Source organism: uncultured Bradyrhizobium sp., from assembly GCF_936943645.1.
Classification (GTDB): Bacteria; Pseudomonadota; Alphaproteobacteria; order Rhizobiales; family Xanthobacteraceae; genus Bradyrhizobium.
Genome location: NZ_CAKZJO010000085.1, coordinates 57,672 through 115,342, shown reverse-complemented (window position 1 = coordinate 115,342; position 57,671 = coordinate 57,672). Strand labels below are relative to the sequence as shown.

Genomic DNA, 57,671 nt, shown 5'->3' with positions numbered 1-57,671 from the left:
AGGCCTGCATCGCATCGATCGACTTCTTGAAGTCGGGGTTCTTGGCCGAGATCTCGCCCCAGAGTTCGTTGGTCGCCTTGAGGCAGGCTTCCAGCACCTCGTTGGTGAAGGGACGAAGCTGGGTGCCGCCGGCGACCAGGCGCTTCAGTGCCGCCGGATTCTGCATGTCGTAGCGCGCGGCCATCCAGGTGTTGGCATTGGTCATCGCGTTGGCGAGAATCGCCTGGTAGTTCTTCGGCAGCGAATTCCACTTCTCCAGGTTGGCGAAGGCGTGCACGGTCGGACCGCCTTCCCAGAAGCCCGGATAATAGTAGTACTTGGCGACCTTGGCGAAGCCGAGCTTCTCGTCGTCGTAGGGGCCGACCCACTCGGCGGCGTCGATGGTGCCCTTTTCAAGCGCTGGATAGATGTCGCCGCCGGCGAGCTGCTGCGGCACCACGCCGACCTTCTGAAGCACCTGACCGGCAATGCCGCCGATGCGCATCTTGAGGCCGGAGAGGTCGGCGACGGTCTTGATCTCCTTGCGGAACCAGCCGCCCATCTGGGTGCCGGTGTTGCCGCAGGGGAAGCCGATCACGTTCGACTTCTTGAAGAACTCGTTGGCGAGCTCGTTGCCGCCGCCCTGGAACAGCCACGAATTCTGCTGACGGGCATTGAGGCCGAACGGCACCGAGGCGTAGATCGCGAAGGTCGGGTCCTTGCCGACATAGTAGTACGAGACGGTGTGACACATCTCGACGGTGCCGTTGGAGGTCGCATCGAGCGCCTGCAGGGCCGGAACGATCTCGCCGCCGGCGAACACCTGGATCTGGAATTTGTTGTCGGTCATCTCGGCGACGTACTTCGCCACCTGCTCGGCGCCGCCATAGATGGTGTCCAGCGACTTCGGGAAGCTCGAAGTCAGGCGCCACTTGATCTCGGGCGAGGACTGCGCGATCGCCGGCGAGGCCACCGCGGTCGCCGCCGCGCCTGCTGCCGACACTTTCAGAAAATCACGACGCTTCATCTTCAGGTCTCTCCTTGCTGGGGCGTTTCCCCTAAACTTCTCTTTTGCCGCCGCTTATTCCGGCGACGCGTGATGGCCGCGTCGAACCGAAGGGGCTTGACTGCCGTGGGCCTTTAACACGGAAGGCCCGGTTTCGGAACGCGACAATGGCATGACGGGGCTCTACGAAAGTCGCATCTCCCCCGAAAGTACGAGAATGCGCTCTGCGGCGCGCGATTCAGGCCGGCGCGCTGACGCCCTTGAGCTGGTCCCGGACCTGCCCCGCAATGGCGCGGTAGATCGCCGCATGGGGACCGTCCGGCTCGCTGTCGACGACGGGATTGCCGGCATCCGAGGTGGCCCGAATCGCCATGTGCAGCGGGATCTCGCCGAGGAACGGCACGTCGAGCTTCTCGGCCTCGTGCCGCGCCCCGCCATGGCCGAAAATGTCCGACCGCGTGCCGCAATGCGGGCACTGGAAGTAGCTCATGTTCTCGACGATGCCGAGCACGGGCACGTTGACCTTCTTGAACATGGCAAGCCCCCGCCGCGCATCGATCAAGGACAGGTCCTGCGGGGTCGAGACGATCACCGCGCCCTTGAGTGGTACGTTCTGCGCCAAGGTGAGCTGGGCATCGCCGGTGCCCGGCGGCATGTCGACCACGAGAACGTCGAGCGTGCCCCATTCGACGTCGCGCAGCATCTGCGTCACCGCCGACATCACCATCGGACCGCGCCAGATCATCGCGGTCTCTTCCTCGACCAGGAAGCCGATCGACATGATCGCAAGGCCGAAACGCCGGAGCGGAATCATTTTGCGCTCGTCATTCAGCTCCGGCTTGTCGTGCAGGCCGGTCAGCCGCGGCACCGACGGGCCGTAGATGTCGGCATCGAGCAGGCCGACCTTGAGGCCGAGATCGCGCAGGCCCAGCGCCAGATTGAGCGCAGTGGTCGACTTGCCGACGCCGCCCTTGCCGGAGGCCACCGCGATCACGGCGGCGACGCCTGGGATCTCCGACTGCCGCGCCATCGGCGATTGGGCGCCGCCCTGTGGCGGCGGCTTGTGGGCGTGGACCGGCTGCACGCCCGGCGTGCCGCGGCTCGGTTGCGGAGGCGGCGGCGGCGCGGAGCCAGGCTTGCGCTCGGCGGTGAGCGCCACCATCACGGTGGTGACCCCGGGAATGGCGCGCACGGCAGCCTCGGCCTCGGCCCGGATGGATTCCCAGGCCCTGGCCTCGGCAGCATCGACATTGATCGAGAAGAACACCTTGCCGTCGGACGCACTGATTGCGCTCAGCACATTGGCATTGGTGAGCGCGACCCCGCGGGGCGACTTCACCCTGGCGAGGCTGTCGAGAACCTGTTGCTGCGTCACGCTCAAAGCGCATCTCCTGAACGGAGCCTGATCCGGCCCCGGAGGGCCGCGCCGGCGCAAAGCGCGGAGCGGCATTCCGGGGAGGTCATGCTCAAGACTTTAGGATGCCCCATTAGAGCGGAAACGCCCAAAAGGCTACTGCCTGCCGATATCGTCAGCCATCTCGGCGGGCGCCGCCCCCTGCTCCCTGGCGGCCTCGTAGTTCAGCTCGATCATGACCCCGTTGGGATCGTGAACGAAAATCTGCCAGAGGTCGCCGCCGGGCACCTGGCGGGAGTCGAACTTCATGCCCTTGGATGCCAGCCGCTGCTTCATGCCGTCGAAGCCGCGGCTGACGAAGGCGACGTGATGCACGACGCCGGAATCCGGCTTTTGCGGCTCCGCCGTCGCGGAAATATCGACGAGGTGCACCACCGCCTTGCCCTCGCTGTACATCCAGGCGCCGGGAAAGGCGAAATTCGGCCGGGCGCCTTTTTCCAGGCCCAGCACATCCTCGTAGAAACGGACGGTCTCGCCCAGATTCCGGGTCCGGATGTTGAAATGATCGAGGACGCCAACGCTCACACTGCCCAAGCCCGATGCCATGCTTTCGCTCCCTTTTTTCGAAGTCCTTAGGTCCCGCCATCCTAGCACAGGGGGCCGCCAAACGAAGCCGTTGCCCTCCGCCCTTAACGGTTTATGGTGCGCCTCCGGTCCGCCTTCGCAGCGGAACTTCGAGGACGCCGCCCGGCGCCCTCGCCCGGCTACAACCGTAAAAACTCAAAACTACGGACAAGGTACCACACATGGCTAAAGTCGCTTTCCTCGGTCTCGGCGTGATGGGCTTCCCCATGGCCGGACACCTCGTGAAAAAAGGGGGCCATGAGGTCACCGTCTACAACCGCACCGCGGCCAAGGCGAAGGAATGGGCGGACAAGTTCGGCGGCAAGACGGCGGCAACCCCGAAGGCGGCCGCCGAAGGTCAGGATTTCGTGATGTGCTGCGTCGGCAACGACAACGACCTGCGCGCGGTCACGATCGGCGCCGACGGCGCCTTTGCGGGCATGAAGAAGGGGGCAACCTTCGTCGACCACACCACCGCCTCTGCCGAGGTCGCCCGTGAGCTGGATGCAGCCGCCACCAAGGCCGGATTCAAATTCGTCGATGCACCGGTCTCCGGCGGCCAGGCTGGCGCCGAGAACGGCGTGCTGACGGTGATGTGCGGCGGCGCGCAGGATGCCTATTCCGGCGCCGAGCCTGTTATCACGGGCGCCTATGCCCGCATGTGCAAGCTGCTCGGACCCGCCGGAAGCGGCCAGCTGACGAAGATGGTCAACCAGATCTGCATCGCCGGTCTGGTGCAGGGCCTGTCCGAAGGCATCCACTTCGCCAAGAAGAGCGGGCTCGACGTCGCCGCTGTGATCGAGACCATCTCCAAGGGCGCTGCGCAGTCCTGGCAGATGGAGAACCGCTACAAGACCATGAACGACGACAAGTACGATTTCGGCTTTGCGGTCGAATGGATGCGCAAGGACCTCTCGATCGCGATCGCCGAAGCCCGCCGCAATGGCGCCAACCTTCCCGTCACCGCGCTGGTCGACCAGTTCTATTCCGAGGTGGAGAAGATGGGCGGCAAGCGCTGGGATACGTCGAGCCTGCTCGCGCGCCTGCAACGCTGAGAAACCTATCGAGGGCCGCAGCCGGGCAGCTGCGGCGCTCGCGGGTCTCGACGCGGCGCCCGCCGCGACGGGCCCCGCATTGAGCCGAAGAACGAATTCCGGGGGGAATTGACTTGCTGAGCGTGATCGCCGCCATTTTCATCGTTGCGTATGCTGCCATCGCGCTCGAACACCCTCTCGGCGTCAACAAGAGCGCCTCGGCCCTCCTCGGAGCGGGCCTGCTCTGGACCATCTATGCGATCTCAGTCGGCGACGCCTCGCTGGTCAACCACCAGCTCGACGAATCCGTCGCCTCGACCGCGCAGATCGTCTTCTTCCTGATCGGCGCGATGACGATCGTCGAGGTGATCGACGCCCATAACGGCTTCGAAGTCATCACCTCGGTCATCCGCACCACGAAGCAGACCACGCTGATGTGGATCATCGGCTTCGTGACGTTCTTCCTGAGCGCGATCCTCGACAATCTGACGACCACCATCGTGATGATCTCGCTGATCCAGAAACTGATCGGCAACAAGAGCGACCGCCTGCTGTTCGCGTCCATCATCGTCATCGCCGCCAATGCCGGCGGCGCCTGGACCGTGATCGGCGACGTCACGACGACGATGCTCTGGATCGGCGGGCAGATCTCTCCCGTCAACATCATGAAGGCGGTGTTCCTGCCTTCGCTGTTCAACCTGCTGATCCCGCTGCTGATCATCGGCTATTCGCTCAAGGGCAAGGAGATCGTCCCTCCGCTGCAGGGTCGGGAGCAGGCTCTCAGGGTCGAGGTGTTCGAGCGCAATCTGATGTTCTATCTCGGCCTCGGCACCCTGGTTGCCGTTCCTGTCTTCAAGGCCGTGACGCACCTCGCGCCGTTCATGGGTATCCTCTTCGGACTGGGCATCCTCTGGCTGGTCGGCGAGGTCGTGCATCGTCACAAGGACGAGGATGCGCGTCGGCCCCTCACCCTCGTCCATGCGCTGACGCGCATCGACATGAGCTCGATCGTGTTCTTCGTCGGCATCCTCATGGCCGTGGCGTGCCTGGAGCACGCCCGCGTCCTCGAGCTGCTGGCAAAATGGCTCGACGCCACGGTCGGCCGTCTCGACATCATCGTGATCCTGCTCGGGCTCTTGAGCGCCATCATCGACAACGTGCCGCTCGTCGCCGCCACGATGGGCATGTACAATCTGGTGCAGTATCCGCCGGACAGCTTCATCTGGGAGTTCATCGCCTATTGCGCCGGCACCGGCGGCTCGATCCTGATCATCGGCTCGGCCGCGGGCGTTGCCGCCATGGGGCTCGAGAAGATCGAGTTCTTCTGGTACGCCCGCCGCATCGCAGGCCCCGCGCTCGTGGGGTATTTGGCGGGGGCGGTGGTCTACATCGTGCAGCACGCCATGCTGCGCTGAACGGCGCGGGCCGGATCCAAATTAACGCCGGGTTAACGTAATTCTTTAGCTCCTTAAGTCACCTCTTAAGGATTTCTTGCCAGAGATAGACAATGCAGAAGGCCCGCGTCCGGCGTGGGCAGGAATCGTTGTTGCTTGATGAGTAACCCCGCTGAAAAGCCTGAGGTAGTGCAGCTTCCGGCCGAGCCGGTGAGCGCTCCATCGGCGAGCAGCCGAAGGGCTGCGGCGCAGCGGGTGCGCGAGGCGCGGGACAAGTTAACGTCGACCAGTGGAACCCGTCCGGCCTTCGACGCCGAGATGCTGCGCCAATATGCCCAGACCCGGCTGTCGGCTTCCTATGTCGTGATGCTGCTGGTGGTCGCAACCGGCGTGCTGTTCGGCCTGTGGATGCAGCCGATTCCCGCCGCTGCCTGGACCGCCGGCATGCTCTGCATCCACAGCGCCATGGTCCGCAGTTGCCGGCGCTTCCTGACCGAATCCGCCTCGCCCGCGGCGACGCGTGCATGGCGGACGCGCTTCGTCGTGCTCGATCTGCTGTACGGCCTGTGCTGGATGGCGATCCTGATCCATCCCGTGCTCGACATGGTCACGGAAACGCTGATGATGTTCCTGATGCTGCTGGTGATCGCAGTATCGAGCATGCTGGCCGCGAACTTGCCGATCGCCGCCCTCGCTGCCACCGCGCCGGTCGCGGTCGCGATGGCACTGAGTTTCGCGATGACCGGCTCGCTGGACAACTATATCCTGGCCGCGCTCGCGCTTGCCGCCGAAGGCTATTTCGTGCTGCTGGCACATCGCCTGCACTCCTCGACCTTCGCGACGCTGGAAGCGCGCGCCGAGAAGGACGCGCTGATCGGCGAGCTCGAACAGGCCAAGGCGATCTCGGACGAAGCGCGCCACCGCGCCGAGTCCGCCAACGTCGCCAAGTCGCGCTTCCTTGCGCAGATGAGCCACGAGCTGCGCACCCCGCTGAACGCGATCCTCGGTTTCTCCGAGGTGATGAAGAGCGAGATCTTTGGCGCGCACGCGGTGCCGGTCTACAAGGAGTACTCGGCGGACATTCATAATTCCGGCGTCCACCTGCTCAACCTCATCAACGAGATCCTCGACCTCTCGCGGATCGAGGCCGGCCGCTACGAGCTCAACGAGGAAGCGGTGTCGCTGGTCGGCGTCGTCGCCGACTGCCATCATCTGATGAAGCTGCGTGCCTCGAGCCGCGGCATCACCATCCACGAAGTGTTCGAGCAGGCCATGCCGCGGCTCTGGGCCGACGAGCGCGCGATCCGCCAGGTGGTGCTCAACCTGATCTCCAACGCGATCAAGTTCACTCCGCAGGGCGGCGAGATCTGGCTCAAGGCCGGCTGGACCGCATCGGGTGGACAATATCTCTCGGTGAAGGACACCGGCTCCGGAATCCCTGAGGACGAGATCCCGGTCGTGCTCGCTTCGTTCGGCCAGGGTTCCAACTCGATCAAATCGGCCGAACAGGGCGCGGGCCTCGGTCTGCCGATCGCCAAGAATCTGATCGACCTGCACGGCGGCACGTTCACGCTGAAATCGAAGCTGCGTATCGGCACCGAGGTGATCGTCACGTTCCCGCCGGAACGCGTGATGAGCGCGCTTGCACCGCTATCGGATGATTCCCCACCGCTCCAGCCGGAGAGTTCGGTACTGCCCGACGAGAAGCGCCGGCCGCGCCACAAGCCGATCATGAGCGCCGGCACGGGCTCTTAAACCAGATGCTTGCAGACATGCCCGACCATCCCCCACTATGTCCGAATGAGCAAAGAAACGCCGTGCGTCGCCGTCTGCATGATCGATCCCCGGACCAAGCTATGCTTCGGCTGCGGCCGGACCCTGCCCGAGATCGCGCGTTGGCACGCCATGGAAAGCACGGAACGGCTCGCGGTCATGGCCCTGTTGCCGGCACGCATGACGGAAGCCGGGCTCGTGCCGATCGCGGCATCGCCGAAGCGCGCCTGACCGGCCTGCGCGCCGCCGGAGGCGCGCGATGATCCGCTTCCTGCTCGTTCTCGTCATGCTCGCCGGCACGGCAGGTGCAGTCGTCGCCTACGGCGATTCCGATCAGATCGCGCGCGCCAGCCACAAGGTCTCGCACATTTTTCGCGCGCAGACGGCGACGCCTGCGCCAGCGGTGCAGATCCCTCGCGGCCAGGGCGGCGAATTTGCGCTTCGGGCGAAGATCAACGGTGTCGCCGCACCGATGGTGATCGATACCGGTGCGACGTCGGTGGTGCTGACCTGGGAAACCGCAAAAGCCATCGGGCTGCCGCTCGAAATGCTCGAATATGACGTCGACCTCGAAACCGCGGGCGGCCATACCAAGGCAGCGCGCCTGACGCTCGACCGCCTCTCTGTCGGCCATCTCGTCGAGAAATCGGTGCCGGCCCTCGTCGTCCAGCGCGGGCAGATGAAGACCAATCTGCTCGGCATGAGCTTCCTCGACCGCCTGGAGAGCTGGGGCGTGCGCGCCGACAAGCTGATGCTGACGGGCTATCCCGAGCTTCAGAGCAGCCACCGCCGCTCGCGCACCGCGATCGACTAGATCCCAGCAGGCCCCTGCAAGCCCCGACCCCATCCGACCGGACTGTCGTCTCCTCGATCACGGTCCGCGAAAAGCAATGGAGGTGTGACCTTCCTGCTATTTACAAACCGTCCAGTCGGTTTATAACCCAGGCATTCCCGTATCGGGGTTGGACGTGCTGCCCCCCTGAGGGGTGCGGCCAAGTGGGAGATCGAGATTATGACTGCAAGAGCCGCCATCCGCCGCATGGTGCGGGTCGTGCCGTTTGCCGCAGCGTTCGCCGCAGGCAGCGCTCACGCCGCGGACCTGTCGCCGCGCCCTGTAGCGCCCTCCTCCGCTTACACAGCGCCGCAGCCGGTGTATTCGTGGACGGGTCTCTATGCAGGCTTCAACGCCGGCTATGCCGAGAGCGGCGACGACGCCTTCAACAATCTCGTCGGCACCAGCGGCGGCAAGGTCAAGGGCGCCGTCGGCGGCGTGCAAATCGGCTACAATTACCAGCTTTCGCCCATGTTCGTGGTCGGTATCGAGAACGACTTCGAAGGCGGCGACATCAAGAACCACGACGCACTCAACAGCGCCGCGGTCAGCCTGCCCTGGTACATGACCGGCCGCGCCCGCGCCGGCATTGCGACGATGGATTCACGCCTGCTGCTGTTCGGGACCGCGGGTCTTGCCGCCGGCGAATTGAAGGACGGCACGATCAACAAGATGAAAATGGGCTGGACCGCGGGCGGCGGCGTCGAATGGGCGTTCCTGCCGAAATGGTCCGCCAAGGCCGAATATCTCTACACCGAGTTCAAGCATGACGACCTGCCCGACTGGAACGCCGCGAAGTTCCACACCTTCCGCGTCGGCGTGAACTATCACTTCGACCTGTTCCGCTGAGACCAGCGAAGAGCCGGATGTCGCGATCCGGCTCTTCGTGCTTGCGGCTAGGCAGCCGCTTCGGCCGGCGCGCGTGCACCGACGCGCGCGATCGCATCGCGCAGCACGTCGAGACCGGCACCCGACTTCACCCCTTGCTCGGCAAGATGGCGGCGGAATGCCCGCGCGCCTGGCACTGCGTGGAATGCACCGACGAAATGCCGCGTGATCGCATGCAGCCGCGTGCCACGCGCAAGCTGCTGCTCGATATAGGGCATCATCGCCTCGAGCGCGTCTTGCATGGTCCGATGCGGCGCCGCCTCGCCGAAGATGTCGGAATCGACGGAGAGCAGCCGCCACGGCTCCTGATAGGCGGCACGGCCGAGCATCACGCCGTCGACATGTTCGAGATGCGCCTTGGCCTCGTCGATGCCAGCAATGCCGCCATTGATGATGATCGGCACGCCGGGCATCGCGCGCTTGAGGCGATAGACGCGATCATAGTCGAGCGGCGGAATGTCGCGGTTCTCCTTCGGGGACAAACCGTTGAGCCATGCCTTGCGGGCATGCACGATCAGCGCGTCACAACCGGAGGCGACCACCGCCCGCGCAAGCGCATCAAGCGCGACTTCCGGATCCTGATCGTCAATGCCGATGCGGCATTTCACCGTGACGGGAACGGCGACCGCGCGCTTCATCGCCTCGACGCAGCGCGCCACCAGCTCCGGCTCCGCCATCAGGCAGGCGCCAAAGCGGCCGTCCTTCACGCGGTCGGACGGGCAACCGACATTGAGGTTGATCTCGTCATAGCCGAACGCCTCGCCGATCCGCGCAGCTTGCGCGAGCTCGTGTGGATCCGAGCCTCCCAGCTGAAGCGCCACCGGATGCTCGACCGCATCGAACCCAAGAAGCCGCTCCCGGTCGCCGTGGATCACGGCGCCAGTGGTCAGCATCTCGGTATAGAGCAGCGCCCGTCGCGTCAGGTGACGATGGAACACCCGACAATGCCGGTCGGTCCAATCCATCATGGGGGCCACGGAAAAGCGATAGTCTTGCGAATTCAATTGCTATTCTTTCATCGAACCGACGGCACGGAGATGCGCTCGCACCCGAACCAGCATTTTGCATGGCGTGGCGCATATCCTTCGCCTGAATGGGCGTCTGATGCAACCGCAACAGTAAAGTGGTGCAAACAAGAGAAAGCAACAATGGTCCCTCATGGCACAATCCGAGGCAGCCTTGTCCAAGCTGGACACGGCTGGTCTAACATCTCGATTGTCGGTGAATAGCCGGCCCGAATTGGATAAGATTGCCATCCAGGCCGCATCGGAGTGAATATGATTGAGAACGCTCATTCGACAGGTCGACCGCTCGATCCCCGTTCCGCATGGTCCGGGCTGTCCCAGGCAGAACGCGACGCCGCCTATGACAACAACGCGGCCGTCAAGAACAGCGCGGCCCTGATTGCCGAACGGAACGAAGCCTCCAGCCGGCTGCGAAGCACACTGAAAGCCCATCTCGATCTGGCTTACGGTCAGCGGCCGAACAACAAGATCGATCTCTACCCGGCCGGCAGGCCTGAGGCGCCCTGCCTGGTGTTCCTGCATGGCGGCTATTGGCAGCGAAATTCGCGCGAATTGTTCGCGATGCTGGTCGAAGGCGTCGCCGCCCATGGCTGGTCGGTTGCCATTCCCGGTTATTCGCTAGCGCCGGAGGTATCCCTCGCCGACATCGTCGCCGAAGTCCCGCGCGCGCTCGACTGGCTTGCCGCGAATGGCGCATCCTATGGCGTTGCCGGACCGGTCGTCTTGTCAGGTTGGTCTGCCGGAGCCCATCTCGCCGCGATGGCGCTGGACCATCCGAGTGTCCATGCGGGACTGGCGATCTCAGGCGTGTACGAGCTCGCGCCAATCCGCGATACCGGCCTCAACAACGCGCTGAAGCTGACGGATGACGAAATCGCCGTGCTGTCGCCGCTGCGCCTACCCGTCACGCCGAAGCGGCTCGACATCGCCTATGGCAGCAACGAGCTGCCGGCACTCGTGTGCGATTCGATCAACCTCCACCACAAGCGCGTAGCGGCGAACGCGCCCGGCAAGCTCATCCCGGTCGACGGCGCCGACCATTTCACCATTCTCGAGGCCCTGCGGCGGCCAGACGGGCTTCTCGTCGACGCCGTCCGCCGGCTGCTGGACTAAAAACGTGAAAACAACCCCATGCACAGTAGAATGCCATTGTTTTCAAAGGCAAATTTTGCAGGCACGTCGACACCATCGATCATTCTGACTCGTCGGGCAAAACAGGGGTATGACGTCGCGCTTGCCGCTCTCGCACCTCCACGCAGATTTGTTCGCCCGTGATCCGTAGAGGGTAAAGCCGCAACGGCGGGCTCGGCCATCCCGGATTGATCGCCCCGTCGCGCAAATCGAACGATGCCGCGTGACGCGGACAGAACAGCCGGCCGCCCCTCACCTCTCCGAGAGCCAGGTCCGCCTGTTCATGCGGACACGCGCGGTCGCATGCGACGGCATCGCCGTCGTTCCAGATCAGCAGCAGGTCGAGGCCTGCAACATGTACGCGAACGATCGTCTCCGCTCTCAAGCGATCGAGATTCCAGACCGGCGTCCGGCCGAAGCCAGCCGAGCCGGCGGCATCGTCATCCACCGAGATAGGCCTTTCGCACATGCTCGTTCTCGATCAGCTCGGAGCCTGCGCCCGACAGCACGATGCGGCCGTTCTCGAGCAGATAGGCGTGGTCGCACATCTCGAGCGCGGCGAACGCGTTCTGTTCGACCAGCAGCACCGTGGTGCCGGCATCGCGGATGCCGCGGATGATCGCAAAGGTGCGCTCGACGATGTTGGGGGCGAGCCCGAGCGAGGGCTCGTCGAACATGATCAGCCGCGGCCGCGACATCAGCGCGCGACCGATCGCCAGCATCTGCTGCTCGCCGCCCGATAGCGTGCCCGCGGCCTGCCGCCGCCGTTCCGCAAGCCGCGGAAATTCGGCGTAGATGCGATCGCGATCGCCCGCGATCTCGCCTGAACCGCGACGGAGGTAAGCCCCCATGTCGAGATTTTCCTCGACGCTCATATGCGGAAACACCCGCCGCCCTTCGGGGCAATGCGCGATGCCGCTGGCCAGCACGCGCGGCGGCCTGGCGCCCGTGATGTCGATGCCTTCGAACCGCATCTGTCCGGAACGCGGCGGCACGAGGCCGGAAATCGCACGCAGCGTCGTACTCTTGCCGGCGCCATTGGCACCGATCAGCGCGACCAGCTGCCCGGCCTTCACGTCGAGCGAGATGCCGCGCAGCGCGGTGACGCCGCCATAGCCGCAGACCATGTCACGGATCTCAAGCACGCGCGGCACCATGTCCGAGATAGGCCTCGATCACAGCCGGATCGTTGCGGATCATTTCGGGCGTGCCCTCGGCAATGATGCGGCCGTAGTTGAGCACCACGATGCGGTCCGAGACCGTCATCACCATCGGCATGTCATGCTCGACCAGCAGGATCGTGATGCCGCGGTCGCGAACGCTGCGGATCAGCTCGACGAAGCGGTGCGTCTCCGAGGCATTCATGCCGGAGACGGGCTCGTCGAGCAGCAGCATCGAGGGCTCGGCCGCGAGCGCCAACGCGACGCCGACGAGGCGCTGCTCGCCGTAGGAGAGCGAGCCTGCCGCATCGTGCCCGCGGCGCTCGAGCCCGACCCATTCGATCAGCTCACTCGCCTTCTGCCGCAGCCTGCGTTCCGAAGCTCGCGCACCTGATAGCCCGAGGATGGCGTCGAGCAACCGGACCCTGCCCTGTCGATGCAGGCCGATCAGGAGATTGTCGTAGACGGTGTCGTTGGGAAACACGCTGGTGCGCTGAAAGGTACGTATCAGGCCGAGATCGGCGATCTCGTGCGGCTTCAATCCGGTGAGCGTCGTGCCCTGATAGGTGACACGGCCCGCGCTCGGCGTCAGGAAGCCGGTCATGACGTTGAAGGCGGTGGTCTTGCCGGCGCCATTCGGTCCGATCAGGCTGACGATCTCGCCTTCGCCCACGGTGAAACTCATGTCGGAGATGGCGACCAGCCCGCCGAACCGGACGGCGACCTGATCGATGGTCATGGCCACACTGCGCGCCGTCATCACGCCGGCTCCTTGGCGCCGGTCTCGGTCAGCGCGACCGGCGCCAGCGCCGACGCGCCGCTCCGTCGCCTGGCAAAGCGCAGCGCAAGCGAAGGCACGATGCCACGCGGTAGGACGAACAGGATGGCCATGAGCACGCCGCCATACGCGATCCATTGCGCTTCCGGCGCCATCACCGGCCGCAGCGCGACCGGCAGCAGGCCGAAGATCAGGCCGCCGACAACGGGGCCTGCCAGCGAGCCCTTGCCGCCGCTAATGACCATGATCACCATGGTGACGGTGTTGATGAAGGCGAACACCTCTGGGTCGATGATCCGGATGTAGTGCGCATAGAGGCTGCCGGCGGCCCCTGCGATTGCAGCCGAGATCACAGCGGCCAGCGTCAGCGTCCGGGTCACGTCGATACCGACGGAGACGGCCAGCGTCTCGTTCTCCATCAGCCCGCGCATGGCGCGGCCGAAATGGGAATGGACGAGCCGAGCGATCAGGAGATAGGCGATCAGAGCCACCACCAGCACGAGATAGTAGTTCTGCATCTTGGTGCGCAGCGTCAGCTCGCCGAAGCCGGGTAAAGGCAGCGCGATCGAGGGTATATTGGTCAACGCCAGCGGCCCCTGCGTCAGCTCGACCCAGTTCAGCGCGACCAGCCGCACCACCTCGGCAAAAGAGATGGTCACGATGACGAAATAGGCCCCGCGGACACGGAACGACAACAGGCCGACAAAATATCCGCAGAGTCCGGCGACGATGATCGCGAGCAGGAGGCCTGCGATCGGCGGCCAGGGTGTGTGAACCAGGCGGACGTCTCCGGGCAGACCGACGTCGAAGCCGAGCGACGTCAGCGCGCTGACATAGGCCCCGATGCCGAAGAAGGCGATGTGGCCGAGGCTGAGCTGGCCGGTGAAGCCGAGCAGCAGGTTGAGGCTCATCGCGCCGATGACGAAGATGCCGGTCGTGATCAGCGCATTGAGGAGGTAGGGATCGCGCAGCCAGAGCGGTACCGAGGCCAGCACTGCGACCGCGAGAATAGTGATGACTGTTCTCATCCGACGCGCTCCGCGCGTGCGAACAGGCCGGTCGGTCGGAAAATCAGCACCGCGATGATGATCACGAAACCCATGGCGTCGCGGTAACCAGACGAGACATAGCCCGCCCCCAGTTCCTCGGCGAGCGCCAGGATGAAGCCGCCGATCACCGCGCCCGTGATGTTGCCGAGCCCACCGAGGATGACGATGGCGAAGGCCTTGACGGCGGCCAGATCGCCCATCTGCGGGAAGATGACGTAGACCGGCCCGAGCAGAGCCCCCGCCGCGGCGGCAAGGCTGGAGCCGATCGCGAAGGTCGAGGTGTAGATCATGTCGACATTGACACCCATCAGCGAGGCCGTGTCGTGATCCTGGAAAGTCGCCCGCATCGCGCGGCCGAGACTGGTCTTGTTGATCAGGAGATACGTCACCAGGATCAGCATTGCCGCCGCAGCAAGCACGAACAGACGCAGCCAGGACACCGACACCGGTCCGAGCACCAGCGGCGCCTCGGGAAACGGCGTTGCCACCGATTTGGCGACCCCGCCCCAGATCCACAGCGTGCCGGACTGCATCGCGATCCAGGCGCCGATCATGACCAGCATCGTGGTGTCGATGTCGGAGCCACGCAGCGGGCGCAGCAGGGTCAACTCGATCGCCGCACCCAGCAGCCATCCGGCCAGCACGGCCACCGGCAGCGCGAGGAAGAAGTTCAGCCCAAGCTGCTGCACCACGATGAACATGATGTAGGCGCCGAACGTGTAGAGCACGCCGTGGGTGAAGTTCACGACGTTCATGATGCCGAAGATCAAGGTCAGCCCTATGCCCAGCAGCGCATAGGTGCCGCCGAGCACGAGCATGTTGACCAGATGCTGGAGGAATTCGCTCAAGGCCGTTCCCGGATAATCTGGCGAGAGCGGCCGTGGGCCGCCCTCGCCTGCGAATAGGTGTGTCAGAGCGTCTTCATCTCGACCTTGCCGTCGCTGATCTCGATGAGATAGACGTTCGGCTGGCTCTGACCGCTCTCCTTGCCCTCAGGACCGGACTTGCGGAACACGATGTCGCCGTTCAGGCCCTTGATGTTGATGTTCCAGAGCGCCGCCTTGATCGCCGCGGGCTCGGCCTTGCCGGCCTTCTCGATCGCGGCTGCCGCGGTGCGGATGCCGTCATAGCCGCGGAAGCTCTCGGTGCAGCCGGCGAACTCGAAACCGCGCTTCTTCCATTCCGTGATGAAGTAGTTGGTGGCTTCCGGGTTCGGCGTCTTGTCCGGGAACCAGGGCAGGAAGGTCGTCAGGTGCATGGTGCCGTTGGCGGCAGCGCCAGCCTGGGCGATGATCTGGTCCGGGTTCTGCGAACCGCCGGTGGTGATGATGCGCTTCTTCAGGCCGAGCGCAGCCGCCTGCTTGAAGATGAGCGTGAGCTGGTCAACCGCGGTGGTGACGATGACGGTCTCGGAGTCCGAGCTCTTGATCTTGGAGAGCTGCGCGCTCATGTCCTGCGCGCCCTGGTCCATGGTCTCGACGAGGCCGATGGCGATGCCCTTGTCCTTCATCATCTTGCTGAAATCCTCGGCGGTGCCGCGGCCCCAGTCGTTGTTGATGACGAGGAAATCGACTTTCTTCAGCGCGAGCTTGTCGACGATGCCCTTGAACGCGGCGGCCTCGACCGCCGAAGGCGGCGAGATGCGGAAGATGAAGGGATTGCCCGTCGTGGTGATCTTGCCGGAGGACGAGGTCTCCACCACCATCGGCGTCTCGTATTCCATCAGCTTCGGCATCACCGCGAGCGTCAAGCTCGAACCCCAGGCGCCCATCAGTACCGGCACCTTGTCGCTGGTGATGAGCTTTTCGGCGACGGCAGCGGCTTCCGTCGGGTTGCTCTTGTTATCCTCGATGACGAGCTCGATCTTCTTGCCCAGGATGCCGCCCTTGGCGTTGATCTCGTCGGCGGCGATCTTGGCACCGTTGACGACGTAGGTGCCGGAGGCCGCGAAGGCGCCGGTCAGAGGCTCGTTGACGCCGATCTTGATGGTCTGCGCCCCTGCCGTGCCGCCGAACAAGGCGGTCGCCAGCGCGATTGTCCCAACCAGTCCGAGTGCTCGTGTCATGTTGTCTCTCCAAGTTCGACGCTGTTGATTGTTATGGCAGTCCAGGCTTCGTCACGTCCCGATGTGCGAGCACACCCATCACCCCGCCCCGCTCCGGCGGCCAAGAATGCGGGCGATCCGTGCGCGTAGAACGTCCGATACGATCGACCAGAAACTGAGCTCTGCCGCGGCCACCTGCCCGGACGGCGCTCCTGACATGTGACGGTCGAGATTGCCCGCGAACTCCACAACGAGGCGCTTGGCAAGATCCCGCACCAGGCCGGGACGGCCGACCTGGGCCAGAAGTCCCGTGAGCGTGTAGCCGATCGAGAGTTCAACGGCGGTCGCCGCGCCGCCTTCGAGCGGCAGCAGGCGATAGCGAATCTCACCTTGCGTCGCCGAATGGCTGCGCTCGTCGGTGCCGATGCCGACGATGCGCCCCGAGAGCGTCGCAGGATCGCGCTCGACGCGCGCGGCGCCCTCGAAGCTTGCTGCGATCGGCCCGAGCCTGACGCGGATCGATCCTTCCACGCGATCCGGCCCTGGCGGCGACGTCAGCGATACGCCGGGAAGGCAGGCCGCGATGCCCGCGATATCGCCGAACATCGCGAACACCTTTGCCGGCGGATGCGGCAGCGTGAAACGCTGGTCGAGAACCGTCGCCGGGGTGAAGTCGGGGATGCTGACCGCCGCGGCACGCTCCGATGCCGGAACCGGCGCCTGCCGCGCAGGGCTCGGCTCGCTTCGGCCGGATGCAGCCCGCCCCGATCCCGCGGGGCCAAGACTGGTCCGGCCGCTATCGGCGAGCGGCGCGACGCTGCGCGCGCGCCTCGCCTCGATGACGGACTGCACCGCGCGCACGATGCCGACATAACCGGTGCAACGGCAGAGATTGCCGCTGAGGCCAACGCGAATGCGGCGCTCGTCCGCGTCGGGCAGACGCAGCACGAGGTCGCGCGCCGAGACCAGCATCCCCGGAGTGCAATAGCCGCACTGAAGCGCATGCTCGCGGGTGAAGGCGGCGCGCAGCTCGGTCGTGATCTCGTCCTCGTCGAGACCCTCGATCGTGGTGATGTCTGCACCCTCGCAGGCCAACGCATAGGTGATGCAGGCGCGCGCCGGAACGCCGTCGAGCAGCACGGTGCAGGCACCGCAGACGCCATGCTCACAGCCGAGATGGGTGCCGGTCAGATCGAGCCTGTCGCGGACGAAATCGGCAAGGCTGGTGCGCGGCTCGGCCGGCAGCTCGACCGCGTGGCGATTGACATTGAGCGCGATCGTGGTCATGCCGCGGCCTCCTCCACGGCCCGCTTCAACACGCTGACATGGATATGACGCTGCGCGGCATCGTCGATGCCGGCCTTGGCCAGAAGCGCGTCGGCGACACGCGTGTCGAAGCGCTGCTTGTAGTCGGTCGCAATCTTCCCGCCGAACAGCCCGGCAGCATCGGTCACGACGATCGGGGCCGTGTCGATCGCACCGATCACGACGCGCGCCGAAGCGGCGGCGGGATCGATCAGCACCGCGCCGATGGCATGGGCGAACTCGCCGGTCTTGCGGCAGCTCTTGGCATAGCCCCAATGGGCCGAGGCCGGTCGCGCCGGCACATGGATCGCCTCGACGATCTCACCGGCGTGCAACGCCGATTCAAGTGCGCCGATGACGAAGGCCTCGATCGCCAGGGTGCGTGCACCGGCAAGGCTGCGAAGCGTCACGCGCGCGCCGAGCGCGGCGAGCGCCGAGACCCAGTCCGCCGCGGGGTCGGCGTGGCTGAGCGAGCCGCCGATGGTGCCCCGGTTGCGCACCGCGCGATAGGCGATGTTTGCGGCGACGCCGCGCATGGCGCCGCGCGTCACATCGGCGGTGCGTCCGTCCTCGATATCGGCATGGGTGACCAGAGCGCCAAGCACGAGCTCGCCGCCGGACACCTCCGCGCGCTTGAGCTCGGCAAGGCCGGTGATGTCGACGATCAGCTCCGGCTGCACCAGCCGCAGATTGAGCATCGGTCCGAGCGACTGGCCGCCGGCGATGATCTTGGCCGAACCGCCGCTTGCGGCCAGCATCGACAGCGCGGCGTCGAGATCGCGTGGACGCTCATAGCTGAAGGGCGCCGGTTTCATGCTGCGCTTCTCTCAGTTGCGCGCGCCGCGAGCACGGCTTCGACGACACGATGCGGCGTGATCGGTGACTGCATCAGCTCGACACCGATCGGGCGCAAGGCATCGTTGACGGCGTTGGCGATCGCGGCCGGGGGAGCGATCGCTCCGCCCTCGCCGATGCCTTTGACGCCAAACTGCGTATAGGGCGACGGCGTCTCCATGTGATCGAGGCGCGCAGCCGGAACCTCGGTCGGTCCCGGCAGCAGATAGTCGGCGAGCGTCGTCGCCAGCGGCTGGCCGGAGGCGTCGAACGGCATCTCCTCGTAGAGCGCGGTGCCGATGCCTTGCGCGAGCCCGCCATAGATCTGGCCGTCGACGACGAGCGGATTGACCAGCACGCCGCCGTCCTCGACGATCACATAGTCGAGGATTTCCACCTCGCCGAGATCAGGGTCGACCGCGACCACGGCCGCATGCGCGGCATAGCTGAAGGTGCCGCTATCGCGCACGGGCTTGTAGCCTTGCGTCACCTCCAGCCCGCCGGGATCGACATCGGCCGGCAGGTCCTGCGGACGGCGATACCAGGTGTGGGCAATGGCCTGGATGCTGACGCTGCCGTTGACGCCGCGCACCTCGCCATCCTGCAGCACCACCGAGGCCGGATCGTGCTGCAACAGCTTTGCGCCGATGCGCCTGGCACGTTCGCCGAGCTCGCGGCAGGCGGTTGCGACCGCGCCGCCCGCCATCACCATCGAGCGCGAGCCCCAGGTGCCGGTCGAATAGGGCGTCATCGCGGTGTCGCCGAGGATGATGCGGATCTTGGCGACATCCACGCCAAGGATTTCATGGGCGACCTGCGCAAGCGTGGTTTCCATGCCCTGCCCGTGCGAATGCACGCCGACGCGCAATTCGAGGCCGCCGTCCGGCGTCAGTCGGGCCGAGGCCTGTTCGTGGCCCGGCACCATCGGGATGCCCCAGCCGGAATAAACCGACGTGCCGTGCGCCGCCTGCTCGCAATAGATGGAGACGCCGACGCCGATGCGGCGGCCGTCGGCCTCGCCCTGACTCTGCCTGGCGCGAATGGATTCGATTCCGATCGCGGCAAGCGCGCGGCGCATCGCTTCCGGATAATCGCCGCTGTCGAAATGCTTCTTGGTGATGTTGTCGAACGGCATCTGCTCGGGGCGCACCAGATTGCGCAGCCGCACCTCGCCCGGTTCGAGGCCGGCTTCGGCTGCCACGAGATCGAGCATCAGCTCCAGCGCAAAGCAGACGCCGGTGCGCGCCACACCGCGATACGGCAGGATCGGACATTTGTTGGTGGCGACCGAGAAGGTGCGGCAGCGATAGGCCGGCATCTTGTAGGGCCCGGGCAGGATGCTCGCGACCTGCGCGGCTTCGAGGCACGCCGAGAACGGATAGGACGAGTAGGCGCCGGAATCCACCGTCGCCTCGCAATCGATACCGCGCAGCGTGCCGTCGCTGTCAGCATAGACCGTGATCCGGTAATGATGCTCGCGGCAATTCGAGCTGGCGACGAGATGCTCGCGGCGGTCCTCGGTCCAGCGCACGGGATGGCCGCAGCGCATGGTCAGCCAGGACAGGCAGACCTCCTCGGGCAGCAGGATGCCCTTGTGGCCGAAGCCGCCGCCGACATCCGGCGAGATCACGCGGATCCGACCCTCCTCCATGCCGAGGCATTCGGCAAGGCCGCTGCGGGTGATGTGCGGCATCTGTGCCGCGGAATGCAGCGTGAGCTGGTCGAGCCGCGCATCGAAGGTCGCGACCACGCCGCGGCCCTCCAGCGGCGACATGCATTGCCGTGCAGTCGAGATCTCGCGCGTCACCCTGATCGGCGCATCCAGCGCGGCGGAGATGTCGACCTCGTAGTTGGTCTCGAGAAAGACGTTGTCGCCCCAATGCTCGTGCACCAGCGCCGAGCCGGGTTCGCGCGCCTTCAGCATGTCGTAGACCGCGGGCAGCTCCTCCAGATCGAGCGTCACGGAAGCCGCGATGTCCTCGGCCTCGGCGCGCGTCGGCGCAAGGCACATCGCGACGAGCTCGCCGACCTGGCGCACCTTGCCGGTCGCCAGCACCGGCTGCTCCGAGATCTTGAAGCCGGGAAGACCCGACACCGCGCGGATCGGCTTGATGCCAACGAGGTCCGCAGCGGTGAACACGCGATCGCGATAACGTTGGGGCACGTGGATGGCGCGGATGCGGGCATGGGCCATCGGGCTGCGCACGAAGGCGACGTCCTGAAGGCCCGCGAGCCTGATGTCCGCAACGTACTGGCCGCGGCCACGCATGAGGCGATCGTCTTCCTTCCGCGGCAGGCGCGCACCGACGCCCTGCCCGGACTTGCCAGAAGGAAATTCCCGCTCGTTGCGCACGAAGGCGTCCTCCTTCACCGCCTGGCCTTACGCCGCGACGGCCTGCGGCAGGATCGGTGCGACCGCGTCGAAGCGCGTGCCGGCACGCAGGCAGAAGGCCGGCTGCAGCAAGCGCTCGGCGATCACCTCGTTCTTCTCGTTGTCCTTCAGGACGAAGCGGCCGTTCTGCTCGCTGAGCACGGAGACATCGGCATCCATGCCGACCTTGAGCGCGCCGATCTCGGCGCTGCGGCCGAGCGTCTTTGCAGGGTTCGAGGTGACCATCGGCACCACCTGCTCCAGCGACAGGCCGAGCGCCATCATCGAGCTCATCGCCTGCACCAGGCTGAATTTTGCCTGGCCTGCGAACGGATGATTCTCCTCGTCCTCATGCTGGTCGGGCGTTCCGGCCGGCGCGGGCACATGCGTGTTGTAACCATGAATATCGGCGCCGAGCGTGGTCGGAATGATGCCGGCGGCAATCGCCTTCTTGGCGAGCCGGTAAGAGAAGTGGCTGCCGTGACCGACATCGACCTTCAGGCCGCGGTCGAGTGCGGCCTGGATCACCGGATGCACCTCACCCTCGCGGTTGACGAAGCCGCCGGGATGACGCGTGAACGGATGGGCGAGAATATCGCCTTCGCGCAGCAGCGGAATCACGCGCGTAAGAATCGTGTCGGCATCCTCGCCATTGGCGCCGCTCTCGGGCAGGCCCCAGAGCTGGCCGAAATGCACATAGACCGGCAGGTCGGCACGCTTGCCGATCTCGGCCGCCATCTCGATGACGCGGATGCCCCAGCGCGCGAAGCCGCCGATCTCGGCATGGGCCTTGATGCCGCGCACGATGTCGAGATTGGCCGTCGCCGCCTTGACCGTGGCGTCGATGTCGACGCCATCGGGACTATAGAGCTGCGGATAGAAGTGCCCTTCGAGGCCGCCGACGAGGTAGGCGGACAGAAAGGCATAAACTCGTGAGGCCGCAGGCTCCGCGATGAAGTGACGAAAGCCGGGCAGCGTCATGCAGGACGGGCCACCCTGATCGACCAGCGTCGTCACGCCCGACTGCACGCCGACCATGTCCGGATTCATGCCGAAGCGGCCGGAGACATATTGATAGACATGCGCATGGGTGTCGATCAGCCCGGGTAGCACCAGCTTGCCGCTGACGTCGACGACCTCCCTGGCGCTGGTCGGCAGAATGTCGGACGCGACGGCTGCAATCCTGCCGTTGCGGATGGCGACGTCCTTGATGCCGTCAACACCAGAGGCCGGACAGATCACGCGACCGCCTCGCAGCAGAAGGTCGAAGCTGGCAGTAACGGACATGGGCGCTCTCCTCTCCTTGAGCGAGCGACGGCATCGCCCGAATTACGAAGCATGCTTCGCATTTTGACAGAAGCAAGCCTCGTGCCATGATCCGGCGGTGGCGGACGCACTCGAATCGAGCTAAGCGCGGCAGGGTCTGGATTGGGAGAGTGTGCATTGCGGCAGGCGAAGACACGTCGCGGCGGGAGCCGGCACCGCCCCTGGCCCTTGTCGCAACGACCCGGATATCTGATCCGCCGGCTGCACCAGATTCACGTTGCACTGTTTCAGGAAGCCTGCGGCGCGTTCGAGGTCACGCCGCTGCAATACAGCCTCCTCTCGGCGTTGGCGGTGCGCGAAACCGCCGATCAGACCACTTTGGCGGCCGATATTGCCCTCGACCGCACCACGACGACCGGCGCATTGAAGCGTCTCGCAGCACGAAACCTGGTCGAGCGTGCAGTCAACAAGGACGATCGCCGCGCACGCCTGTGCCGGTTGACGCCGGCCGGCGCTGCCTTGCTGGTCAAGATCGAGGGCGCGGCGCGACGGGCGCATCGCGCAACGCTGGGAGATCTCAGCGAGCGGGAACAGGCGCAGTTCATCGAGATGATGCAGCGCATCGTGGCTGGCAATCCCAGTCGCGACAGCGCCGCTGCCCTATTCGACTAGACGCAGCTGCCGCGCTTTTGAGTCGGGCTGCTCAATTTATCATCGTACCGTTGCCCGCCCGTGCAACAACCTTCGACCTTGCACCGGCGGGTTGGCGCGGGCCAGCGTGGCCTGGAGCGCGCGGCGACGCGGCGGCACGTGACGCCAATCAATGCTTGAAAACTCAGTGGCAATCCGGCGCGACGCATCTTGCGTCAGCCATCGGCGCGCGCCCTGCTCCGGCCGGCCGCAACCGATGGCACGATTTATGCTGCGATGATGCGAAGCGTGCTTCGTATTGGGGGATGTCATGACGGATTCCGAGCTTCGCGCTGATCTTCACAGCATCGAGCCAATTCCGGATGCGGACCGGGATTCAACCGGGCCGCAGCAGATGTGGATCTGGGCCGGCGCCAACATCGCGCCGGTCAACTGGGCGCTCGGCGCGCTCGGCATCATCCTCAAGCTTGGCCTGATGGAGACGATCGCGGTCATCGTGCTCGGCAACATCGTCGGCTGCGCGATTTTCGCGACTTTCACGGTGATGGGACACAAGACCGGCGTCAACCAGATGGTGCTGAGCCGCTCCGCGTTCGGGGTCCGCGGGGCCTACCTGCCGAGCATCCTGATGTTCCTGATGACGCTGGGCTGGATCGGGGTCAACACGTACTTCCCGGTCAAGGTCTCGATGGGCATCCTCGGGCAATTCGGCGTTCCCGACACATGGCCGATCGAGATCGTCGTCATCACGCTGGTGATGGCGGTGCAGGTGCTGATCGGAATCTACGGCTTCTATGCAATCCGCACCTTCGAGAAGTACACGGTGCCGCCGACCATCGCCATCATGGTGCTGATGAGCGTCTTGGCATGGACGCGCCCGGGCGTCGTCAACTGGAGCCTGACGACCTCGCTGCCGCCCGGCGCGCATCTGGCGATGCTGACGCTGCTGACGACCGCGATCGGGGTCGGCTGGGGCATTTCCTGGGTGACCTGGGCCTCCGACTATTCGCGCTTCGTGCCGAAGAGCGTGCCGTCGAAATCTGTCTTCTGGTACAGCTATGTCGGCATGTTCGTGCCGACGGTCTGGCTCGGCATTCTCGGCGCGACCATCGCCTCGACGACGCTGGATACCGATCCTGCCAAGATGGTGAGCGCGGTATTTGGCGGGCCCGTCAGCATCCTGGTTCTCCTGATGGTGCTGCACGGCCCGATCGCCACCAACATCCTCAACGTCTATTCGGCGACGTTGGCGGCGCTGAGCGCGGGGCTGAAGCTCTCACGCTTCTGGCTCACCGTCATCGTCGGCGTCGCCGGCTATCTGGTCACGCTGTACTTCATCTTCGCGCCGTCTTTCGCGAAGGCGTTCGACAACTGGATGATCAGCCTGCTGTTGTGGATGAGCCCCTGGGCCGGGGTGGTGCTGGCCGACTTCTTCATCAAGCGGAAGGGCAAGATCGATGTCGCCGAGCTCTATCGCTCGCCGGAGACCAGCGCCTATGGCGACATCAACTGGGCCGGCATGATCGCGTTCTTCGCCGGCCTCGTCGCGGGCTGGCTGGTCGAGGACGGTCTCGTCGGCGCGCTGCAGGGGCCGATCTCGACCAACTTCCTGGGCGGCGCCGATCTGAGCTGGCTGTTCGGCATTGGCGTGGCGGGCCTGGTCTATCTCGGGCTCGGCAAGTTCGCGACCTCGTCCTCCTCGATCGTCGCGAGCAGCGCAGGCAGGTAACGGCATGGACCACGTCCTGCGCTCCACACCCGGAAACGTCCAGTGGGGACTCTGGGACGGACGACTGAAGCCGGTGCTCCGGATCGCATCCGGAGACCGGGTCACCATCGAGACGCTGTCGGGCGAGCCGGACGATCTGCCCGATGCGTCACTCGGCTTCGAGGTCGTTCCGGGACATGCCGAGGTGCTGGCAAGCACGTTTCGCGGTCCGGGGCCGCATTTGCTCACCGGGCCGATCCACGTCGAGGGCACTGAACCCGGCGACGTGCTGGAAGTGCGTGTGCTGAGTATCGAACTACGCTGCAATTGGGGCTGGAACCTCCAGGTGCCGATGCTCGGCACGCTGCCGGAGGATTTCCCGGAGTTCCGCCGCATCCACATTCCGCTCGACCGCGCGCGCAATGTCGCAAAGCTCCCGTGGGGGCAGGAGCTGCCGCTGTCGCTCTTTTTTGGCAATTTCGGCGTCGCGCCGCCGCTCGCCTGGGGCCGGCTGTCCTCGAAAGAGCCGCGGGCGTTCGGTGGCAACATGGACAACAAGGAACTCGGCGCTGGCAGCACGCTCTATTTTCCCGTCTTCGTGCCGGGCGCGCTGTTCTCCGCCGGCGACGGCCATGCGCTGCAGGGCGATGGCGAGGTCTGCCTGACGGCGATCGAGGCCGCGCTCACCGGCACCTTCGAGTTCCACGTCCGGCGAGATCTTCGCCTCGCCTCCCCACGCGCGGAAACCGCGGTCGACTGGATCACGATGGGATTCGATGAAGACCTCGACGACGCGGCCAAGGCGGCGCTGCGCGACATGATCGCGCTGATCCGCGAGAGGAGCGGCCTCAGCGCGCAGGACGCCTATACGCTGTGCTCGATCGCCGCAGATCTCAGGGTTACTCAGATGGTCGACGGCAACAAGGGCGTCCACTGCGTCCTGGCAAAATCGCGCATGCCCTGACCGTGTTCTCCGCCAGACGACGCGCCGCCCGAGCTGCGCCTGGTCAGATCAGACTCGACTTGCCGCGGCTCAGCACCTCGCCCGAGCCCTTGTCGCCGACGATCTTGCCCTGGTCGTACACGACCCGGCCGCGGGCAATGGTGGTGACGGGCCAGCCGGTGACATCAAAGCCTTCCCAGGGCGTATAGTCCGCGCCGTGGTGAAGATCGGCCTGCCGAATCTTCTTCTTCAGCCTGGGGTCCCACAACACGATATCGGCATCGAAGCCGACGCCGATCGAGCCCTTGCTCGGATAGAGACCGTAGATCCTCGCGTGATTGGTCGCCGTCAGCTCGACGAACCTTTGCAGGGTGATGCGTCCCTTCGAGACGCCCTCTGAGAACAGGATTGGCAGCCGCGTCTCGACGCCGGGAATGCCGTTCGGCACCCAGCGGAACGAGGTGCGGGCGTTCGGCGTCAGCTTGCCCTTGGGATCATCGTAGCGGAACGGGCAGTGATCGGACGAGAAAGTCTGGAACACGCCTGACATGATGCCCTCCCAGATCGCCTGCTGGCTCTCGACATCACGCGGCGGCGGCGAGCAGACGTATTTGGCGCCCGACATGTCCATGTTGAGGCCCTTCATGTCGTCGGCCGTGAGCGTGATATATTGCGGACAAGTTTCCGCGTGCACCGGCAATCCGCGTTGCTGGGCCCAGCGCACCTGCTCCATCGCCTCGCGTCCGGAGACGTGCACAATCATGATGGGAACGCCGATCACCTCGGCATGGCTGATGGCGCGATGCGTCGCCTCACGCTCGACGGCCTGGGGCCGCGAGGTGCCGTGATAGTAAGGCGCGATGTGGCCCTCGCGTTCGAGCTTGCTGGTGAGGAAGCGGATGGCGTCGTAGCCCTCGCAATGAACCATGACCAGCGCCTCCTCGCGACGCGCGACCTCGAACACCTCGAGCAGCTGCTTGTCGCTGAGCACGAGGTCGTCATAGGTCATGAACACCTTGAACGAGGTGTAGCCGTCCTTGACCAGCGCCGGCAGCTCCTGCCCGAGCACGATTGCGGTCGGGTCGGAGATGATGAGGTGGAATGCCGTGTCGATGTAGCACTCGCCCTCTGCGAGCTTGCAATAGTTCTCGACACAAGTGCGCAGCGAGGTGCCCTTCTCCTGCAGCGCGAAGGGCAGCACCATGGTGTTGCCGCCGGCCGCTGCCGCGCGCGTCGCCGAGGCAAAATCGTCGGCCATCACGACGTCGGGGCCCGAGGCTTGCGAGATGTGGACGTGGCTGTCGATGCCGCCCGGCAGCGCCAGCAGCCCCGTCGCGTCGATCTCACGGGCCGCGCCCTCGATGCGGTCGGCGATGCTGACGATGCGGCCGCCGCGAATTCCGATATCGGCGCGAAACTCGTCGCTGGCCGTCACGATGGTAGCGCCGCGAATGGCGAGATCGAGCTGCGTCACAGGGCTCTCCGTCATTTGATGATCGCCGATGTCTGGAAAATACGCTCCATTCACGCTTGTAGGACCATATGGCCATGGAAATCAGGCGGGCAGGAGCGAAGCAGGCGAACCGATGTGTGGGATGGCTTCGACCAGCTCGCGCGTGTAATCCGTCTGCGGATTGGCAAACAGAGCGAGGCTCTCGCCCTGCTCGACGATGCCACCGGCGCGCAGCACGATGGTCCGGCTGCACATCATGCGTACCACGTTGAGGTCGTGACTGACGAACAGGAAGGCGAGATTGTCCTCGCGCCGAAGCCGGTCGAGCAGCTGCAGCACGACGGCCTGCACCGAGACATCGAGCGCCGCAGTGGGCTCGTCAAGCACCAGCAAACGCGGCCGGCATGCAATGGCGCGGGCGATGCCGATGCGCGCCTTCTGGCCACCCGACAATTGATGCGGGAAGCGTGACAACAGCTCACGCGGCAGGCCGACGCGGTCGGCGCACTCCTCGACCCGGGAACGCAGCGCGTCGCCGTGGCGCAGGCCCGTGAGCCGCAGCAGCGGATGGGCAATGCAATCGAACGCGGTAAAGCGCGGATTGAGGCTCTCGTGCGGATCCTGAAAGACGATCTGGATTTCCTTGCGTAGCGGCGAGCGATGAAAATCACGCGCCGGCAGCTTTGCGATCGAATAGCCGTCGAACAGGATGTCGCCTGCGCTCGGATCGATCAGCCGGCAGATCATGCGGGCGGTGGTGCTCTTGCCGGAGCCGGACTCCCCGACCAGGCCGACGCTCTCGCCTGCCGCCATGGTCATCGAGAAATCCGCCACCGCAGCGGTACCATCGTCAAAACGCTTGACGACGTGCTGGACGTCGAGCAGCGGCGGCGCGCCCGGCGCGGGCGTCGACCGCTCGTTCACCTCGACAACCGGCAGAGCTTCTTCGGCCGGCACGAGGTCGCCGACACGCGATGTCGCGGTCGGCGACGATGCCACCAGCCGCTTGGTATAGGCGTGCTGAGGCGCCCGAAACAATGTCTGCGGCGCGCCTTCTTCCACGAGTCGCCCCTGCTCCATCACCACCACGCGACGACAATAATGTGCCGCAAGGCCAAGATCGTGGGTGATGAGGATTGTCGCCATGCCCCGGTCGGCGACGATGCGCGCCAGGAGATCCATGACCACCTTTTGTGTCGTCACATCGAGGCCTGTGGTCGGCTCGTCGGCAATCAGAAGTGAAGGATTACAGGAGATCGCGATCGCGATCATCACGCGCTGGCACATGCCGCCGGAGAGCTCGTGCGGATAGGCATCCAGCCGCCGGTCGGGATCGCGGATCTGCACCGCGCGCAGCAACTCCAGCGCCTCGGCCCGCGCCTCCTGTTTCGAGAGCCGCCGATGCGAAAGGACGGCATCGGCGATCTGGGCACCGACGGTGCGGATCGGATTGAGCGCGGCGCGCGGATTCTGGAAAATCATCGCCATGTTGGCGCCGTGCAGATTGCGCAGCTCCGCCCCCGACGCGCGCGTAATGTCCTGGCCCCTGAACTTGACACGCCCGGCGGTGATGCGACCCGCTTTGTCGAGCAGGCCCGTGACCGCGAAGCCGGTGACTGACTTGCCGGATCCGCTCTCGCCGACGAGGCCCAGCATTTCACCCGGCTGGAGCGACAGCGAGACGCCCCGCAGCGCCTCGACGAGCCCGCGCCGGGTCGAGAACGTCACGCCGAGATTGTCGATTTCGAGCAGTGGCGACATCATGTGCGCATGCGCGGATCGAGGATATCGCGCAACCCGTCGCCGAGCAGGTTGAAGCAGAGCACGGCCAGCATCAGAGCCAGCCCAGGAAACGACACCAGCCACCACCTGCCCGTCGAGATGAAGCGCGCGCCCTCGGCGACCATGATGCCCCATTCCGGCGTCGGCGGCTTGACGCCCAGGCCGATGAAGGAGAGGCCCGCGGCATTCAGGATCGCCCAGCCGAGATTGAGCGACATCTGCACCGCCATCGCCGGCAGCACGTTGGGTAGCAGGAAGCGCAGCACGACGGAGACATGCCCATCGCCGCAGGCGCGCGCCGCCTCCACCCAACCGAGATTGCGCCGGATGTTGACCTCCGCGCGCGCGAAGCGGATGTAGAACGGCAGATTGATGATCGCGGTCGCGATGACGATATTCTCGACCCGGTTGCCGAGCGCTGCGACCATGGCCATGGCGAGAACGAACAGCGGAAAGGCCATCAGCACGTCGACGAACCGGCCGACCGCGCGATCGAGCTTGCCGCCGACATAGCCGCAGAGCGATCCGATCACCGCGCCGATCACGAAAGACACGCTGACGGCCGTCACGGCGATGGCGAGATCGAGCCGCGTGGCGACGATCAATCGGCTGAAGACATCGCGGCCGAGCTGATCAGTGCCGGCCCAGTGGAGTGCGCTCGGCGGCTGCAGCGCACGCGGCACGTCCGAAGCGACGGGATCATAAGGCACCAGCATGGGACCGAAGATCGCGACCAGCGCCAGCAATATCGCCGCCGCGCCGGCAATCGCGGTAACGGGGTTACCGCGCAGCACCCACATGGTGTGACGCAGCCCCGACGATGTTGCTGTCAGGCTCATGCGGCCGTCGCCCTGGGATCGGCGATGCCGTAGAGCACATCGACCAGGAGATTGACCGCGACGAAGATGCTGGCCATCAGCAGCACGAAGCCCTGCACCGGTGCATAGTCGGAGACCAGCAGCGCATCGAGCGCGTAGGACGCAACGCCCGGCCAGGAGAACACTTTCTCGACCAGCACATTGGCACCAAGCATGGTCGAGAACACGATGCCGGCGATGGTGATCACGGGCAGGATTGCATTCCGCAGCGCATAGGTCACCACGATCTGCCAGCGCGACAAGCCGATCGACCTTGCGGTACGCACGAAATCGCTGCCGAGCGACACCAGCATCGAGGCACGGGTGATGCGGGCAAGCGGCGCGATCACGAACAGCGCCATCGTGAAGGCAGGCAGCGTCAACTGACGCGCCGCGGCCCACCAACCCTCGACGTCACCCGCGAGCAGGAAATCCACCATCAGGAAGCCGGTGCGGGCCGGCGGCACCGAGGCGAAGACGTCGATCCGTCCGGTCGGGTCGGGGGCAAGACCCAGCAAATAGTAGAACACGTAGATCAGCAGCAGTCCGGAGACGAAGGTCGGCACGCAGACGCCGAGCGAGCAGAACAGCCGTACGCCGTGATCGATCAGCGAGTTCGGTCGCAGCGCGGCCAGCACACCGAGCGGGACCGCCGCGATCAGCGCGATCACGAGCGCGGTCAGCGTCAGCTCGAGCGAGGCCGGCAGGCGCTGCTGCAGGTCCTTGGCGACCGGCTGCCCCGTCATCATGGAACGGCCGAGATTGCCGCGGCCGACATCGTAGAGATAGATGCCGAGCTGCTCCGGCAGCGACCGGTCCAGCCCGAGCTGCTTGCGGACGACCTCGATCTCCTCCTTGCCGGCACTGGGACCGGAGGCAAAGAACACGGCGGGATCGCCTGGCAACACCCGCATCAGGAGGAAAGTGAAGACCAGCACGCCGAACAGCGCCGGTAGTGACGAGAGAAACCGCCGCCCGGCCCGGATCAAAGTTGCACCAATCGTGCCCATGCTCTTCGCCGTGCCCCCGGCTCCGCTGCTATTTGCGGCTCAGGTTACGATAATCCACCTGGCGGGTGAATTGATAGACATAGCCGTCGAGATTGGCGACCATCACTGCGTCCTGCGCCGGCTGCCAGAGCGGAACCTGGAACATCTGCTCGAAATGGATGGCGTTGAGCTCCTTGCCCTCCGCCTCGTACTTCGCCTTGTCCGGCTCGAAGCGCGCGGCCTGCGCGATCTTCTCCAGCTCGGCATTGTCCGTGGAGGAATAGTTCCAGCGCTGATTGCCGGTGTAGAAGTTGCGATAGAAATAATCGGTCGACGGCAGCCAGGCGACAATGCCTTCGGTGAAGAAGGGCAGCTTCTTCTCATTGATCGAGGTCGACATCTGCGCATCCGGCAGCTTCTGGATGTCGACCTTGATGCCGATCTTCTCCAGAGATTCCTTGACCAGGGCGGCCATCGGCTCGGCAGTCGCGGCCTGACCGACGTTGAAGCTGAAGGTCGTGGCGAAACCTTCGGGCATGCCGGCCTCCTTCAGATAGGCCCGCGCCTTCTCCAGATCGAGCTTGACCGGTTGCGGGATTGGATAGCCGCCGCTCGGCGGCGTACCGTCGGGCCAGCTGGCACCGAACAGCGGCGTGCCGCGGCCAAACAGCGCTGCCTTGAACATGTCATCATAGGGTAGCGCCGCGGCGACCGCCCGGCGGACGTTGACGTTGTCGAACGGCGGGATCTTGTTGTTCATCGAGATGAAGGTCACCGCATTGTATTGCGGTGTCGAAATCACCTTCAGCTTGCCTTTGGACTCCAGCGCCTGGACGTCGCTGGCCTGCAGGTCGATCGCGAGGTCCGCATCGCCGCGCTCGACCAGATTGGCGCGCGTCGCCGGCTCCGGTACCGACTGGATGATCAGCCGCTTGAAGGACGCCGGCTTGTCCGGCGAGCCGCGATTCCAGGCCTCGTTGCGCCTGGCGATCGCCTGCTCTCCGGGCTTGAAGGTCTCGACGACATAGGCGCCGCTGCCCGCCTCGTTCTCCTTCAGCCAGCTCAGCGCCCAAGGATCCTCAGGGGTCGCATGCGATTTGGCGAGCTTGGAATTGATGATGATGGGATAGACGGTCGCAAGGTTCGGCAGCGCCAGCTTGTCGGGCCGCGGCAATGTCACTTCAAGTGTCAGTGGATCGATCACCTTGAACTGGTCGGCGCTGGTCAACGACCCCGTCAGCAGTTGCGCCTTGCCGAGTACCGGCGCGGTGACGCAGCGGTCGAGCGACCACTTCACGTCTTCTGCAGTAACCGGCGAGCCGTCGTGGAACTTGGCGTCTGGACGAAGCTTGAAGGTGAGCTTCAGGCCATCGGGGCTGACGCTGAAGGACTCCGCGAGCTCGCCAGTGATGGTATCGAGATCGAACACCCATTTGCCGTTGAGCTGTTTGCGGCCGAACGACACCAGCCGGTCATAGCTGCTCATGCTGAGCGCGAAGGCTTCGCGGGTCGAGCCGGGAATGTTGGGATCGAGCGTGTTGACTGTTGCAGCCGTCACGTAGCGCAAGGTCTCAGCGCGGCTCTGCGCACGGGCCGCGGACGCCATCAATGTCGCCGAAAGAAGAACGGCGGACGCCGAAATCAGATGCCTGAAAATCACGGGGTACATCGCCTCTGTCCTTTGTTAGGCCGCGCACGCCCGAAATGGCAGCAAATCATGTGCCAGAAACGGGCAGTTTGGCATGCGTCTTCGTCGCAGTGGAATGCATATGCGCTCGCCGGCATCACGCGCTCCCCTGCGCGGCCGCGGGCTCGCGCCGGATCACAGCTTGAGGGACATCATAGGCCTGGAATGCCGCCCAGTGCTTGTCGATATCGGCGCGGAACAGGTCACGCGTGAGGCCGTGGACCAGCTTCGGCACCGCCGTCGTCATCGCATTGATCGAGGAGCCGGACGGACCAAAGCTCATGGTCGAGGCAATGGCGAACAGGTGAATGCCGGAGATCCACGGTGTTCGTCCAACCTCGCGCTCGCGGAAGGCATAGCCGTCCGACAAATAGGGAAAGGCGCCAAGGCGAAGGCTCTGTTCCTGCGCCGGCGGCGTGTAGCAGTCGGCCCAGCGCGCGATGTTATCGGCGCATCGCTTCAGCTCGGGGCGAGCGGCAAAGTCCATCATGACGCCGGTGGCGCAGATGACGAAATCGACCGCGATTTCGCCACGTGGCGTGCGCAGCAGCACGCCGTCAACGGTCTCCCGCGCTTCCTCGACAGGTGCGCCCTCGTGCAGATGGAACGGCGCGTGCCGGGCGCAGCGATCATAGGTGGCTTGCGGAAATCCCTCGCGCAGCTCGAGCACCGCGCGCATGAAGCGCCAGCGCCAGGGATCGTCGAGCTCGGAAAAATGCCTGAGGAAGCCGCGGAAGGTCAGCCATCGATAGGGTTGCACTAGCTGGATCGCAGCGCGCCGGCACAGCAAATGCACGAGGCCCGCACCTGCCTCGAGTGCCATCGCTGCGTTATCGAAGGCCGAGGCGCCCGCGCCAATCACCGCGACGCGCTTGCCACGTAGCGCGGTAAAATCTATCGGCGCCGCGCAGGTAACGCATCGCGACGCCGGCAGATGACGCAATGGTTCGGGAATGCTCCAATCGCCCATGCCTTCCTGTCCCGTCGCGAGCACGATCTTGCGGGCGTAAAGCACCTCCTCGCTATGAGCAGTGCTCACTGTTGCCCGCAGCAGGCCGTTAGCCTCGGGTGCGATATCGGTCACCTCGCAGCCATTGTGCACCGGTAGACCGAGCACCTTGCGATACCACGACAGATAGGCCGCCCAATATTCGCGCGGGATCAGACCAAGATCGCGCCAGCTCTCCGTTCCGAATTTGGCCTCGTGCCAGGCTTGATAGGTCAGGTTCGGCAGGTCGAGGTCAGGGCCGGTGTAGTCCTTCGGGCTGCGCAGGGTCGGCATCCGCGCATAGGTCAGCCACGGGCCTTCGCAACCCTCGTCCGCCTTGTCGAGCAAGCGGATGTTGGTGACCTGCGAGCGCTGCAGACCGAAAGCCGTCGCAAGTCCGGATTGACCAGCCCCGACAATGAGCACGTCCAGAGCGCGGCTGCCATCGGGAGCCGTCATCGGCGTCAGCCAGGGCATGCCCGGATGCGCCGTCTTGGCAAGATCGGCGCAGACTTGAACTGCAAGTGCTGCAAGGCCATCACTCATGCCGCAAGCCACCCGCCATCGACTGGAAGCACCGTGCCGGTGACGAAGGAGGAATCGTCACTGGCGAGATAGAGCGCGGCCGCCGCCACCTCGTCGGCGCGCCCGAACCGCTTCATGGCATGACGCTGTCGCGAGACCTCGCGCACCGGCTCGGGATCGGCGTGGCGCGCAAAACTGCGGCGCAGCAGCGGCGTGTCGATCGCGCCGGGCGCCAACGCGTTGACGCGGATGCCATCGGTCGCGAAATCGACGGCCATGGTGCGGGTCAGGCTGACGATGGCGCCCTTGGCCGCAATATAGGCGCTGTTGCCCTTGCCGCCAGCGATCGCCAGCTGCGACGCCAGCGTGATGATGGCGCCCTTGCCCTGCCGCTGCATGATCGGCACGGCCGCGCGCGCCCACAACCAGGTGCCGCCGACATTGGCACGGAATACCGCGTCCCAATCCGCCAGCGCAGTTGTGATCACGGTACCGCCGCAGGAGAAGCCGGCAGACGTCATCAGCACGTCGAGCCTGCCGTCGCTTGTTGCGACACTTTCGACGGTGGAGCTTGCAAAATCGGCGTCGCCGACATCGCCAACATGGACGCTACCGCTGCCACCCTGATCGCGAAGCATCGCCAGCGTTTCGGCTGCGCTGTCAGCATCGCGATCCACCAGTGCAACGAAGGCGCCTTCGCGGGCGAACAGAACGGCGCTGGCCCGGCCGATCCCGGAGCCGCCGCCTGTGATGATGGCCACCCTGCCCGCCAGCTTCATCTCAGGCGCCTCCTCGATCATGATCATGCAGCCAGCGCCGCATATGCTCCGCTGACTCCTCGCAGCCAAATTTGGCGCGCCATCCGAATTCGTCGGCCATGCGCTGTACCGACAGCGGCGCCCGGGTCGAGCCGTGCACAGTCACGGTCGGTGTTTCGCCGGAGACAGCCACGCGGCAAACGAAACCGCTGTCCGGGGCGGCAAAAGCCTTATCAGCAAAGGCCTTGCCCCAGGCCTCTGCGGTGAACGTCAAACCGCTCGAGATATTGTAGAGCATGTGGCGGGGCCGGGCGGCATCGAGCAGCACGCCGACGGCGGCGGCGACGTCGGCGGCATAGACCCAGTCCCGTGCACCGGGCTCGCTGAGCAACGCCGGCGCGCCCCGCCGCATGCAATCCACGATCAGCGCCTGCGGTGACGGCGTGTCGCGGACACCGCCTGCACGCTCGTACGGGCCGAACACCCCCGAGAGCCGGACGCTGATCATATCGGCCTGCCAGAGCTCGGAGAGCCGGGCGACCACACGCTCGGAGCCGAATTTCGTGATCGCATACAGCGATTGCGGATCGCAAGGCGTCGTCTCTTCCAGCAGCGGATAATGCCGGCCGCTCGCGCCATAGCTTGCAGCGGACGACAGGTTGATCACACGCCGCACCTTTGCCTTGCGCGCAGCGGTCAGGATCGGCACCTGCGCCAGCAGATTGACGGCCAGAATCCGCTCCGGCTCGGCGGCATCGCGCGCTGCGCCTGCCGTGATCGCGGCGCCAAGCACCACGGCATCGCATCCCGGCCCGACTGCCGCCTCAACCGCGCTACGCTCGGTCACGTCCCCTCGCAGCAGCCGCAAGCGTTCACCGTAAGGCGCAAAGGCGCAGCGCGCCTCCACCGGCAACTCGGCCTGATCGAACAGCGTGACCGCATCGCCGCGGGCAAGCAGCAGCTCCGCGATATTGAGCCCGACAAAGCCTGCGCCACCGAAGATCACGACGCTCATCTCGCGGTTCGCTCACAATAGCTTGGCGCCAAAATTCTGCTCCGGGTCCATGTCCGAGACCAATCCACCGGTCGGTTTCGCCGCCTCGCCGCCGCTGCGGGCCAAAAAGCGGCCGGAGCCCGGCGAGGCGTTCAGCTTGCCGCTTTCGACGATGACGCGGCCGCGGGAGAGCACCGTCACCGGCCAGCCCTGCAGCGAACGGCCGGCAAACGGCGTGTAGCCGGCCAGATCATGCATCATCGTGTCGGTGACGGACACCCGGCGATCGGGATCCCAGATCGCGATATCGGCGTCAGCGCCGACGGCGATCGAGCCCTTGTGCGGATGCAGATTGTAGATCTTGGCCGGCGCGGTTGCAGTCAGCTCGACGAATTTCTCGAGGCCGAGCCGTCCCTTGGAGACCATCGCATCGAACAGCAGCGGCAGCCGCATCTCGAGGCCCGGCAGGCCGTTGGCCACCTGCTTGAAGTTCGGGTTCGGCCCGGCGCGAAGCTTGCCGGTCTCGTCGAAGCGATACGGCGCGTGGTCAGAGGAGATGGTCTGCAGATCGCCGAGCGACAACGCCTTCCACAGCGCCTCCTGGTCATCCTTGCGGCGCGGCGGCGGGCTACACATCCATTTGGCGCCTTCCGCGCCCGGCTTGTCGAGATCGTCCGCGGTGAGGAACAGGTATTGCGGGCAGGTCTCGGCAAACACTTTCAGCCCCTGCCCGCGAGCATCGCGGATCGTCTGCGCGCCCTCGGCGGTCGAGACGTGGAAGATCATGATCGGCTGGTCGACAAGGGCCGCCATGCCGATCAGGCGGTTGAACGCCTCTGCTTCCGAAAAGCGCGCATGGCTGATAGCGTGATATTTCGGATGAGTGTAGCCGCGCGCGAGGAGCCGCTTCACCATCCAGGAGATGATGCCGTGATTTTCCGCATGGGCGCACAGCATTGCGCCGCCCTCGCGCGCGGCGACGAGGATATCGAGCAAGGGCTCGTCATCGATCTTCAGCCGGTCATAGGTCATGAAGATCTTGATCGAGCCATGGCCCTGGCGGATCAGCGTCGGCAGGTCGCGCTCCAACGTCTCCCTGGTCGGATCGGCGATGATCATATGGAAGGCGTAGTCGATTACAGCCCCTTTGCGGGCCAGCGCGTGATACTCCTCCAGCACCTGCGGCAGCTGCATGCCGACATGCTGCGCGGCAAAGGAGATGACCGACGTGGTCCCCCCGAACGCCGCCGACGTCGTGGCACTCTCGAAGGTATCCGCATTCATGATGCCGGCAGCCGAGAGCTGCTCGATATGACAATGGCTGTCGACACCGCCGGGCAGGACAAGCTTGCCACGCGCGTCGATTTCGCGCTTTGCGGGACCGAGCCCACGCCCGATCGCCGCGATGCTTTCGCCGATGACGGCGACATCGGCCTCGAACACATCGGTGGTGGTGGCGACACGCCCACGGCGGATGATCAGGTCATAGGCAGGCTCGGTCATGATGTCATCTCCTCCCGCAACTGTTGAAGCCCAACCGCACCCGGCCTTGCGGCGCGCCCTTGCGCCCTGCGCATGACCGCTTCATGCTGTCCATGGCATAGTGATTGCCTCTGTTTCGCACCGTCAACACTGCCCAAGCAGGAACCTCCCATGCCCCGACCGCGCATCATGGTCATCAACCCGAACTCCAACCACGTGGTCACCGCCGGCCTTGCCGAGGCGTTGAAGCGGCTGTCCTTTGCCGACGGTCCTGAGATCGTGTGCGAGACCCTGACTGAGGGACCCTACGGCATCGAAAGCCAGGCCGACGCCGAAAGCGTGGTGATGCCGCTGCGCCGTACCGTCGCCGGCGACAACGAGTCGGCGGCCTTCGTGATCGCCTGCTACAGCGATCCCGGCCTGCATGTCTGCCGCGAAGCCACCACGCGGCCGGTGCTGGGCATCGCCGAATGCGGCGTGCTGACCGCGCTGACCCGCGCCGAGACCTTTGGCGTGATCGCGATCGCGCAGCGCTCGATCCGCCGGCACATGCGCTATCTGCGCCAGATGGGCCTGATGGATCGGCTGGCCGGCGAGCGTCCCCTCGACATGAGCGTGGCGGAAACCGCATCGGGCGAAGGCACGCTCGCCAGGATGATCACAGTCGGCCGCGCCCTGAAAGGAGAAGATGGTGCCGGCGCCATCGTGATGGGCTGCGCGGGCATGGCGCGTCATCGCAAGCCGCTCGAGGACGCGCTCGGTATTCCGGTGATCGATCCGACCCAGGCCGCCGTGACCATGGCGCTGGGCGCCGTGCAATTCGACGCGTCGTAACGCGGTTGTTGGCAGGCTAGCGTGCTTCACGCGCCCGCCTCGCCTGCCAATCGTCATAGCTCTCGCGATCCATCGCGAACATGTCGCGCTGGGTCGAATAGAGATTGCCGAACAGCCGTCCGATCGGCTGGTAGGTCGCCATGTCGACATACATGCGCGCCGGATCAAGCAACCCTTCGCGCGCATGCAGATGAAGCACTTCGCCAATCAACAACTCGCGGCCTGGACCAAATGCGAGCGAGACCTGACGTCGGCATTCCAGCGCGAACGGTGCTGCGGCCAGCCGCGGCACCTTGACCTCGGCGCTGACCTCCGCCGTCAGACCCACTGCCGCAACCTCGCTCTCGCCGGAGGGGAAGTCCACCGCACAGTCGTTCATCACTTTCGCCAGCGCCTCGTCCACCATATGCACGACGAATTCACCGGTGCGGTGGATGTTGCGCGTGGTGTCCTTGAACCGGCCGTCAGGATGATGCTGAAGGCCGAGCACGATTAACGGCGGGTCCTCGGAGAACACGTTGAAGAAGCTGAACGGCGCCGCGTTCAGCGCGCCGTTCTCGTCCATGGTCGTGACCAAGGCGATCGGCCGCGGCACCACCACGCCGCACAGCAGCTTGTAGCGGTCCCGAGGTGCAAGGTCGCGAAAAGAAAGGCTCGTCATCGCACCACGTCCTTCACGGCGGCGGGATCGCGCCGGTACGGCTGGTGATCAGGCCATAATGCTCGGTGCGGCGGTGGGCTGCGAAATTGAAGATCGTCTGCTTGCCGAACGCGGTGGCGTCGAGATCGCACGGATGCACCAGCAGTTCGTCATCTTCGGTCTTGGCTTCGGCCACGATCTCGCCGTCGGGATTGACGATGAGGCTACCGCCGATCAGGGGATGGCCGTCTTCGTCGCCGGCCTTGGCGACCGCTATCACCCAGCATGAATTCTGGTAGGCACCGGCCTGCGCCGACAGGCGGTTGTGGAACAGCCGCTTCTCCGGCCCTTCGTCGCCTTTCTGTGCGTTGACCGATGGCGTGTTGTATCCGATCAGCACCATCTCGACGCCCTGCAGGCCCATCACGCGATAGGTTTCCGGCCATCGGCGGTCGTTGCAGACGGCCATGCCCATGACGCCGCCGAGATTGCGCCAGACCGGAAAGCCGAGATCACCCGGCTCGAAATAGCGCTTCTCCAGGTGCTGATGCGTGCGTTCCGGATCGAACTCGGCATGGCCGGGCAAATGGATCTTGCGGTATTTACCGACGATCTTGCCGTCGCGGTCGGTCAGGATCGCGGTGTTGAAATGATGGCCGTCCGGCGTCAGTTCGGCATAGCCAAAGCTCATCGCCATCTGGTGGCCGGCCGCGCGCTCGAACAGCGGCCGCACAGCGTCATTGGGCATCTCACGCTCGAACCAGCCATCGGCATCGGCGCGGTTCTCCATGTACCAGCGCGGGAAGAAGGTGGTCAGCGCGAGCTCGGGATAGACGATCAGGTCGGCACCTTTCGCCTTGGCTTCGTCCATCAGCGCGAGCATGCGCCTGACCACGACATCGCGCCCCTCCGCGCGCTGGATCGGGCCCATCTGGGCTGCGGCGACGTTGATCATGCGCATAGTCGTTGCTCCCCTTGCAAACTCAGCCGGCAAACGCCGCCTGCGCCTCCGGCAGATCCCAGATCTTGCCGATCGCAGCGGCCCCTGCCGAGGTGATGGCGGCTTCATCGCCATGAACGTAACGGCCAGCATCGATCAGCACCCGCCCATCGACGATGACCTGATCGACATTTGCGCGATTGCCGAGTGCGACCAGCGCGCGGCGCGGATCGAACAGCGGCTGCAGGTGCGGATGGGTCATGTCAATGATGGTCAGATCGGCCGTTGCGCCGGGCGCAATCGCCCCGAGATCCGGACGCTTCACCAGCAAGGCAGCGGTCGCGGTCACCGCCTCGATCAAGTCGGGAGCGCTCGCGACCTCGGCGCGTTGCAGCGCAAGTTTCGAGATCATCGAGGCCGCGTTGAGCTCGCCGAGCAGGTCCATGTTGTAACCGTCGGTGCCGACCACGGTGCGCACGCCATGCTCGGCAAACCGGCCGAATGCCGCCGTGACGCCGGATCGGGCGAACACCCGCGGGCAATTCAACACCGCGGCGCCGCGCGCAGCCATCAGCTTCAGATCGCTGTCGGAGCTCGCGATGCAATGCGCTGCGAGGAGATCGGGAGCCAGCAGGCCCAGCCAATCGAGATATTCAGCCGGCGTGCGGCCGTCATAACGCTTGCCGATCGTTTCCACCTCGGCCCGGCTCTGCGCCAGATGGGTGGTGATGGGCACGCCGAGCTCACGGGCGCGCGCCGCGCACGCCTTCAGCAGGTCAGGCCCGCAGGTGTCGGTCGCATGCGGGCTCATCGCAAGGCCGATCCGGCCGTCACCGCGCCCGTTCCAGCGCTGATAGAGCGCGTTCCAGGTGGCCAAGTCTGCCGCGCCGTCGTCACCGGCATATCTGACCACGCCATCCGCGCCAGCCTTGGCGTCCGAGGTCGAGAACAGATACGGCGCGCCATAGAAGCGGACGCCCATCTCCTCGGCGGCGTCGAACATTTCAGGGATGGTGTTGCGGAACGGCTCCATCACCGTCGTGGCCCCGCCCTTGAGTAACTGCAGAATGCCGAGCCGCGCGACCGCAAGGCGCTCCTCGGCCGAAAGCAGATCGGCGCCGCGCTTGGTCAGCGGCAGCAGCACCGTATAGACGATGCTCTGATTGTTGCGCCGGCCATTTCCGTCCTCGGTGTGGCTGCGCGCCACCGCCTCGCTGAAGCAGTGATTGTGCAGGTTCATCAGGCCCGGCAGGATGAAGCGGCCGGGACGATCATAAGCCTCAGCGGCGAACGGCCTCTCCTTGGTGACCGCCGCGATCGTCCTGCCTTCGATCAGCACCCAGTGATCGCGCAGCACATCCTGTGCGCCGCCACGGCGAGATAGTACGTAGCTGCCGAAGATCGCGATGCTGCTCATGATGGACGCACATTCCAGAAGACTGCGGTGCCGTCGAGGATGCCGGTGATGCTCTTGCGGTAGGCGGTCGGTTGCTTGTACAGGCCGATCGGAAAATACGGGATCTCTTCAAACGCCAGCGCCTGGATCTCGCGGCAGATCCGCTGCTGCTCTTCGAGCGACGGCGCCGTGAGCCACTGACCGCGCAGGCCGCCCATTCTCTCGCTGCTGTACCATCCGGCGACCTTCCCTTCGCCGCGCAAATTGGTGTTGCCGGCCGGGTTGAGCCAGTCGATGCCTTGCCAATTGCCGACGGTAGCGCTCCAGCCGCCCTTGTCGATCGGATCCTTCTTGAGCTGACGCTGCAGCACGGCTGCGAAGTCGAGCACCTGATGATCGACGTTCATCCCGGCCCTCCGCAGCATGTCGGCCGCAACCTGGCCGAGCGGCTTTTGCGCGGCCGAATTGCCCGGCGACAGCAGCACGACTTTCTCACCATTGTAGCCAGCCGCCGCCAGATCGGCCTTCACCTTAGCCATATCGCGCGGGCCGCGGAAGACATCGAGCCCGACGTCATTGGCCATCGGCGTTCCCGGCGCGAAATAGCCGATCGGCGAGAGCTGGTATGCCGGATCTCCGCCCGCGACCGCGGTCATGAAGTCGGCTTGATTGATTGCACCGAGCAGCGCACGGCGGATGGCGGGATTGTCGAACGGCGGTTGCAGGTGATTGACGCGGAGCATGCACGCATAGCCGCGGGGGTCGAGCACACGCGTTTCGACCTCATCGGACTGCTTCAGCACGGGCAGCAAGTCGTGCGGCGTGGTTTCCTGCCAATCCTGCTCGCCAGTCTGGAGGGCCGCCACGGCGGTCCCCGGGTCCGGCGTCGTGGTCCACACAACGCGGTCATAGTGCACGATCTTGGGACCGGCGGTCCAATCCGGCTTGCCGTCCTGGCGAGGTTGATAGCGCTCGAACCTGGCATAGGCGTTGCGTACACCGGGTACGCGCTCATCCGCGATGAAGCGGAATGGCCCGCTGCCGATCACTTCGGTGATCGGCTTGAGCGGATCCTGGCTCGCAAACCGCTCGGGCATCATGAATGCGGCATGCACTGCGGCCTTGCCGAGCGCCTGCGGCAGCAGCGGGAATAGCCGCCGCAAACGGAAGCGGATGGTACGATCATCCGGCGCAGACAACTCTTCGGTCGCCGCCATCAATTCGCCGCCGAACCCGTCGCGCGAGGCCCAGCGGCGAATGCTCGCGACGCAGTCACGCGCCAGTACCCGCTCGCCGTCATGCCAGAAAAGCCCGTCGCGCAGCGTCAGGTCCCACTGCTTGGCGTCATTGGAGACGACATGGCCCGACACCATCTGCGGCGAGACTTCCAGCGCCGCATTCATGCCATAGAGCGTGTCGTAGACCATGAAGCCGTGGTTGCGCGACACCTGCGCGGTGGAATAGACCGGATCGAGGAAGGCCAGATCGATCACCGGGATGAAGCGCAGCGTGGTCTGCGATTGCGCGCGGACGATGCCCGGCAAGGAAAAGGCAGGCGCCATAGCGGCCGCACGAAGCAATGACCGGCGGGAGAACTGCATCGAAGACTTGCCCATGCTCATCAGCGCGGCTGACCTGCGGCTTCATGCTTCTGGAAATTCGCGGCGATCGCCTCCCCGGTCGTGATCCACAGGTCCGGACAGGATTTGGCGTAGGTCAGGAACTCGCGCAGCAGACGGAGCCGCATCGGACGGCCGCTGCATTGCGGATGCAGCACGGTGGTCACCATCGCGCCCCAGTCACGAACCTCATCCAACTCGTCCTTCCAGATCGAGAGCACATGCTCCTTGGGAAAGATCGAGCGCGGGCTGAAGCGCGCCGAGAGGCCGTGCATCCAATCGTCATAGCTCGCGGTGACCGGCAGCTCGATCGTGCCGGGTTTGCCGTCGGTCAGGCGATGACGGTAAGGCCGCACGTCATCGCGGAACGATGATGTGTAGACGATGCCGTGCCGGACCAGCGCCTGGCGAAGCTCCTCGGTAAATTCGCCATAGGGCGCACGATAACCGATCGGCCTTACGCCCAGCCGCCGCTTCAACGCCTCGAAACCACGCTCCAGCTCCTCCTCGATCCAGGGATCACCGGGATCGGGCAGCAGGTGATGATAACCGTGATGGCCAATCTCATGACCGGCCTTGAGGATGGATTCGGCCATTGTCGGATGCGCATCGACCGACCAGCCGGTGACGAAGAATGTCGCCTTCAGATCGAGCTGATCGAGCAGCTCCAGCAACTTCGGTGTGCCGACCCGCGCCTCATAGCCGCCATAGCTCATGGTGATCAGGCGCTGGGCGTGCACGGCGTCCTTGCTGGTCCAGGCGCTCTCGGCGTCGACATCGAACGACAGGAACATCGCCGACCTCCAAGGCTTCGGCCAGGGATAATTCGGTGCCGGATCCGCGATGTTCGCCGGGACGAGCGGGATGCTCTGGAGTGCCTTACTGTCCAGCATTGATCGTCGCCTTCTCCACACCGTTGTCGTCCAATTTCCACTTCGCCAGCAGGGCGCGGTAGGTGCCGTCGGCGATCAACGCGTCGAGCGCCTCCACGAAGGCCTGATGCAGGGCTTTCTCCTTCACAGGCAGCGCGATGCCGGTGAACTGCGCCGCAATGGCCTGGCCCAGCGGTGCGTAAGCGCCGGGCTCCTGATTCATGATGTAGGGCAGCGTCTCGTTGCCCTGAACGGCCGCGTCGATCCGACCCTGTTTCAGCTGCGTCCGCGCGTCTGCCGAGCCTTCGGTGCCGACGAACACAATGGGGTTGCTGCCACAATGCGCCGCGCTCCACGCCGCGATCTGATCCGGGAACATGGTGCGGCGGCTCGCACCAACTTTCCTGCCGCACAGCGCCGCCATGTCCTTGAATTCCGCGGCACGCGACTGCTGCACAAAGAACTGCGGACCGCTGCGCAAATAATCGACGAAGGTTGCCGCCTCATGCCGCGTCGCATAGTCGGTGAAGCCGGACAGGATCGCGTCCACCCGCCCCGACGAAATCGACGGCATGAACTGCGCGAAGCTTGTCTCCTCCCACTCCAGTTTGACGCCGAGCTTACGACCGAGCGCCTCGCCGAGATCGATGTCGAATCCGGCCAGCGCATTGGTGGCGGGATCGCGGAACTCCATCGGCGGATAGTTCGGTACGATGGCGATCTTGATGCTGCCGCGCTTCGCGATCTCGGCGGGCAGCTCGATCGCCATGGCCGGCCCGGCCAAAATCATCCCCAGTGCGCCCGCAACAACCAGCCTGATCATCAACTCTCTCCCCATCAGATCACCGCCGCCAGAAACGCCTGTGTGCGCGCTTCACACGGTGCCCCGAGAACATCGGCGGCGCGCCCGGACTCCACGATTGCGCCATGGTCCATGTACACGACGCGGTCGGCGACCTCGCGGGCAAAGCCAAGCTCGTGCGTCACCACCATCATGGTCATGCCGCTCTCCGCGAGCTCCTTCATGACAGCCAGTACCTCGCCCACAAGCTCGGGATCGAGCGCGCTGGTCGGCTCGTCGAACAGCATCAGCATCGGCTTCATCGCCAGCGCCCGCGCGATCGCCACGCGCTGCTGCTGGCCGCCCGAAAGCTGCGACGGATAGGAGTCCGCTTTCGTCGCAAGCCTGACGCGCCGCAGGAGCTCGATTGCCTCGGCGCGCGCCTCGCCCGGGTCGCGACCCTGCACCTGCACCGGTCCTTCCGTGATGTTCTCCAGCGCCGTCTTGTGCGGAAACAGGTTGAAGCGCTGGAACACCATGCCGGTTTTCAGCCGCTGTCGCGCGATCTCCCGCTCGCTGAGGCGGCGCAGCTTGCCGCCCTCCTCGCGGACGCCCAGCATCTCGCCATCCAGCCAGATACCGCCGCTGTCGATCACGGTGAGTTGGTTGATGCAGCGAAGCAGCGTCGTCTTGCCGGAGCCTGACGCACCGATCAGACACAGAACCTCGCCGGGCCACACGTCGAGCGAGACATTCTTGAGAGCCTGGAACTCTCCAAAGGCCCTGCTGGCGGAGCGGATCGCGACGAGCGGTTTCGTCATCGGTTGATCCGTGCCGTGCCACGCGCAAAATGGCGCTCGAGCAACATCTGCAGCGGTGTCAGGATCGATACCACCAGCAGATACCAGCAGCCGGCGACGATCAGAAGCTCGATGACGCGCGAATTCGCGTAGTAGATATTCTCGGCGTTGTGCAGCAGCTCGGGATACTGGATCACGCTTGCGAGCGAGGTCGCCTTCACCATGCCGATGAACTCGTTGCCGAGCGGCGGGATCACCACCCGCATCGCCTGAGGCAGGATGATCCGCCGCAGCGCCCGCAGCCGCCCCATACCGATCGCCTGCGCCGCCTCATACTGCCCGACGTCGACCGACAGCATACCGGCGCGCATCACTTCCGACGTATAGGCGCCCTGGTTGATGCCGAGCCCGAGCAGCGCTGCGAGGAACGGCGTCATGACGTCAACGGCCCGCGCCGTCCACAGGCCGGGAATACCGATGGTCGGAAACACCAGCGCGAGGTTGAACCACAGGAGGAGTTGCAGGATCAGCGGCGTGCCGCGGAACAGCCAAGTGTAACCTGCGGCAACCGACTTCAGCACCGGATTGGGTGACAGCCGCATGATGGCCGCGACCACGCCGAGGACGATGCCGAGTGCCATCGCGAGCACCGCCATCACCATAGTGTTGACGATGCCCTGGAGGATCACCTTCGCGGTCAGGAAGCGGCTGACATAGGACCATTCGATCTGGCCATTGGCAAAGGCGCGAGCGATCTCCGCAAGCACCACGACGATCGCGGCCGCTGCCAGCCACCGCCGCCAGTGGACCTCCCGCACGATCTTCATCTGCGAGAGATCGGGAAATCCGTCTGCGAGGGTCGGGGACGCCCTCATTGCGGCGCTGCGTTCATCATGGGCTTCTCGACCGCATTCGCACCCAGCCCAAATTTGTCGAGGATCCTCTTGTAGGAACCGTCGGCGATCATCGCTGCAAGATGTTCTGTCACGACTTCGCGCAGTGCGGCATCGTCCTTGCGGAACATGATGCCCTGATAGCCCGTAGACAACTGCTCGCCGATGACGCGATATTTGCCGGCCTCCTGCTGCTGTGCGTAAGGCAGGGTCTCGCTGCCCTGCACGGCCGCATCGATGCGGCCCTGCTTGAGCTGATTCCGTACATCGATCGAGTTCTCGCCCGGAACATACTGGATCGCTGGCTTGCCTGCGGCCTCGCAATTCTGCTTGCTCCACTTCTCGATCTCGAGCGGGAAGGCGGTGCTGCGCGTGGTGCCGACCTTCCTGCCGCAAAGATCGGTGGCGATTTTCGCCGCACTCTCGGCCATGACGAAGAATTGCGGTCCCGTCGTAAGGTAATCAATGAAATCCGCCGTCTCGCGCCGCGAGCTGCGATCCTGAATGCCGCTGATGATGAAATCGGCGCGCTTTGTCTGCAGCGATGGAATGAGTTCGGCGAACGGCGTCTCGCTCCAGACGATCTTCACACCAAGCCGCTTGGCAAGCTCGTTCGCAAGATCGATGTCGAGCCCGACCAGTTCGTTGGTCGCGGGATCGCGGTATTCCATCGGTGCGTAGGTCGAGTTCACCGTCAGCTTCAGCGTACCGGCTTGCTTGATTTCCGCGGGCAGTTCAGTTGCCTGCACCGAAGTGGGTGCGACGAGCACGGCAAGGCCGAGCAAGAAAGAGAGGCGTGTCATGTCAGCTCCATTGCCAACGCTGCAACCGGCCGCGTGTTAATCCATGTCGAGAAGCGCCGGCTCGATGACGCCAGCGCGTTCGGTGATCGTCCGGTATTGCTCGGGCCGCCGGTGGGCCGCAAAATTGAACATCTTGTCCTTGCCCTGACGGCAGAGATCGAGATCGACGTCGGCGACGATGACTTCGTCGGCGAGGGTCTTCGCCTGTGCAACGATCCTGCCATTCGGATCGACGATGCAGGAGCCGCCGATCAGGCCGGAGCCATCCTCGTCGCCCGCCTTCGCCACCGCAATCGCCCAGGTCGCGTTCATGTAGGCGTTGGCCTGTGCGACCAGCGTCGAATGGAAGGTACGCAGCGCGGCATCCTCGCTGGTCCCGCCGTTCGGATCGTAGGCTGCGGAGTTGTAGCCGATGCAGACGAGCTCAACGCCCTGCAGGCCGAGCACCCGCCAGGATTCCGGCCAACGGCGATCATTGCAAATCATCATGCCCATGATCGCGTGTCCCCACGCCGAACCAGTGCGGAAGGCCGGAAAGCCGAGATCGCCATACTCGAAATAGCGTTTCTCGAGTTGCTGATAGCGCGCGCCCGGGAGGGGCTCGAACGAGCCCGGCAGATGCACCTTGCGATAGCGGCCGATGATCGCGCCGACGTCGTCGACCAGGATCGCGCAATTGTAGCGCCGGCCATCTGCTGTCAGCTCGGCATAGCCGACATAGAAGCCGACGCCGAGCGCGCGGGCGCGGTCGAACAGTGCTTGGACAGCCGGGTTCGGCATGCCGCGCTCGAAATATTGATCGAGCCCATCGCCTTCGAGCAGCCAGCGCGGAAAGAACGTCGTGAAGGCCAGTTCAGGAAAGACCACGAGGCGCGCGCCTTCTTCAGCCGCCGCATCCAAAAGTTTCAGCATGCGATCGAGCGTATGCGCGCGGGTGTCTGTTCTTTGCGTCGGCCCCATCTGGGCGGCGGCAGCACGAAGAACGCGGGTCAAACATTGCCTCCAAATCAAGCGGATTGCTGCCTCGTTAGGCGAACCGATTTTCCGTTCGGCAGCGCACTTTCCGCACCGCATTACAAGAAAGCTGGACAGCGTTGGCAATCACTCGTGCTATGATATTTTCGGCCGGACTATAACGAGCATGAATAGATGAACCTGCGCCAACTCGAAATTTTGCGTGCCGTCGTTCGACACCGGACAACGGTCGCAGCAGCCGAGGAGCTGTCACTGTCACAGCCGGCGATCAGCAACGCGTTGAAGGCGATGGAGACGCAGGCGGGCTTTGCCTTGTTCGAGCGCGTCAACAACCGCCTGTTTCCGACCGCGGAGGCGATGGCGCTCTACAAGGAAAGCGAGACGATTTTTGCACTGCATGCCAAGCTGGAAAGCCGCGTCCGTGACTTCAGGGAATGTCGCACTGGGCATCTGTCGATCGTCGCAACGCCGCCTCTGGCCTACAGCATCATCCCGCCCGCATTGTCGGTGTTCCTGCGTCGGCGGCCGCAGACGCGGATGTTCTTCGACGTACGCCGTTATGAGGGCATTATCGACGGACTGCTGAGCCGGGTCGCCGAGCTCGGCTTTGCGCTCGGCTTCTCGCATCATCCGGGCATCGCGCATGAAGTGGTCCACACCGGCGAGATGGTCTGCGTGATGCCGCCGCAGCATCCGCTGGCCGACCGCGCGGTGATCACCGCGTCCGAACTCGTCGATCTCCCCTTCATCGGCCTCGAACGAGGAACACAATTGGGTGAGGCCGTGCGCGCGAGTTTTGCTTCGGCCGGCGCTCCATTCCGGCCGACCGTCGAGGTGCGATACTGCAACACCGCGTGCGTGCTCGCCGCGGCAGGCGTCGGTGCGGCGGTGGTGGATCCATTCTCGCCGCACCAGGCTGGAAATCAAGGGCTGATCATACGCCCCTTCCTTCCCAGGACACCTGCGCTGGCATACATGCTGTGGTCGGAAGCTGAGCCGCTCTCGCGCCTTGCGAGAGTGTTCCTCGACGAAGTCCGTCGAGCAAGCCGACACCTTGAATGATGGGAGCATCTTGCTGTTGACTGCAAAAGCCGACGTCGTACCTGGTCAGGCCGCCCGACCACGCGCGAAATCGTTCGGACGTGGCGCCATCATCCCTGTCCGGCGATCGGCGACCGACACCTGCGCTCGCCCAGGCCGTCGCTGACGCCCTCACCGCGATCCGCGCCGGCGGCACCCACGACAAACTGTTCGACAAGTTCGGCATAGCCGAACTGAAGGCGACCGCGTTGGCGATTCGTGGTGAGGATCCGACGAATCCTTCTAGGGCCATACATGCATCATGGGTGCGACGGAAAAGCGATAGCCTTGTGATTTCAACAGCTACCTTGCGCCAAGCACGAACATGTGCATTTCAAACCAGCCGAAATTGCACACGCTTGTACCTGTTTTGACCTCTCAGTGCACGCAGAGCACACACGAGTTGGGGAGTGCATACGGTCGTGGCCAGCCCCGCTCAATTGCTTTCGGGGACCTGGCGCGCCCAGGTCCACCGCAAGAGCCGCTACGCGTGAGAGATCTTCCGCCGGCGCAAGGACGGCGAAGACCGGGTCGCGCAATATACACCCCCTCGCCGTAACCTCGATTGTAAGCATCATAACGAATGAATTGCATTCAACAGCGTTTAATCAAACATCATCCGTTCCTTCGATCGAAGTCGTAAGCATTCAGTTCATTGGCAAGCGTGGCGCCGGAGTGCAATCGATCGCCATCCAGCTGCGTCTTTATCGTCTTTAGCCAGGGCAACTTCGTTTCGATGCCGACCGTGACGGGATCGTTCGTCACCTCGATGACGACGTCGCGAAGCGCAATCCCAGAACCAAACGACGCGGCTAGGTTTGTCGGATCGATTTGTTCGACAGACTGCGGATCATTGAGATCTCGAAAGCGGACCAACATCGGAATTTCATCGACACCCAGTGTGCGCCGCGGCCGCAGCTCCTTCAAAAGGCGCACTTTCGGCAGGGGATCCTTTTCGGAGTTGAGCAGATCAGCGAAGACGTGGAACAACAGCCATGCTGGCGCTCCCAAACTCCCAAGACCAATCTTCGGACCCCGCAGCAAAGCAAAGAATGTCCCCCTTGAACCGAGGTCGATCACCACTGCCTCGCCAACCACCTCATTTCCGAAGCCACCCATGCTCTTGAACAGGGGTCTTGTATCGGACTGCTTGTCCTGAATGACGCCTGAACCGCTGACGGAGGTGCCGTCAACGTCAACGTCGAACATCAATCGATACCTGATCGTTTCGCTCAAGAAGGCCGCATGAGAAGGGACGACGTATCCTCCTGCAAGAGCAGCTAGAACGCTGATGATGAATCGTCTCCGAGGACAGCGACGGATGACAGTCACGATCAACTAATCTCCGCTTGAACGCCGGCAATCGACAAAACGCGCCACCACAGTGAACGCGATATATCTCATCACCGCTCCCTCAAGCTCTCCTGCCGATACCTCAACAACGGTGACATCACGTATTCGATGATCCTTCGCTGCCCCGTCTTGATCTCCACCGTCACCGCCATGCCGGGCGCGAGGTTCGCCATCTTGTCCTCGACCTGCATCTTCGTGCCTTCCAGCGACACGCGCGCGGCGTAGAGCAACTCCTGGCCGACGGGCTCGCTCGATTCCGAGAGTGCGCCGCCGCCCGGCTTCGCCGCACCCTGCCCGCCCGGCGGCTTGTCCTTGACGATGGCATCGCGCGACACGCTGATGACCTTGCCGTGCAGCAGGCCGTAGCGGGTGAAGTTGAAGGTGTCGATCTTGATCTCGGCGTCCTGGCCGTGCTCGACGAAGCCGATGTCGCGATTGGAGATCATCGCCTCGACCTCGATGCTGCTGCCGCGCGGCACGATCATCATCAGTTGCTGCGCCGGCGAGACCACGCCGCCGACGGTGTGGATCGCGAGCTGCTGCACGGTGCCGTCGATCGGGGCGCGCAGCAACTGCTCCTCGGTCTTCCGCTGCGCCTTGACCGAGTCCTGCTGGAACTCGTCGGCCTTCTTCTGGGCATCGGAGAGGTCACTGAGAACCTGCCGCTCGAAGCCGGATCGGGTCTGCGCGAGCTGCTGCTCCAGCGCGCGGCGCGCGGCCTCGATCTCGACCAGCTTGCGCTCCTGCACGATGCGCTCGTTCTGCTGGTCGATCAGGCGGGTCTGGGCGTCGATCCAGGCGATGCGGTTGCCGTACTGGATATCCATCGCCTTCTTGCGGATCGTCAGCGTCTCCTCGAGCAGCGGCAGCGTCGCGTCGATCTTGGCGATCGCGGCCGTCACCGACTGCGCCTCGGCGCGCTTCTGGTCGATCTGCTGGACTACGGAGGCGAGCTTGGCCTGCTGCTCAGCGGCCTGGGCGAGCATGGCCGACCGCGCCCGCGCGATCTCCACCTCGGATGCGCCGGTGGGCTCGTCGAGATCGCGGGGGGCGGCGAGATCGGCAAAGCTGCGGCGCAGTGCCGACAGGCGCGCGACGTCGAGCAGGCTCGCGACGAGATCCTGCCCCACCCGCTTGCGCTCGGCCTGGGTCACCGTGCGGTCGAGCTCGACCAGCACCTGGCCGGCCGTGACCCTGTCGCCGTCATGGACGTGGATCGCCGAGACGATGCCGGTCTCCAGCGGCTGAATCGTCTTGGTGCGGCCGGTCGGCACCACCTTGCCGGTGGCGGTGGCGATAATGTCGACATGGCCGAACGTCGCCCAGCCGATCGCGAGCGCAAAGAACAGGATGATGGTGAGGCCGACCGCGCGCCCGACGGGCGATGCCGGCGTCTCCAGGATCTCCAGCGCGGCGGGGAGGAATTCGCGCGCGTCGCGCTGGCGGCGCCAGAACGCCCGGCTCTTGCGCTCGATCACATCAGCTGACGACATGGAGGCCCGCCTGGATCTGGTGCAGCATGGCGTAACGCCCGGCCTTCTTGATCAGCTCGTCATGGCTGCCGTCCTCGACCAGGCGGCCGCCTTCGATGGTGATGATGCGATCGGCGTGGCGCACGGCCGAAAGCCGGTGCGCGATGATGAAGACGGTCCGGCCGGCGCAGATCTTGCGCATGTTGCGCTGGATGATGTTCTCGCTCTCGTAGTCGAGCGCGCTGGTGGCCTCGTCGAAGATCAGGACGCGGGGGTTGGTGACCAGCGCCCGCGCGATCGCGATGCGCTGCCGCTGTCCGCCCGACAGGCTGGCGCCGCGCTCGCCGACCACGGTGTTGTACCCATCCGGTAGCGCCAGGATGAACTCGTGCGCGCCGGCAAGCTCGGCTGCGGCGATCACCCGTTCCATCGCCATGCCGGGATCGGCGAGCGCGATGTTCTCGCGGATGGTGCGATTGAACAGCACATTCTCCTGCAGCACCGTGCCGATCTGGCGCCGCAGCCAGGCGACGTCGGCAACGGTCAGGTCGATGCCGTCGATCAGGATACGGCCGGCCTCCGGCACGTAGAGCCGCTGGATCAGCTTCGTCAGCGTCGACTTGCCCGAGCCCGAGGGGCCGACGATGCCGATCACCTGTCCGGGCAGCACCTTCAGCGAGACGTCCTGCAGCGCCAGCGAGGTATCCGGCCGGTAGCGGAAATTGACGTGGTCGAAGATCACCTCACCCTTGATCGGCGGCAGCGTTGCTCGCGAGGGATCGAACATCGGCTCGGGCGCGGCGTTGAGGATGTCGCCGAGCCGGGCGATCGAGACCCGCGCCTGGTGGAAATCCTGCCAGAGCTGGGCCAGCCGCAGCACCGGCTGCGCCACCCGCCCGGCCAGCATATTGAAGGCGATCAGCTCGCCCACCGACAGATTACCCTCGATGACGAGGTGCGCGCCGAAATAAAGGGTCAGCGCGGTGACGAGCTTGCTGATGAACTGCACCGACTGGCTCGCCCAATTGCCGAGCGAGAGCACGTCGAAGCTGGCGCTGACATAGCCTGCGAGCTGCTCCTCCCAGCGCCGCTGCATCTGCGGCTCGATCGCCATCGCCTTCAGGGTCTGGATCGCGCTGACGCTCTCGACCAGGAAAGCCTGGTTCTCGGCGCCGCGATCGAACTTCTTGTCCAGCCGCTCCCGGAAGATCGGGGTGACGCCGGCGGAGATCGCGACATAGAACGGGAACGAGCCGACCACGATCCAGGTCAGGAACGGCGAATAGTAGAACATCACCGCCAGGAACACGAAGGTGAAGCCGAGATCGATCACCAGGGTCAGGGCCGAGCTGGTGAGGAAGTTCCTGATGTTCTCGAGCTCGCGCACCCGCGCGACGGAATCGCCCGCCCGTCGCGCCTCGAAATAGGCGATCGGCAGCGCGATCAGGTGCCGGAACAGGCGCGCGCCCAGCTCGACGTCGATCCGGTTGGTGGTGTGAGAGAACACATAGGTCCGGAGCGCGCCGAGAACGGTCTCGAAGATTGAGACGACGATCAGGCCGAACACCAGCACGTCGAGCGTCGTGTAGCCGCGATGCGCCAGCACCTTGTCGGTCACGACCTGGAAGAACAGCGGCGTTACCAACGCAAACAATTGCAGGAAGAACGACGCGACCAGCACCTCGCCAAGCAGCCGGCGGTATTTGTGCATGGCCTGGAGGAACCAGGTGATATCGAAGCGGCGCGCCAGATCGGACAGTGACGCGCGCCGCGTCATCAGCACGATGCGGCCGGTCCAGCCCTGTTCGAACTCGGCCCGCTTGATCACCTGCGGACGATTAACCAGGGGGTCGTGAATGAGAACGTCTTCGGCTCCGACCTTGCCCAGAATAGCGAAGGTGCCGTCATGCCGTTCGACGATCGCGGGCAAGGAGAGCTTGGAGAGGCCGGACCAGCCTTCGCGAACCGCCCTCGCCTTCAGCTTGAGTTGCTTGGCGCAGCGGAGCATTTCCTGAATGCCGAGCGCCGAGCCCGCGAACTGATGTGCGATCTGCGCGGGATCGACAGCGATCTGATGAAATCGCAGCAGCAGTGCAAGACACTGCAGCCCCGTATCCTGACGTACGGCTTCCACACCCACTTCTGCCCCTGCCACTACTTTAGATCGCGCTATCGACCAATACACCTTTCCCACGGGCAGGCAAGGATTGCGATGCGCCGAAAGATGATGGAACTTTCGCAAAATCTTATCGTGCCATCGACCTGCACTGCACTATTCTGCCGCGGACGCGAGCGGGCCATGTGCGACCTCGAGCGCACGCGCGATCTCTGCGACGACGCTGCTCCAATCTCCCGGTCGCGATTGGCGGAACTGCCGCAACGTCGGATACCACGGGCAATCATTGCGATCGAGCAACCAGCGCCAGCAACCGTTGAAGCGATTGAGAAGCCAGACCGGGCGCCCCAGCGCACCAGCAACGTGGATCACCGAGGTATCGACGCTGATCGTCAGATCCAGATTGGCGATCAAGGCAGCGGTATCGGCAAAATCGTTCAACTCGTCGGTGAAGTCGTGCAGCACCAGGCCGGACGGTGCGGCAATCGCCTGCCCTGGAGCACTCTTTTGCAAGGAGACGAACGACACGCCCGGGATGCCTGCAAGCTCCCCAAGAAGGTCCGGCGGAATCGAGCGGCGGCGATCGTCCGCCATCGTCGGACTGCCGGCCCAGGCAAGGCCGACGCGAAAGCCCCCAACGTGGCGGATCCGCTTCTGCCACGTCTCCATCCGCACGGGATCGGCAACGAGATATGGAACCTGACCGGGCACGTCGGTCAGCGAGAGCCCGAGTAGACGCGCAAGACCGAGCAGCGGGCAATGGACGTCGAAATGCGGAATCGGATCGCCGCGCGGAACGATGACGTCGACGCCGGGAAGATCCTTCAACAAGGGCACAAGCGCCCGCTGCACTTCGAGGACGACGCGCGCGCCGCTGCTGCGCAACAGCGGAACCAGCCGGCAGAACTGGATCGTATCGCCAAATCCCTGTTCGGCGTGAATCAGAAGCGTTCGGCCGCTGATGTCCTCGCCGTTCCAGACCGGTTGGGCGAAGTCGTCGAGCCGGCCAGGCCGCTTCTTCAGCTTCCATCGCCACTCGTATTCCGCCCACCCCGCCGCGTAATCGCCGGTCAGCAACCGCGCGATCGCGCGGTTGCAATGGGCCTCGGGGTGATCGGGCCGCATGCGCAGGGTCTGGTCGAACAGGGACCAGGCCTCGTCGAGCCTGCGCCCATCGACGAGCAGCTTGGCGAGGTCATTGTACCAGTCTGCGAAATCCGGCTTGAGCGCGATCGCCTTGCGATAGGCCTGCTCCGCGTCTTCGTAGCGCTCGCGCCCCTCGAGCACCTGCGCGAGAACGAAATGTCCTTCGGCAAGGTTCGTGTCGCTTGCAAGCGCAAGGCGGCAATGCTCTTCGGCCTGATCGAGCGCGCCGTGCCCCCGCAAAATGCTGCCGAGGTTGGCATGCGCCGGGGCAAAATCGGATCTGATCCGCAAAGCTTCGCGAAACTTCGTCTCGGCTTCATCGAACGCATCCTTGCGGCAAAGCAGGATTCCGAGATTGTTGCAGACGACCTCGGATGACGGTCTGAGGCGGTACGCTTGCTGAAGATGCGGCTCCGCGGCATCGAGCCGTCCTGTTTCCAGCAGCAGCATGCCGAGCGCGCCATGCGCGTCCACATTGTTGTCGTCCAAGTCGACCGCAGCACGATACTGGGCCTCTGCTTCCGCACGACGACCGAGGGCACCAAGGGCGTTGGCGAAATTGTGCCGGAAATTGCTCTCGTTTGGCTCGAGTTCGATCGCGCGGCCGATAAGGTCGACGGCGCGAGCGTGCTCGCGTCGCTGGAGATGGATGACGCCGAGCAGGTGGAGGCTGGACGCGTGATCGGGATTTCTGTTCAAGAGGCGGCGGTAGATCGTCTCCGCACGGTCGAGGCCGCCGGCCTGGTGATGTCTCAGCGCCTCGTCGAAGGCGCCCGGCTGCATCGCATTGGCTGCCCGCTCCGCAAGTGCCGTCCTGACGTCCGCGACCACGGCGTCCCAATCGCCAGGCGCGGGCTGCTTGAACTGCCGCAGTGTCGCGTACCAGGGGCTCCGGGTGCGATCGAACAGCCAGCGCCAGCAGCTGTTGAACCTGTTGAGGAGCCAGACCGGCCGGCCAAGCGCGCCCGTCAGGTGCACGATCGAGGTATCGACGGTAATCACAAGGTCGAGGGTCGAGATCAGCGCCGCAGTGTCCGCGAAATCGGCAAGCTCTGCAGTCCAGTCGTGCACGTTGAGGCCAGGCGGCGGCGACGATGTCTGGGCCGAAGCCTCGCCTTTCTGGAGCGACACAAACGAGACGCCCGCTACATCCCCGAGACCAGCGAGCGTTTGAAGCGCGATCGAGCGGCGCCTGTCGTTCGCCAGGGCGGGATTTCCTGCCCAGGCAAGACCCACGCGCAGTCCCGGCAACGCCTCGACACGGTCACGCCATCTGGCGACACGACCGCGATCGGCGGCGAGATAAGGCGCTTCGCCCCGGATACGGTCGAACGTAATGCCCAGCCAACGCGGCAGGCTCATCAGCGCGCAACGGACGTCGTAATGCGGCAGCTTGTCACCACGCGCGACGATCTGGTCGACGCCGGGCATTTGCGCCATGAGGCCGAGCAGCGGCCGCGGCACCTCGAAGACGATGCGTCCGCGCCCTGCCGCGAGCGGCACGAACCGGCTGAACTGAAGCACATCGCCGAATCCCTGCTCGGCATAGATCAGCAGCGTGCGCCCATCGAGATCGTCTCCGCTCCATTGCGCACCGGTGAGATCGTCGCGCCGCTCGATCTTGCGGTGGGCATCGTAGGTCTGCCATCCCTCCTCGAATTTCCCGGCGCCAAGGAGCGTCATTCCGAGATTGGCCAAGGCCTCCGAATAGCCGGGGCGCAGCTCGATGGCGCGGCGGTACCAGTGCTCGGCCTTGTCGAGCTCGGCAAAGTCGCCGAACAGCGAGCCGAGATTGTTGTAGACCTCGCCATAATCCGGCCTCAGGCGGATCGCTTCGCGGTAGTGGAATTCGGCGGCGTCGTAGACGCCGCGCTCCTTCAATGCGTTGCCCAGATTGTTGTGCGCTATCGGATAGTCGGGCCGCAGCCGTAGCGCCTCGCGGCAATACCTCTCCGCCTCCTCGAAGCGGCCGAGCTCGCGCAGGAGATTGCCGAGATTGTTGCAGGTCTCCGGAAACTCGGGTCTGCACGACAACGCACGACGGAAATGCGTTTCGGCCTCCTCCAGACGTCCCCGCGACTGGCAGAGATTGCCGAGATTGTTGAGCACTTCGGGAAATGCCGGCCTGATACGACAAGCCTCATGGTAGTGCAGCTCCGCATCCTCGATGCGTCCGAGGTCGTGCAGCAGGTTGGCGTGGATACCGCGCGCATCCGCATCGTCGGGTCGCAGCCGGACCACTTCCGAGAGTTGGCTGGAAGCTTCCTCGAGCCGCCCCGCGGCCCGCAACAGGTGAGCCAGGCCAAGACGGCCATCGACCTCGGCGGGGTCAAGACGAATGGCGTCGCGCAAATGCCGCTCCGCCTCGTCCAGCGCTCCGAGCGACTGGAGCACCTTCGCGAGATTTACGCGGTAACTGGCATTCTCGGGGGCAAGCGCGACGGCCCGATCGAGATGCTCACGCGCCGGAGCGACCTGTCCGCGCAACAACGCGGCAATGCCCAGCACATTCATGCAACCATGATGGCCGGGAACCGCCTGCAGGATGGCCCGGCATGCGGTCTCGGCTTGGTCGAGACGACCGGCACGCAGGGCATCGACGGCCTCTTCGAAGCTTGCGGCACCCGCGCCAATGTCGCCAGCTAGTGCCATGCCGAAGCAATCGCCGACTGAAGACTCGGATCGCTCGGCATCTGCGTTGCCGTCGATGGCGTGAAGCCGGGATTGGCGCTGGAATACGACGCCATCGCCTGGACCAGCTGCGACACCGAACTGTCGAGATGCAGACCGTCTCCCGCGGTTATCTCCGCCAGCGCCGCCGCCGGGTTCGATCCGAACCAGTCGCTGATCGTGAACTGGTCATTCGTGCCGAGGATATCGATAACGAGATCGTTTCCACTCTGGACGAACCAGAGATCCTGGCTCGCGACGTCCGAGGCGAAGTCCAGCTCGCCTTGCGCGGCCGCGCCCGGCGCGGTGGCATTATCGATGGTCACCTGACCGCTGCCGCGATCGGCAAGGTAGAGCTCGTTGGTACCGGAAGCGATGATGGAGCCGTTCATGCCACCGATTGCCACGGTGTCGCCGTTGCCTGTCAGCGTGATCTGATCGCCGGTTCCGGTGATCGAGACCGAATTGCCGTCACCGCCCAGGGTAAGCGAGCTGCCTGTACCGGCGAGCGTCACCGCCGCGGCGCTGCTCGCGATCACGGTGTCGTTGCTGCCGCTGATGACCAGCGTGTTGCCGGTGCCACCGATGCTGATGGTCTCATTGTCGCCGGTTACCGT

Annotated in this window: 50 protein-coding genes (2 of these 50 cut by a window edge); 12 read left to right on the top strand and 38 right to left on the bottom strand. The window is 64.8% G+C overall.

Annotation, left to right across the window (positions count from 1 at the left end; all coding sequences use genetic code 11):
* The 3 genes from Q0743_RS25210 to Q0743_RS25200 all read right to left on the bottom strand — a co-directional run.
* On the bottom strand, positions 1–1,006 hold the 5' portion of the coding sequence (locus tag Q0743_RS25210) for a TRAP transporter substrate-binding protein (protein WP_298244188.1). It extends 83 nt beyond the left edge of the window; the window shows 1,006 of its 1,089 coding nt (coding positions 1–1,006); the start codon lies at positions 1,004–1,006; the stop codon falls past the left edge of the window.
* A gap of 217 nt (positions 1,007–1,223) precedes the next feature.
* Positions 1,224–2,366 (bottom strand): Mrp/NBP35 family ATP-binding protein, encoded by a 1,143-nt coding sequence (locus Q0743_RS25205; RefSeq protein ID WP_298244187.1) that lies wholly within the window; start codon positions 2,364–2,366, stop codon positions 1,224–1,226.
* A gap of 129 nt (positions 2,367–2,495) precedes the next feature.
* Positions 2,496–2,945, bottom strand: coding sequence for a VOC family protein (locus Q0743_RS25200; RefSeq protein ID WP_298244186.1), 450 nt, complete (start codon positions 2,943–2,945; stop codon positions 2,496–2,498).
* Positions 2,946–3,145: 200 nt separating this feature from the next.
* Here Q0743_RS25200 and Q0743_RS25195 point away from each other — a divergent pair, with 200 nt between their 5' ends.
* The 6 genes from Q0743_RS25195 (at position 3,146) to Q0743_RS25170 (ending at position 8,845) form a co-directional block, all read left to right on the top strand.
* A complete protein-coding gene (locus Q0743_RS25195; RefSeq protein ID WP_298244185.1) occupies positions 3,146–4,018 on the top strand; it encodes an NAD(P)-dependent oxidoreductase in 873 nt (290 codons plus the stop codon).
* A gap of 113 nt (positions 4,019–4,131) precedes the next feature.
* Complete coding sequence (gene nhaD, locus Q0743_RS25190) at positions 4,132–5,412, top strand: sodium:proton antiporter NhaD (protein WP_298244184.1); 1,281 nt, start codon at positions 4,132–4,134, stop codon at positions 5,410–5,412.
* A 138-nt stretch (positions 5,413–5,550) separates the two neighbouring features.
* On the top strand, positions 5,551–7,146 hold the full coding sequence (locus tag Q0743_RS25185) for a HAMP domain-containing sensor histidine kinase (RefSeq protein ID WP_298244183.1): 1,596 nt from the start codon (positions 5,551–5,553) through the stop codon (positions 7,144–7,146).
* A gap of 45 nt (positions 7,147–7,191) precedes the next feature.
* A complete protein-coding gene (locus tag Q0743_RS25180; RefSeq protein WP_298244182.1) occupies positions 7,192–7,395 on the top strand; it encodes a DUF1289 domain-containing protein in 204 nt (67 codons plus the stop codon).
* A 28-nt stretch (positions 7,396–7,423) separates the two neighbouring features.
* Positions 7,424–7,978, top strand: coding sequence for a TIGR02281 family clan AA aspartic protease (locus tag Q0743_RS25175; RefSeq protein ID WP_298244181.1), 555 nt, complete (start codon positions 7,424–7,426; stop codon positions 7,976–7,978).
* 198 nt (positions 7,979–8,176) lie between these two features.
* Entirely contained in the window at positions 8,177–8,845 is a 669-nt protein-coding gene (locus tag Q0743_RS25170) for an outer membrane beta-barrel protein (protein ID WP_298244180.1), read from the top strand.
* 47 nt (positions 8,846–8,892) lie between these two features.
* Here the strand turns inward: Q0743_RS25170 and dusA are convergent, their stop codons facing one another.
* Entirely contained in the window at positions 8,893–9,888 is a 996-nt protein-coding gene (dusA, locus tag Q0743_RS25165) for a tRNA dihydrouridine(20/20a) synthase DusA (RefSeq protein ID WP_298244179.1), read from the bottom strand.
* Positions 9,889–10,161: 273 nt separating this feature from the next.
* On the opposite strand from dusA, the gene Q0743_RS25160 reads away from it, so the two are divergent.
* Complete coding sequence (locus Q0743_RS25160) at positions 10,162–11,022, top strand: alpha/beta hydrolase (RefSeq protein WP_298244178.1); 861 nt, start codon at positions 10,162–10,164, stop codon at positions 11,020–11,022.
* A 79-nt stretch (positions 11,023–11,101) separates the two neighbouring features.
* Here the strand turns inward: Q0743_RS25160 and Q0743_RS25155 are convergent, their stop codons facing one another.
* The 10 genes from Q0743_RS25155 to Q0743_RS25110 form a co-directional block, all read right to left on the bottom strand.
* Complete coding sequence (locus tag Q0743_RS25155) at positions 11,102–11,509, bottom strand: Rieske (2Fe-2S) protein (protein WP_298244177.1); 408 nt, start codon at positions 11,507–11,509, stop codon at positions 11,102–11,104.
* Positions 11,481–12,185, bottom strand: coding sequence for an ABC transporter ATP-binding protein (locus Q0743_RS25150; RefSeq protein WP_298244176.1), 705 nt, complete (start codon positions 12,183–12,185; stop codon positions 11,481–11,483). The genes Q0743_RS25155 and Q0743_RS25150 overlap by 29 nt, the downstream gene beginning before the upstream one ends.
* Positions 12,178–12,960, bottom strand: coding sequence for an ABC transporter ATP-binding protein (locus Q0743_RS25145; protein ID WP_298244175.1), 783 nt, complete (start codon positions 12,958–12,960; stop codon positions 12,178–12,180). Before Q0743_RS25145 ends, Q0743_RS25150 begins: the two co-directional genes overlap by 8 nt.
* A complete protein-coding gene (locus Q0743_RS25140) occupies positions 12,960–14,006 on the bottom strand; it encodes a branched-chain amino acid ABC transporter permease (protein WP_298244174.1) in 1,047 nt (348 codons plus the stop codon). Before Q0743_RS25140 ends, Q0743_RS25145 begins: the two co-directional genes overlap by 1 nt.
* The gene (locus Q0743_RS25135) at positions 14,003–14,875 is read right to left on the bottom strand and encodes a branched-chain amino acid ABC transporter permease (RefSeq protein ID WP_298244173.1); all 873 of its coding nucleotides are present in this window, start codon (positions 14,873–14,875) and stop codon (positions 14,003–14,005) included. The genes Q0743_RS25140 and Q0743_RS25135 overlap by 4 nt, the downstream gene beginning before the upstream one ends.
* Before the next feature lie 62 nt (positions 14,876–14,937).
* Complete coding sequence (locus tag Q0743_RS25130; RefSeq protein ID WP_298244172.1) at positions 14,938–16,092, bottom strand: ABC transporter substrate-binding protein; 1,155 nt, start codon at positions 16,090–16,092, stop codon at positions 14,938–14,940.
* 78 nt (positions 16,093–16,170) lie between these two features.
* Positions 16,171–17,358, bottom strand: a complete 1,188-nt coding sequence (locus Q0743_RS25125) for a 2Fe-2S iron-sulfur cluster-binding protein (RefSeq protein ID WP_298244171.1) — start codon at positions 17,356–17,358, stop codon at positions 16,171–16,173.
* Positions 17,355–18,191 carry a xanthine dehydrogenase family protein subunit M gene (locus tag Q0743_RS25120; RefSeq protein ID WP_298244170.1) on the bottom strand — a complete coding sequence of 279 codons (837 nt, stop codon included), beginning with the start codon at positions 18,189–18,191 and terminating at the stop codon, positions 17,355–17,357. The genes Q0743_RS25125 and Q0743_RS25120 overlap by 4 nt, the downstream gene beginning before the upstream one ends.
* A complete protein-coding gene (locus Q0743_RS25115; RefSeq protein WP_298244169.1) occupies positions 18,188–20,581 on the bottom strand; it encodes a xanthine dehydrogenase family protein molybdopterin-binding subunit in 2,394 nt (797 codons plus the stop codon). Before Q0743_RS25115 ends, Q0743_RS25120 begins: the two co-directional genes overlap by 4 nt.
* Positions 20,582–20,590: 9 nt before the next feature.
* On the bottom strand, positions 20,591–21,868 hold the full coding sequence (locus Q0743_RS25110; protein ID WP_298244168.1) for an amidohydrolase/deacetylase family metallohydrolase: 1,278 nt from the start codon (positions 21,866–21,868) through the stop codon (positions 20,591–20,593).
* A 156-nt stretch (positions 21,869–22,024) separates the two neighbouring features.
* Between Q0743_RS25110 and Q0743_RS25105 the strand changes: the two genes are divergently transcribed.
* The 3 genes from Q0743_RS25105 to Q0743_RS25095 all read left to right on the top strand — a co-directional run bounded on the left by Q0743_RS25105 (position 22,025) and on the right by Q0743_RS25095 (position 25,170).
* The gene (locus Q0743_RS25105; protein WP_235884440.1) at positions 22,025–22,519 is read left to right on the top strand and encodes a MarR family transcriptional regulator; all 495 of its coding nucleotides are present in this window, start codon (positions 22,025–22,027) and stop codon (positions 22,517–22,519) included.
* Between the two features lie 289 nt (positions 22,520–22,808).
* Positions 22,809–24,227 carry a cytosine permease gene (locus tag Q0743_RS25100; protein WP_298244167.1) on the top strand — a complete coding sequence of 473 codons (1,419 nt, stop codon included), beginning with the start codon at positions 22,809–22,811 and terminating at the stop codon, positions 24,225–24,227.
* A 4-nt stretch (positions 24,228–24,231) separates the two neighbouring features.
* The gene (locus tag Q0743_RS25095; RefSeq protein WP_298244166.1) at positions 24,232–25,170 is read left to right on the top strand and encodes an acetamidase/formamidase family protein; all 939 of its coding nucleotides are present in this window, start codon (positions 24,232–24,234) and stop codon (positions 25,168–25,170) included.
* 43 nt (positions 25,171–25,213) lie between these two features.
* Here Q0743_RS25095 and hydA (Q0743_RS25090) read toward each other — a convergent pair whose 3' ends face one another.
* The 9 genes from hydA (Q0743_RS25090) to hydA (Q0743_RS25050) form a co-directional block, all read right to left on the bottom strand.
* Positions 25,214–26,638 (bottom strand): dihydropyrimidinase, encoded by a 1,425-nt coding sequence (hydA, locus tag Q0743_RS25090; protein WP_298244165.1) that lies wholly within the window; start codon positions 26,636–26,638, stop codon positions 25,214–25,216.
* A gap of 66 nt (positions 26,639–26,704) precedes the next feature.
* Entirely contained in the window at positions 26,705–28,366 is a 1,662-nt protein-coding gene (gene nikE / locus Q0743_RS25085; RefSeq protein WP_298244164.1) for an ABC transporter ATP-binding protein, read from the bottom strand.
* The gene (locus Q0743_RS25080; RefSeq protein ID WP_298244163.1) at positions 28,363–29,223 is read right to left on the bottom strand and encodes an ABC transporter permease; all 861 of its coding nucleotides are present in this window, start codon (positions 29,221–29,223) and stop codon (positions 28,363–28,365) included. Before Q0743_RS25080 ends, nikE begins: the two co-directional genes overlap by 4 nt.
* The gene (locus Q0743_RS25075) at positions 29,220–30,251 is read right to left on the bottom strand and encodes an ABC transporter permease (RefSeq protein ID WP_298244162.1); all 1,032 of its coding nucleotides are present in this window, start codon (positions 30,249–30,251) and stop codon (positions 29,220–29,222) included. Before Q0743_RS25075 ends, Q0743_RS25080 begins: the two co-directional genes overlap by 4 nt.
* A gap of 28 nt (positions 30,252–30,279) precedes the next feature.
* The gene (locus tag Q0743_RS25070; RefSeq protein WP_298244161.1) at positions 30,280–31,899 is read right to left on the bottom strand and encodes an ABC transporter substrate-binding protein; all 1,620 of its coding nucleotides are present in this window, start codon (positions 31,897–31,899) and stop codon (positions 30,280–30,282) included.
* Between the two features lie 115 nt (positions 31,900–32,014).
* A complete protein-coding gene (locus Q0743_RS25065) occupies positions 32,015–33,451 on the bottom strand; it encodes an NAD(P)/FAD-dependent oxidoreductase (RefSeq protein WP_298244160.1) in 1,437 nt (478 codons plus the stop codon).
* On the bottom strand, positions 33,448–34,209 hold the full coding sequence (locus tag Q0743_RS25060; RefSeq protein ID WP_367184940.1) for an SDR family oxidoreductase: 762 nt from the start codon (positions 34,207–34,209) through the stop codon (positions 33,448–33,450). Before Q0743_RS25060 ends, Q0743_RS25065 begins: the two co-directional genes overlap by 4 nt.
* Before the next feature lies 1 nt (position 34,210).
* On the bottom strand, positions 34,211–35,203 hold the full coding sequence (locus tag Q0743_RS25055; protein ID WP_298244158.1) for an NAD(P)-dependent oxidoreductase: 993 nt from the start codon (positions 35,201–35,203) through the stop codon (positions 34,211–34,213).
* Positions 35,204–35,215: 12 nt separating this feature from the next.
* The gene (hydA, locus tag Q0743_RS25050) at positions 35,216–36,685 is read right to left on the bottom strand and encodes a dihydropyrimidinase (RefSeq protein WP_298244157.1); all 1,470 of its coding nucleotides are present in this window, start codon (positions 36,683–36,685) and stop codon (positions 35,216–35,218) included.
* A gap of 150 nt (positions 36,686–36,835) precedes the next feature.
* Between hydA (Q0743_RS25050) and Q0743_RS25045 the strand changes: the two genes are divergently transcribed.
* Positions 36,836–37,498: an aspartate/glutamate racemase family protein gene (locus Q0743_RS25045; RefSeq protein ID WP_298244156.1), complete on the top strand. Its 663-nt coding sequence runs from the start codon at positions 36,836–36,838 to the stop codon at positions 37,496–37,498.
* Positions 37,499–37,514: 16 nt separating this feature from the next.
* Here Q0743_RS25045 and Q0743_RS25040 read toward each other — a convergent pair whose 3' ends face one another.
* The 10 genes from Q0743_RS25040 to Q0743_RS24995 are packed head-to-tail and all read right to left on the bottom strand — an operon-like array spanning position 37,515 to position 47,235.
* Complete coding sequence (locus Q0743_RS25040; protein WP_298244155.1) at positions 37,515–38,159, bottom strand: flavin reductase family protein; 645 nt, start codon at positions 38,157–38,159, stop codon at positions 37,515–37,517.
* A gap of 13 nt (positions 38,160–38,172) precedes the next feature.
* Positions 38,173–39,099 carry an N-carbamoyl-D-amino-acid hydrolase gene (locus Q0743_RS25035; protein ID WP_298244154.1) on the bottom strand — a complete coding sequence of 309 codons (927 nt, stop codon included), beginning with the start codon at positions 39,097–39,099 and terminating at the stop codon, positions 38,173–38,175.
* Positions 39,100–39,121: 22 nt separating this feature from the next.
* On the bottom strand, positions 39,122–40,495 hold the full coding sequence (locus Q0743_RS25030) for an amidohydrolase family protein (RefSeq protein ID WP_298244153.1): 1,374 nt from the start codon (positions 40,493–40,495) through the stop codon (positions 39,122–39,124).
* A complete protein-coding gene (locus Q0743_RS25025; RefSeq protein WP_298244215.1) occupies positions 40,492–42,075 on the bottom strand; it encodes an ABC transporter substrate-binding protein in 1,584 nt (527 codons plus the stop codon). The genes Q0743_RS25030 and Q0743_RS25025 overlap by 4 nt, the downstream gene beginning before the upstream one ends.
* A 20-nt stretch (positions 42,076–42,095) precedes the next feature.
* Positions 42,096–42,986 (bottom strand): polysaccharide deacetylase, encoded by an 891-nt coding sequence (locus tag Q0743_RS25020; RefSeq protein ID WP_298244152.1) that lies wholly within the window; start codon positions 42,984–42,986, stop codon positions 42,096–42,098.
* Positions 42,973–43,788 (bottom strand): ABC transporter substrate-binding protein, encoded by an 816-nt coding sequence (locus tag Q0743_RS25015; protein ID WP_298244151.1) that lies wholly within the window; start codon positions 43,786–43,788, stop codon positions 42,973–42,975. The genes Q0743_RS25020 and Q0743_RS25015 overlap by 14 nt, the downstream gene beginning before the upstream one ends.
* A gap of 14 nt (positions 43,789–43,802) precedes the next feature.
* Entirely contained in the window at positions 43,803–44,567 is a 765-nt protein-coding gene (locus Q0743_RS25010) for an amino acid ABC transporter ATP-binding protein (protein WP_298244150.1), read from the bottom strand.
* Positions 44,564–45,421, bottom strand: a complete 858-nt coding sequence (locus Q0743_RS25005; protein ID WP_298244149.1) for an amino acid ABC transporter permease — start codon at positions 45,419–45,421, stop codon at positions 44,564–44,566. Before Q0743_RS25005 ends, Q0743_RS25010 begins: the two co-directional genes overlap by 4 nt.
* Complete coding sequence (locus tag Q0743_RS25000) at positions 45,418–46,242, bottom strand: ABC transporter substrate-binding protein (protein ID WP_298244148.1); 825 nt, start codon at positions 46,240–46,242, stop codon at positions 45,418–45,420. The genes Q0743_RS25005 and Q0743_RS25000 overlap by 4 nt, the downstream gene beginning before the upstream one ends.
* Positions 46,243–46,278: 36 nt before the next feature.
* A complete protein-coding gene (locus Q0743_RS24995; RefSeq protein ID WP_298244147.1) occupies positions 46,279–47,235 on the bottom strand; it encodes an N-carbamoyl-D-amino-acid hydrolase in 957 nt (318 codons plus the stop codon).
* 156 nt (positions 47,236–47,391) lie between these two features.
* On the opposite strand from Q0743_RS24995, the gene Q0743_RS24990 reads away from it, so the two are divergent.
* Positions 47,392–48,279: a LysR family transcriptional regulator gene (locus Q0743_RS24990; protein WP_298244146.1), complete on the top strand. Its 888-nt coding sequence runs from the start codon at positions 47,392–47,394 to the stop codon at positions 48,277–48,279.
* Positions 48,280–48,912: 633 nt separating this feature from the next.
* Here Q0743_RS24990 and Q0743_RS24985 read toward each other — a convergent pair.
* The 5 genes from Q0743_RS24985 to Q0743_RS24960 all read right to left on the bottom strand — a co-directional run.
* Positions 48,913–49,635, bottom strand: coding sequence for a hypothetical protein (locus tag Q0743_RS24985; protein WP_298244145.1), 723 nt, complete (start codon positions 49,633–49,635; stop codon positions 48,913–48,915).
* A 65-nt stretch (positions 49,636–49,700) separates the two neighbouring features.
* The gene (locus tag Q0743_RS24980) at positions 49,701–51,143 is read right to left on the bottom strand and encodes an HlyD family type I secretion periplasmic adaptor subunit (protein WP_298244144.1); all 1,443 of its coding nucleotides are present in this window, start codon (positions 51,141–51,143) and stop codon (positions 49,701–49,703) included.
* A complete protein-coding gene (locus Q0743_RS24975) occupies positions 51,130–53,256 on the bottom strand; it encodes a type I secretion system permease/ATPase (protein WP_298244143.1) in 2,127 nt (708 codons plus the stop codon). The genes Q0743_RS24980 and Q0743_RS24975 overlap by 14 nt, the downstream gene beginning before the upstream one ends.
* A gap of 138 nt (positions 53,257–53,394) precedes the next feature.
* Positions 53,395–57,036 carry a tetratricopeptide repeat protein gene (locus Q0743_RS24970; RefSeq protein WP_367184939.1) on the bottom strand — a complete coding sequence of 1,214 codons (3,642 nt, stop codon included), beginning with the start codon at positions 57,034–57,036 and terminating at the stop codon, positions 53,395–53,397.
* On the bottom strand, positions 57,027–57,671 hold the end of the coding sequence (locus tag Q0743_RS24960) for a calcium-binding protein (protein ID WP_298244141.1). Its footprint extends 5,268 nt past the window's final position; 645 of the gene's 5,913 nt are visible here — the last part of the coding sequence; the start codon falls outside the window, past its right edge; it ends in the stop codon at positions 57,027–57,029. The genes Q0743_RS24970 and Q0743_RS24960 overlap by 10 nt, the downstream gene beginning before the upstream one ends.

Coding starts and splice junctions, on each gene's coding strand:
- Q0743_RS25065 (WP_298244160.1), bottom strand. CDS start 33,451: ATGAGTGATGGCCTTGCAGCACTTGCAGTTCAAGTCTGCGCCGATCTT.
- Q0743_RS25180 (WP_298244182.1), top strand. CDS start 7,192: ATGAGCAAAGAAACGCCGTGCGTCGCCGTCTGCATGATCGATCCCCGG.
- Q0743_RS25195 (WP_298244185.1), top strand. CDS start 3,146: ATGGCTAAAGTCGCTTTCCTCGGTCTCGGCGTGATGGGCTTCCCCATG.
- Q0743_RS25030 (WP_298244153.1), bottom strand. CDS start 40,495: ATGAGCAGCATCGCGATCTTCGGCAGCTACGTACTATCTCGCCGTGGC.
- Q0743_RS25155 (WP_298244177.1), bottom strand. CDS start 11,509: ATGTGCGAAAGGCCTATCTCGGTGGATGACGATGCCGCCGGCTCGGCT.
- Q0743_RS25145 (WP_298244175.1), bottom strand. CDS start 12,960: ATGACGGCGCGCAGTGTGGCCATGACCATCGATCAGGTCGCCGTCCGG.
- Q0743_RS25070 (WP_298244161.1), bottom strand. CDS start 31,899: ATGTACCCCGTGATTTTCAGGCATCTGATTTCGGCGTCCGCCGTTCTT.
- Q0743_RS25095 (WP_298244166.1), top strand. CDS start 24,232: ATGGACCACGTCCTGCGCTCCACACCCGGAAACGTCCAGTGGGGACTC.
- Q0743_RS25170 (WP_298244180.1), top strand. CDS start 8,177: ATGACTGCAAGAGCCGCCATCCGCCGCATGGTGCGGGTCGTGCCGTTT.
- hydA (WP_298244165.1), bottom strand. CDS start 26,638: ATGACGGAGAGCCCTGTGACGCAGCTCGATCTCGCCATTCGCGGCGCT.
- Q0743_RS25010 (WP_298244150.1), bottom strand. CDS start 44,567: ATGACGAAACCGCTCGTCGCGATCCGCTCCGCCAGCAGGGCCTTTGGA.
- Q0743_RS25110 (WP_298244168.1), bottom strand. CDS start 21,868: ATGTCCGTTACTGCCAGCTTCGACCTTCTGCTGCGAGGCGGTCGCGTG.
- Q0743_RS25045 (WP_298244156.1), top strand. CDS start 36,836: ATGCCCCGACCGCGCATCATGGTCATCAACCCGAACTCCAACCACGTG.
- Q0743_RS25020 (WP_298244152.1), bottom strand. CDS start 42,986: ATGCTGGACAGTAAGGCACTCCAGAGCATCCCGCTCGTCCCGGCGAAC.
- Q0743_RS25000 (WP_298244148.1), bottom strand. CDS start 46,242: ATGACACGCCTCTCTTTCTTGCTCGGCCTTGCCGTGCTCGTCGCACCC.
- Q0743_RS25140 (WP_298244174.1), bottom strand. CDS start 14,006: ATGAGAACAGTCATCACTATTCTCGCGGTCGCAGTGCTGGCCTCGGTA.
- Q0743_RS25130 (WP_298244172.1), bottom strand. CDS start 16,092: ATGACACGAGCACTCGGACTGGTTGGGACAATCGCGCTGGCGACCGCC.
- Q0743_RS25055 (WP_298244158.1), bottom strand. CDS start 35,203: ATGAGCGTCGTGATCTTCGGTGGCGCAGGCTTTGTCGGGCTCAATATC.
- Q0743_RS25100 (WP_298244167.1), top strand. CDS start 22,809: ATGACGGATTCCGAGCTTCGCGCTGATCTTCACAGCATCGAGCCAATT.
- Q0743_RS24970 (WP_367184939.1), bottom strand. CDS start 57,036: ATGGCACTAGCTGGCGACATTGGCGCGGGTGCCGCAAGCTTCGAAGAG.
- Q0743_RS25185 (WP_298244183.1), top strand. CDS start 5,551: ATGAGTAACCCCGCTGAAAAGCCTGAGGTAGTGCAGCTTCCGGCCGAG.
- Q0743_RS25200 (WP_298244186.1), bottom strand. CDS start 2,945: ATGGCATCGGGCTTGGGCAGTGTGAGCGTTGGCGTCCTCGATCATTTC.
- Q0743_RS25120 (WP_298244170.1), bottom strand. CDS start 18,191: ATGAAACCGGCGCCCTTCAGCTATGAGCGTCCACGCGATCTCGACGCC.
- Q0743_RS25025 (WP_298244215.1), bottom strand. CDS start 42,075: ATGCAGTTCTCCCGCCGGTCATTGCTTCGTGCGGCCGCTATGGCGCCT.
- Q0743_RS25125 (WP_298244171.1), bottom strand. CDS start 17,358: ATGACCACGATCGCGCTCAATGTCAATCGCCACGCGGTCGAGCTGCCG.
- Q0743_RS25035 (WP_298244154.1), bottom strand. CDS start 39,099: ATGCGCATGATCAACGTCGCCGCAGCCCAGATGGGCCCGATCCAGCGC.
- hydA (WP_298244157.1), bottom strand. CDS start 36,685: ATGACCGAGCCTGCCTATGACCTGATCATCCGCCGTGGGCGTGTCGCC.
- Q0743_RS25080 (WP_298244163.1), bottom strand. CDS start 29,223: ATGAGCCTGACAGCAACATCGTCGGGGCTGCGTCACACCATGTGGGTG.
- Q0743_RS25005 (WP_298244149.1), bottom strand. CDS start 45,421: ATGAGGGCGTCCCCGACCCTCGCAGACGGATTTCCCGATCTCTCGCAG.
- Q0743_RS24990 (WP_298244146.1), top strand. CDS start 47,392: ATGAACCTGCGCCAACTCGAAATTTTGCGTGCCGTCGTTCGACACCGG.
- nikE (WP_298244164.1), bottom strand. CDS start 28,366: ATGATGTCGCCACTGCTCGAAATCGACAATCTCGGCGTGACGTTCTCG.
- Q0743_RS25060 (WP_367184940.1), bottom strand. CDS start 34,209: ATGAAGCTGGCGGGCAGGGTGGCCATCATCACAGGCGGCGGCTCCGGG.
- Q0743_RS25040 (WP_298244155.1), bottom strand. CDS start 38,159: ATGACGAGCCTTTCTTTTCGCGACCTTGCACCTCGGGACCGCTACAAG.
- Q0743_RS25015 (WP_298244151.1), bottom strand. CDS start 43,788: ATGATCAGGCTGGTTGTTGCGGGCGCACTGGGGATGATTTTGGCCGGG.
- Q0743_RS24980 (WP_298244144.1), bottom strand. CDS start 51,143: ATGTCGTCAGCTGATGTGATCGAGCGCAAGAGCCGGGCGTTCTGGCGC.
- Q0743_RS25175 (WP_298244181.1), top strand. CDS start 7,424: ATGATCCGCTTCCTGCTCGTTCTCGTCATGCTCGCCGGCACGGCAGGT.
- Q0743_RS25160 (WP_298244178.1), top strand. CDS start 10,162: ATGATTGAGAACGCTCATTCGACAGGTCGACCGCTCGATCCCCGTTCC.
- Q0743_RS25075 (WP_298244162.1), bottom strand. CDS start 30,251: ATGGGCACGATTGGTGCAACTTTGATCCGGGCCGGGCGGCGGTTTCTC.